Genomic DNA, 57,671 nt, shown 5'->3' with positions numbered 1-57,671 from the left:
GGAATCGCGGCAAAGGCTTCGGCGGATTTGAGTTCGGTATTGGCGTTGATGCTGGTGACAACGTACTCGCCTTTCACTTCGCCGGCGGCGGAGAGGAAGTTGTACTTGCGCACGGCATCGGTCACATCGCTGGCACTCAGGCCGAAACCGGCGAGCTTGACCGGGTCCAGCCACAGACGCATGGCAAATACCTGGTTGCCGAGAATCTCGGCTTCAGCCATGCCCGGCAGGGTCGCCAGTTTCGGCTGGATGACCCGCGACAGGTAGTCGGTAATCTGCGGGTTGCTCAGCTCCTTGCTGAAGAAGCTGATGTACATCAATGCCGAGGCGTCGGCGGCTTCCTTGCTCAGTACCGGGTCTTCGGCGTCCTGGGGTAGTTGGTTCTTCACCTCGTTGGCTTTGGCCAGCAGTTCGGTGAACAAGCGGTCGCTGTTGGCGCCGATGCGCGCATAGATCGAGATCACCGAGAAGTTCTGGCGACTGACCGAGGTCATGTAGTCGATACCCTCGGCACTGGCCAGACTCTGCTGCATCGGTTGGGTGATGTAGCCCTGAATGGTTTCGGCGTTGGCCCCGGGATAAGCGGTGGTCACCGTGATCAGGGCGTTTTCCATTTGTGGATATTGGCGCAGCGGCAACTTGCTCCAGGCCTGGAAGCCCAGCAGCACAATCAACAGGCTGACCACGGTGGCGAGCACCGGGCGGCGGATGAACGGGTCGGTAAAAGCCATGGGGATTCCTTGATCAGTCCGCGCGCGGCGGGCTGTTCTTCTCGGCTAAGGTCTTGTCGTCGCTGATCGCAATGTGTGCGCCGTTGTCCAGTTTGATCTGGCCGGCCGTGACCACTTTTTCGCCGTTCTGCACACCTTTGGTGATCATCACTTGCCCATCGCGGCGCTCGCCGGTTTCGATGAAACGCCGTTCGGCGATCAGGATCGGTTGGCCCTTGTCGTCTTTTTCCAGGCTGCCATCTTCGGCTTTTTTCTGCGCGACGACATAGAGCGAGTTGCCGTACAGCGTGTAAGTGATCGCGCTTTCCGGCACGACGATGCGCGGCTGCGGGTCGGGCAACAACACTTGCAGGCTGGCAAACATCCCCGGTAGCAGTTTGCCGTCGGGATTGGCCAGGGTCGCGCGGACCTGGACATTGCGCGTGCTGTTTTCGACTTTCGGGTTGATCGCGCTGATAGTGCCGGGAAAGGTTTGTGTCGGGTAAGCCGCGACAACGATCTGTACCGGTTGGCCGAGAGCAATCTTCGGTATCGACTGCTCGGGCACGAAGAAGTCTACATAGAGGCTGCTGAGGTCTTGCAGGGTGGCAATCATGGTGCCACTGGCGAGATAGTCACCGATGTCCACCTGACGAATACCGATGGTCCCGCTGAACGGTGCGAGCAAGCGTTTTTTAGCCAGTGCCGCGTTGAGCTGATTGACCGTGGCCCGGTTCTTTTTCAGCACGGCAGAGAGCCGGTCGAATTCGCCTTTGGAAATGGCCTGGCTGCCCACCAATTGGCTTCCGCGACCGTAATCGAGCTGCGCCAGACCCAGGTCGGCCTGAGCGGTTTCGAGCAGGGCGGTTTCTACCACGCTATCAAGCAGAAGCAGCGGTTGGCCGACCTTGACCTTCTGCCCTGACTCGAACTGCAAATCGATGACGGTGCCATCGGTCTCCAGGCTCAGGTCCACGCCTTGCAGCGCCTTGAGCGTGCCGACGGTGGGCAGACGCGCTTGCCACGGCCGTTCGGTGGCCGTGGCCACAGCGACACTGATCGCTGGTTTCGGCGCAGCAAAGCCCTGAATCATCGTATAGATGGAGAAGGCTTTGTAACCGGCCAGGACCAGTACGATCAGCAAAACAACACCCAGCATGATCAGCATGCGGCGACGCAGCATATTTCCACTTCCTTGGAGAAAATCAGGTGAGACAGTCGGGCACATTACTCCGAGTGTGCCGGGGATTCCAACTGGCACTTTTTACAGGCAAGCGCAAAACCTGTAGGAGCCGAGCTTGCTCGCGATAGCGGCTGCACATTCGACATCACCGTGACTGACACACCGCTATCGCGAGCAAGCTCGGCTCCTACAAAGGACCGTGTTTAGATGAGGTGAAGGTGGTTGTCCCAGAGCCCTGCGGGTAGATCGAGGGGTTTTGCAACAAGGCTTGTCTGGCGGCAGTCGTAGAACCGGCAGCGCCCTTGACCCGAGGTCACGACAAAGCCATCGGCTACCGCGCCGACCCCGGCGCAATCGGGAAGCGGCGCGTCCAGGCGCACTTCACCGCTGTCCAGGTCCCAGATGAAAAAGCGATTGCCCCGAGGCGCAGTCAACGCGACCAGGCGCAGTTCGCTGTGTACCGCGACGCTGGCGGTGTAATGCCCCATGGCCTGCAACTGATGCTCAGGCACTGGGAACGCCACGAACGGCTGGCCGGGCCGCTTGATCGCCAACAGCTCCGAAGACTCATGGGACGGTCCCATGAATTGCTGACCGGCGACGATGGTGCCGTCGCTGGCAATCCCCAAATGCCGCACGCTGTTCATCTGCTGGGCGAGGGTTTCCTTACTCAGGAGGGTGCCGTCCCGTTGCATCAGGACCAGGCTCGGTTCCATGGCGTTGAGGTTCATCTCGACGCGGCTTTCGGCCTCGGTGCGAATGCCGCCGTTGGCCACCACCAGGGTTTCGCCATCGGGCATCCACGACACCTGATGCGGGCCGACACCATGAGTCGAAATCTCACCGCTGTGCACCAGCCGCTCACCTTCGAACTTATACACACCGAGCAAACCTCGACCCGGATCGGAGGTGTCGTTCTCGGTGGCGTACAGCCAGTCGCCGCTCTTGTGAATCACCGCATGACCGTAGAAGTGCCGGTTCGGCAGCGAGGTCACGGTTTGCAGCAGCGTGCCGTCGCGCAGGTCGATCAGGTAACTCTCGGTGCCAGGACGACGGGCGACGAACAGCGCAATCGGCAGCGTCGGGTGGTTGATGATGTCGTGGCAACGCTGGCCGACCTGGGTGGCAAACACCCGGGTGCCGTCCAGCCGGTAACCGACGGCATAGTGCTTGCCGTCGGTATCGTCCCGCGCCGAGAGCAGCAGCGGGCTTTTGTCCTTCTGCTTGAACAGCGTCCAGCCGCCCAGTGTCACCGCACCCAGCAACAAACTACCTAACGTCAGAGCCTGGCGTCGCAGCATGGAACTTGCCCTCATCAGTCACCGTCGTTGGCGTTGAAGCCCAGTTGGATGCCCAGCGCCTTGGCCAGTTCGCCTTCGTGCAGGCGATGGACGACGTTGAGGCTGTCGTAGATATCGTTGAGTTGCTGGCGACCGGCATCGTCGTTGAGCATTTCGGTCAGCGAGCGTTGGTTGCTGGCGAACAGTTTCAGGGACGCGGCATAAGCGGCGTCGATCTTGTCGGCCAAAGGTTTTTGCTCGCTCGGCAACAGGCCGCGCAGGCCTTTGTTATCGACGCCTTCCCATACCGTTTTGGCGGCGGCGAGGCTGGCTTCGAGACCGGTCAGCGACGATTGGCTGCGCCATGCATCGGCCTGGAACGGTTGCGGCACACCCTTCGTCTGACGGCCCATCGGCGTGCCGAGTTTTTTCTTCAGGCTGTCGAGGGCGGTGACTTGCACGCGCAACAGATCGGCGATGGCTTCGTGAGAGTCGGCGTAGCGCTGGTTCGGGAATTTGCTCATCTGCGCGAGCATGCCGTCGGTGTTGTTCCAGCTTTTCAGAATCTCTTCGGCCAGTTGTTTCTGACGCTCACCAATCGCGATCAGCAGCGGGCAGTACTTGGCTTTCTGTTCAGCGTTGGCCACATCAGGCTTGCTGTCGAACAGGATGTATTCGTAGGCGGAAAGGCCTTGAACCACAACGCTGGACTTGGCCAGGGCCGCGGCATCGATCTGTGGCTGTGCGGTGACCAGTTGCTCGACCTGACGGCCGACGAGGTTTTTCTTGTCCGGCCAGAACTGCACCTGCCAGGCGCGATTGCCTTCGGCCAGCGGCCCGATCAGCAGCGGTTGCAGCTCGGCCCAGGCTTTCTGCGCGTGCAGGAAGTCGGCGCGGGCGGTGTCGAGGTTTTCCTTGCCTTCGCAGTAGGCCAACGCGCTGACCGCCAGTTGGCGATCGGCTTCAACCCAGCGCGTGTAGGTCGGCAGGATCACCGACTTGGCGATGGCTGCTGACGTGACGGCTTGCGGATCCTGAGGCGAACAGGCGCCCAAGGCGAGCGCGGCAAGGCTGGTGAACAACAATTTGGGACGGAACATGTCGGGCTCCCGCTATGGAATACGTATTAAAGGGAATTCAAGAACGCCAGCAACGCAGCGCGCTGCTCGGCATTGAAAGACAAAACCTGTTGCTGCGCCGCTGTGGCTTCGCCGCCATGCCAAAGCACGGCTTCGAGCAGATTGCGGGCGCGACCATCGTGCAAAAACTGGGTGTGCCCACTGACCGCCTGCGTCAGGCCGATGCCCCACAACGGCGGCGTGCGCCAGTCGCGGCCACTGGCCTGGAATTCGGAACGGTTGTCGGCCAGACCGTCGCCCATGTCATGCAGCAGCAGATCGCTGTAAGGGCGAATCACTTGATTGGCCAGTTCAGGTTCTGCGGCGTTGGCGGCGGTGGTGTATTTCGGGGTGTGGCAGGACTGGCATCCGGCCTGGAAAAACAGAGTCTTGCCGGCCAGCACCTCGGGGGCGCTGACATCGCGGCGGGCCGGTACGGCGAGGTTACGGCTGTAGAACAGCACCAAACGCAGGATGTTATCGCTGACTTCCGGCTCGCCATCCGCGCCATTGCCATTCGGTGCCTGTTTGCAGGCGGTTTGCGCGTCGGTGCAGTCGTCGACGGGCCTCAGGCTCGTGGTGAGGCCCATGTCACCGGAAAACGCATGAACATTTTGTTGATTGAGGTTCGGTTGCCCGGCCTTCCAGCCAAATCGCCCGAGGACGGTTTTTTGCTGCGCGTCATCCCAGACCCGATTCGGGCGTCCGACGATGCCGTTTTTGTCTTTTGCCTGAGCCTCGACATTGGCCAGGATCGCTTCGTCGGGGATTGCTTCGAGCAGGCCCAAGCCAATCATTGGCGGTGCAACCCTGGCCGAGAAACGCGTGTCGGGGTGCATCGGGCCGTAGCCCAACTGGGTGATGTTCAGGCTTGGCTTGCGCAACTCGACTTCGGTGCCGTCCTTGAAGCGAATCGCAACGGGCGTGTAATCGACGCGCACTTTGCCTTCCGGCACGACACCCGGCACGGACATGTCCTGGAATTGTCCGCCGTAGACCGGCTCCGGGACGACACCGAGCTGTTCGATGACCTTGGCATACGCCGGTGCATCGGGAATCGACAGGCGCACCAGCATCGACACGGCGTTCTGCGCATCAGGCGTGGGCGGATGACCGCGGCCGTCCTTGATGTGGCAGTTCTGGCAGGCGTTGGTGTTGAACAATGGGCCGAGGCCGTCCCTGGCGGTGGTGGTCGACGGAGCGATCACCCAGGGATTACGGAAAAAGCTGTTGCCGACACTGAAGTCCACGCGCCGTGACGGCGGCAGGTTGGCGGACGGCAAGGAAAATGAGTTCTGATCGGTCTTGCGCACGGTTGCGCTGCCACCGGACCGGGCTTCACCGGGTTCGGCCTGGGTAAAACGCGGGGCGTCATCGCAGGCACTCAGGCCCAGGGCCAGCAACAGTGCGGACAAGCGAAGAGGCAGCGAGGGCATCAGACATCCTGCAAGACGAGCAAAACAAGGGGCGCAAAGTCTAACAGGGCGGGGGAGATTGAATAAGAGGAATTATCGTTTGGTTGATGTAGCGCAAGGATTATTTGGCAAACACAATCCCCTGCAGGAGTGAGCCTGCTCGCGATGACGGTGTGTCAGTCGCCTGCGATTTCGACTGACACACCGTCATCGCGAGCAGGCTCACTCCCACAATGGATTTGTGTTTGGCAGGCATGAAAAAGGCGACCCGAAAATTAATGTCGATCAGTTAAGCCAAAACGCGATTCGTAGCAGCTGGCGAAGCCTGCTGCTACAAAGTTTGCGTTGCGGCTGAGATGCCTTAACTGATCGGCATTAACCCGAAGGTCGCCTTTTTATTCAGCCAGCGTTGATCAGAATTCGTGATCAGCGTTGTCCGGGTTCAGGTCACTGATGCCCAGTTTGCCAGCAGCGGCTTCGATCGAACCGGTCTGCTTGACCAGGGAAGCGATAGCGTCGCGGACGATCTGGTTGCCAGTGGTGTTGCCAGTGGTGTTGCCGGCGGCGATCAACTGGTCGTAGTGCTCACCCTTGTTGGCGTGATCGACGATGACCTGCATCTTGGCTTCGGTCGCAGCGAGGTCGGCTTTCAGCGCGGTGTCGGCAGCCGGGTCGGCCTTGGCCACCAGGGACGACAGGCTGGCGCCGGTCATTTTGGTGCCGTCGACGCGGGTGTATTCGCCCAGGTACACGTTACGAATGCCTTTGGCATCGTAGAACTGCGAATTGTGGGTGTTGTCGCTGAAGCAGTCGTGTTCGTCTTCCGGGGAGTTGGCTTCCAGGGAAACCTTCATGCGCTCGCCCGCCAGTTCGCCCAGAGACAGGCTGCCCATGCCGAACAGCATTTTGCGCAGGCCGGATTCAGCTGGCTCGGCTTCGAGGGTGGCGCGGTAGTTGTCGGCCACTTTCGGCTTCCAGTTACCGACCATTTCTTCCAGGTCGCTGACCAGCAGTTGGGTCACGGACTTCAGGTAAGCGCGACGACGATCGTTATGACCGCCGGTTGCGCCTTTGCCTTCCAGGTAGTCGGAAGCCGGACGGTTGCCGGCGCCAGGGCCGGTGCCGTTCAAGTCCTGGCCCCAGAGCAGGAATTCGATGGCGTGGTAGCCGGTGGCAACGTTCGCCTCGGAACCACCCAGCTCGTTCAGGCTGGCGAGTTTTGCCGGGGTGATGTCTTTCACGTCGATCTTGTCTTCGCCGACCTGAACCTGGGTGTTGGCGATGATGTTGGCCGTGGCGCCCGGGTTACCCAGTGCGTGCTCGTAGGATTTGTCGACGTAGTCGATCAGGCCTTCGTCCAGTGGCCAGGCGTTCACCTGACCTTCCCAGTCGTCGATGATAGTGTTGCCGAAGCGGAATACTTCGCTCTGCAGGTAAGGAACGCGGGCAGCGATCCAGGCAGCCTTGGCAGCTTTCAGGGTGTCGGCGTTGGGCTTGGCGAGGAAGGCGTCGACGGTGGATTGCAGGGTCTTCGCGGTAGATTCGGCATCGCTGTAAACGGCGAAGACGATGTCGGCGTAATGCGCGACAACGGCTTTGGCGGCGGCTTCGTCGACTTTACTGGCAGCGGCAGGCGCAGCGACAGCCGGGGCCGTGGTGCTGGCGGCCGGAGTCGGTGCTTGCGCAGCGACAGCTTTGTCTTTGCCTTCGCCACAACCGGCGAGGGAAATAGCGATGGCCAACAGACTGGCGGTAGCCAGAGGCATACGAATCATGGCGAACATCCTGCTTCGAGAGGGGGTGGAATGGCGCAGCAAGCGCGCAAAACTGCGACATAATGCAAATCTTTCGCATTATGTGTAAAGGGTTGTGCTTGTAAATATTTCTTATTCGCGGGGACACGTGAGGTAGATCAAAAGATCGCAGCCTCGTTTCACTCGACAGCTGCTACAGAGTGGAACGAGGCTGCGATCTTTTGATCTTTTACAAAATAGCCGCGTTACTGCGCTGGGCCTGTTTCAGATACGCGCTCAATTCGCGCGCCGGCAGCGGCTTGCTGTAGAGATAGCCCTGACCTTCGTGACAGCCCTCGGAGATGATGTAGGCCTCTTGCTCGGTGGTTTCCACGCCTTCGGCAATCACCTGCATGCCCAGGCTCTTGCCCAACTGGATGATGGCCCGAACGATGGTCGCATCGTCGTCGTCATCGAGCAGGTCTTGAACGAAGCTCTTGTCGATCTTGATCTTGTCCAGCGGCAGGCTTTTCAGATAACTCAATGACGAGTAACCGGTGCCGAAGTCGTCGATCGCGATCAGCGCACCGGAGCGGCGCAGGCTCAGCAGGTGCTGGGCTGCCGTGCTGATGTCTTCCATCAGGCCGGTTTCGGTGACTTCCAGCTCCAGGCTGCGCGGTGGCAGGCGGTACATCTGCAGCAAATTGTTGACCACCCGCGGCAACTCGGCGTGGTGCAGCTGCACCGTGGACAGATTCACCGCCATGCGCAGGTCGACGAAACCCTGGTCGTGCCAGTCGCGCAATTGCTTGCACGCCTGATCCAGCACCCATTCGCCGATGGCGATGATGGTGCCGTTCTGCTCGGCCAGGGGGATGAACAAGTCCGGCGGAACCAGCCCATGCTCGGGATGCTGCCAGCGAATCAGCGCCTCGACACCCACCACCCGGTGATCGCGATAGCTGATCTGCGGCTGGTAGACGAGATAGAACTGGCCGCGGGTCAAAGCGTCGCGCAGGTCTTTTTCCAGTTCGCGACGGCGGCGCATCTCGGTGTCGACACTGGCGATATAGAACTGATAACGGTTGCGCGAGCGAGTCTTGGCCAGGGTCATGGTCTGCTCGGCTTTTTGCAGCAGTTTCTCGGTGCTGTCACCGTCCTCGGGGAACAGGGTGATGCCGATAGTGGCGCGAAGGCGAATTTCTTGATGATCGAGGGCAAATGCCGCTTCCAGGTCATCGAGAATGCTTTGGGCCAGTTCGGCCGCTTCGTAGGGTTGTTCGATGTCGGCTTGAACCAGGGCGAACTGGTCGCCGCCGAGGCGGGCGAGGGCGCCAAGGCGTCCGCTGTGGGCTCGCAGGCGATCGGCCAGGGCCAGCAGCAGTTGGTCGCCGGTCTGGTAGCTGAATTGTTCGTTGATGCCCTTGAAGTCGTCCAGGCCGACCACCAATACCGCGACCCGACGTTGCAACCTGCCGGCGTCTACCAGGATTTTGTCCAGTTGCTGCTGCAATTGCTGGCGGTTCGGCAGGCCGGTGAGGAAGTCGTACTGGGCCATGCGAAGCAGGCTGTTTTCCGCTTCGTGGCGCAAATGGGTATTGCGCTCGATGGACTCGAGCAGCTGGTTGGCGGTGTTGATCCAGATTCCCAGTTCGTTCTTTTCATGCCCCTTGAGCAGCGGGATTTTGTGTTCGCTGGGGCGATCCGGATTGATTTCCGTGAGGTGTTCGATGATCCGCGACAGCGGCTTGGTCAGCAGCCAGTGATAGACCAGGTACAGCACCAGCCCCATGGCCATCGCACGCAACACGCCGGAGATGAAGATGATCACCGAACTGACGATGAAACCCTGGCCATAGGTGGCCGTGTCGAGGGTGATGCTCAAGTCGCCGTAATACTCGCTGTAAGGACCGCGACCCACCAGTTGGGTGGTGAAGGTGCGTTCCTTGCCAAGGATCAGGTCGGTCAGCCAGCGACTGTCGGAATGCTGCAACTCGCGAGCCTTTTGCGCGAGCATGGCTTCGTTGGGATGGCCAATGGAGGCCTTGCGCACAGCGTCGTCCTGAAACAGGCCTTCGATAACCTGCATGCCCATTTCCCGGTCCAGGCTGTAGACGGCCTGGGTCGAGGGATCGCGGAACATGTCGAGGATGCGTTGGGCATCGCTGGCCACGGCCTGGCGTGTTTTATAGGCATCGAAAACGATCTGGGCGCAGCTCAAGACTACGCCAACGATCAATGCCGACAGGAGCACGACCCGGAGCAACTTCACCGACAAGCTGTTCTTGAGTTCCAGCTTCAAAGAGTCATTCCTTGTTCCGTGCGGGTAGCGTCAAGTTGCCATGAGTATTGGCAATCCGGTGATGGCAGTCAAAGGGACAATCAATCACATGGGGTTTTGCTTGTAGCTTGTCCGAAATGCTGTGGTTTGGACTATTTGGACTATTTACACCATTTGTACTGTGTCGGTTGTTGGGGCCTTCAACTTGAGGGGGATTGGGACATATTTTCTGTTTGGTTGATGTTAGACGGCTGTGGCGTTGGGGCAAGGGGCTGAAGGCTGGTTTCATCGTGGGAAATCGGCCTGGTTTCTGTGGGTACACTCGGTGTACATATCCATTTCTGCGGTAACGGCCGCTAATGGTTTCGCCCTTACGGCGAGTCACTTGGAAAAGCCCCAAGTAACCAAGGGCTCTTGCCCCTTTCGTTCGGTGCCTCGCCTAGGCTCGGCATGCCCTCGCTCCGGTCCTGCTCCGTGGGCCCGCCGCCATCGGCCATCCATGGCCGGGGGCGGCTAACCCGGCATCCATGCCGGGTTGCCCACTGCGCAGAACCTCCACTCGGCCTCTCGATGGGGCGGGTGGATCAAGATCAAGAGCTGCAGGCGAGCTAACGCTCGGCCTGTTGAGTGGTGAGGAGCGAAAGGCGAACACTGATCCCCCTGTGGGAGCGGGCTTGCTCGCGAAGGCGGCCTGACAGCCGACCAATCTCTTTCTGCCAAACATCCAATCTCTGTGGGAGCGAGCCTGCTCGCGATGGCAGCCGCACAGGCAACGCAAGCGTCCGTTTAAACAGCGGTAAAAAAACCAGACCTTTCCCACGAGATTTTCAGGTTGCCCGTAGGAAGCGGGTTCAATAACCTTTTGGGTGTCGCTGAAAACTCAGCGACCGGGTGTGAGAACTCGGCAAGTCATAGTCATCCAGCGCCAGTATCCGCATAATTGCCGCCAGCTATCTGCTGCATATGCGTTATGGCGGCTGTGTGCGGGCAGACTTCGGTCTGGCCGGGTGTCTATGACCGGTTTCTCACCTCGCACATAGCTGCCACCTCTTCGTCGCGTGAGAAACGGCGAGGGAATGGCACCCAACGTCATAGGCATTCCCTTGGATAAATTAATCCCCGATCCCCCCTTCAACAGCTCCAAACCCTACAACCACAGTCCCATGTTCCTGATCTCCCCGGACATGAACACCGAATCCCTCCTGGCCCACGCCTGTGAGTCATTGGCTTCAGCCAACGTCTTGGCCAGCGATTTCGCCACCTACCTGACCGGCTCCCAGCGCAGTACGGCGTTGGCCATCGCGCAGATCGTGATGTTGGCGGACTTAGCCGTTAATCGGGCGCTGGATATCGTCGACCCGCAGGAATAGGCGTTCAGTCAGTTCTACCGCGTCATCGTTCTTCGCGAGCAGGCTCGCTCCCACAGGTACAGTGGTGTCCTTGTGGGGGCGAGCCTGCTCGCGAAGGTGGTCCAACTGCCGCCGCAAGACTTTTCCTGGCGCATAAAAAAACCCGGCAAAAGCCGGGTTTTTTTGACTGGTGTCGATCTTAAGCGGTGAAGGTTTTGCCTTCGAACTGCTCAGCCACGAATTTCCAGTTGACCAGGTTCCAGAACGCTTCGACGTATTTTGGACGAAGGTTGCGGTAGTCGATGTAGTAAGCGTGTTCCCAGACGTCGCAGGTCAGCAGCGGGGTGTCGCCGTTGGTCAGCGGGTTGCCGGCGCCGATGGTGCTGGCCAGGGCCAGGGAACCGTCAGCCTTTTTCACCAGCCAGCCCCAACCGGAACCGAAGGTGCCGATGGAAGTCTTGCTGAACTCTTCCTTGAACTTGTCGAACGAACCGAAGGCTGCGTTGATCGCGTCAGCCAGTGCGCCGGTTGGTTGACCGCCGGCGTTTGGCGCCAGGCAGTTCCAGTAGAAAGTGTGGTTCCAGACCTGAGCGGCGTTGTTGAAGATACCGCCCGAGGAAGATTTGACGATTTCTTCCAGAGTCTTGCCTTCGAACTCGGTGCCTGGCACCAGGTTGTTCAGGTTCACGACGTAGGTGTTGTGGTGCTTGTCGTGGTGGTATTCCAGAGTTTCCTTGGAAATGTGCGGCTGCAGGGCATCGTGTGCGTAAGGCAGCGGCGGCAATTCGAAAGCCATGATGATTCTCCTAATCAGGTCAGTTGCGGTGAGCGCAAGGCCGATCACGGGCGGCCAGACAAGCGCCGGGGAGTTTGTACTCTTTGCGGCGCATCGGATCGGATCATAGCACCGGGGGTGCGGCATAACCACGCAACAACTGTGTGGAATAGAGGTTCCAGAGCCTTTTGGAATAATCAGCTGGCGACGATTAATTGAAACGCCACGGTGAACATCATGACTGCTACCAACAGATCGAGGACTCGCCAGGTACTTGGCCGAGCCAGCCAGGGCGCCAACCACGCCGCGCCGAGCGCCAAGGTGAAAAACCACAGCAGCGACGCACTGGCCGCGCCCACGACATAAGCTCCGGGCTCGGTTTGTTGCGCGCCGAGGGAGCCAATCAGCAGCACGGTATCCAGATAAACGTGCGGGTTTAGCAGCGTTACGGCCAAAGCACTGAGCATCACCGCACGCAGCGAGCGCACGGTCTGGTTTTCGCCCTGTTGCAGGCTCTGTTTCGAGCAGGCCCGACGCAACGCCAGGCTACCATACCAAATCAGGAACGCCGCGCCACCCCAGCGGGCGACGGCCAGCAACGTCGGGTTCTGCGCCAGCACCGTCGCCAGGCCGAATACTCCGGCGGCCACCAGTAAGGCATCGCAGGTTACGCAGAGTGCCGCCACAGGCAGGTGATGTTCGCGCCTAAGGCTCTGAGCCAACACAAACGCATTTTGAGTACCGATCGCCATGATCAGCCCCGCGGCCACCAACAGGCCGTTCACATAGCTTTGCCACATAAGATGTTTACTCCGCGTTGGCCGCCAGATCCCGCAGCACGTGCAGGGCGCGTTCGGCATCGGCCTGGCCGACGAATAAATGGTCGTGGTAATAGCCGGCGATCACGTTGCAGCTGATGCCGGCCTGGCCTAATGCCGTGGCGAACGCGGCGGTCAGGCCGACGGCTTCGAGCGCCGAATGCACGTTCAAGGTGATCCAGGCCGCGACGTAATCGAAACTGAAACCCGCCTTCTCGGCGTGGGAACGTTCCAGAATCACCGTCAGACCTTCCTGCTCGCGAAAGCTGCCGACAATCTCTAGACCTGCCGGCAACTTACCGTCGCGCAGGGTGCAGAACACGTATTCGCCGACGTTGAGTTGTGGGCTCATGCTGCGCAGCAGGGTTGCCAATGAAGTTTCGCCAGCCATGTCGATAATCCTTGTTGAAGAGTTCTTGCTGGCCATTCTCCGGTGCCAGGCTGTATAAGAAAAACCAATCATGCTGATCGCTCATTAGGAAAACTGATGTTCGACTATAAATTGCTTTCTGCCTTGGCCGCGGTGGTCGAGCAGGCCGGGTTCGAACGTGCGGCTCAAGTGCTCGGTTTGTCGCAATCGGCGATCTCCCAGCGCATCAAATTGCTTGAAGCGCGGGTCGGCCAACCGGTGCTGGTGCGGGTGACACCGCCGGCCCCGACCGAAATTGGCCGACGACTGCTCAATCATGTGCAGCAGGTGCGTTTACTTGAACGGGACTTGCAAACCCTGGTGCCAGCACTCGACGAAGAAGGTCTGCCGGAACGTCTGCGCATCGCCTTGAATGCCGACAGCCTCGCCACATGGTGGGCGGTGGCGGTCGGGGATTTTTGTGCGCAGCAGCATTTGCTGCTCGATCTGGTGGTCGAAGACCAGACCGTCGGCCTCAAACGCATGCGCGCCGGTGAAGTCGCGGCGTGCGTCTGCGCCAGCGAGCGACCGGTGGCCGGCGCGCGCAGCGTATTGCTGGGGGCCATGCGCTACCGTGCGTTGGCCAGCCCGGCCTTTATCGCCCGGCATTTTCCTGAAGGTGTACGCGCCGATCTGTTGTCGAAAACGCCCGCACTGGTGTTTGGACCGGACGATTTCCTACAGCATCGCTACCTCGCGTCCCTCGGCGTCGATGGCGGATTCGAACACCATCTATGCCCCTCGTCCGAAGGCTTCATCCGCCTCACGGAAGCGGGACTCGGTTGGGGCCTGGTGCCTGAACTGCAGGTGCGCGAGCAAATGGAGCGCGGTGTATTGGTGGAGCTTTTGCCTGATAAACCGATCGATGTGCCGCTGTACTGGCATCATTGGCGCAATGGCGGTCAGTTGCTGGGGTTACTCACGGATCAGTTGGTGCGTTCGTCGAAGCAATGGCTGGTGCCGTTGGACTGACGGGCAGCGTCAAGACCTCACGCAATACGTAAAACGAAATATTCGGAGTAATTCATGAAGATTCTGGTTACCGGCGCAAGCGGCTTCATTGGCGGGCGCTTTGCGCGTTTTGCCCTGGAGCAGGGCCTGGACGTGCGGGTCAACGGTCGCCGGGCCGAAAGTGTGGAGCATCTGGTGCGCCGTGGCGCCGAGTTCATCCAGGGGGACTTGAGCGACCCGGAACTGGCACGCGATCTGTGCTCAGACGTGGAAGCCGTGGTGCATTGCGCCGGTGCGGTCGGTGTGTGGGGGCGTTATCAGGACTTCTATCAAGGCAACGTGCAGGTCACGGAAAACGTGGTCGAGGCCTGCCTGAAACAGCGGGTTCGGCGACTGGTTCACTTGTCGTCGCCGTCGATCTACTTCGATGGCCGCGATCACCTGGGATTGACCGAAGAACAGGTGCCCAAGCGCTTCAAGCATCCCTACGCCGCCACTAAATACCTGGCCGAGCAAAAGGTTTTCGGCGCTCAGGAGTTCGGCCTCGAAACCCTGGCCCTGCGCCCGCGTTTCGTGACGGGGGCTGGTGATATGAGCATCTTCCCGAGATTGCTGAAAATGCAGCGCAAAGGACGGCTCGCGATCATCGGTAACGGCCTGAACAAGGTTGATTTCACCAGCGTGCAAAACCTCAATGAAGCGTTGCTCAGCAGTTTGCTGGCCAGTGGTTCGGCCTTGGGCAAGGCCTACAACATCAGCAACGGCACGCCGGTTCCACTGTGGGACGTGGTCAATTACGTGATGCGCAAGATGGATGTCCCACAGGTCACGCGCTACCGTTCCTACGGCTTGGCCTACACCGTGGCGGCGCTCAACGAGGGGGTGTGCAAATTGTGGCCGGGTCGTCCCGAACCGACCCTGTCGCGCCTGGGCATGCAGGTGATGAACAAAAATTTCACCCTCGACATCAGCCGCGCCCGGCATTATCTGGACTACGATCCCAAAGTCAGTCTCTGGACCGCCCTCGATGAATTCTGCGGCTGGTGGAAGGCCCAGGACATTCGCTGACGCATGGGTTAGCGCCGCCACACTGAACCGAGTTCGGGGTTGAGGGTCAATCGATGCGGCAGTGGGGGTTATACTGCGCCGCATCAAGCCATCACCGCGTTCCACAAAGGTTGACTCAATGTCCATGCGTAACGATGCCAACGACGACTTCGATGTACCGAGCCTGCGTGCCGACAGCCTCGACGACGATGACTTTCCGCCTACGGCTCGCAACTCCGTGCATTCGCGGACCACGCCAGTCGTCAAAGTCAAAAGCCCGAGCACCGGCCCGCTGTGGGCGCTGGTTGGCGCCTTGTTCTTTGCTTTCGCCGGCCTTGCCTGGTGGAGCTTCCAGCAGCTTTCGCTGATGGAGCAGCAATTGGTGGCGACCCAGGAAAGTTTCGCGCGTATCAGTGAGGATGCGGCGGGGCGCTTGCAGGATATTTCCGGCAAGGTTGTCGCCAGTCAGACCAACGTCAGCAGCGACAGCGAAGCCTTGAAGCTGCAAATCAAACAGCTGGAAAGCAAGCTCCAGGATCAAAGCAAACAACAGCAAGGCGTTGTCGGCCAGACCACCGATCTGGACAAGCGCCTGGCACTGATGAGCGCACAGACCACCGATCTGGATAAGCGCTTGGCGCAGATAACCGAGCAAGGCACCGAACAACAGACCGCCACCATTCAATTGCAGGCTCAGGTCAAAGTCTTGAACAGCGATGTAGCCGTGCTGAAAAGCAACCCGGCGGACATAGACAAATTCGACGCGCAACTCAAGAGCCTTGGCTCCGATATCGTTGCCCTTAAGAAACAAGGCAACCCGAGCGCCGCCATCGAGCGTCTGGAGCAGGAAGTCATTATTCTCAAAAGCGAACAGGACAATCGTCCGGCCGTGGCTCAAGGCGGGACCAATACTGCCGAATTCGACGCCTTCCGTAGCCAGGTCACCCGCAACATCAACACCCTGCAGGCGCAGATCCAGAATCTGCAGCAGCAGCTGCGCGCCCGGCCTTGAGCCATGGATCATTCCCGGATTCCCCGGGAATGATCTTCTTACACACTGCCATTCGCTGAATATCCATACATGCCCCATTGCCGTCTACGCTCTTGAAACACCAACAAGAACGAGGGATGCGCAATGGGGTTTTTGCACAGGTTGGCCTTGCTGGGCGTGATGCTTTTGCTGTGCCTGGGCCAGGCTCAAGCCGCCGGCACGGAAAAGGACGACAGCCAGGCTGCCAAAGCCCTGCTGGAAAAAGCCCTGGCGTACTACCACGACAATGGCGACAAAGCCTTCGCTGCATTCAGTCGTCAGGGCGAGTTTGTCGACAAGGATCGTTACGTGTTCGTGGTCGACACCAAGGGCGTGATGCTCGCCAGTGGTGGGCCGTCCTCAGCGTTGATAGGCCGTGATGTGTCTGATGTGCTCGGGCCGGACTTGCAGAAAGCCTTCAAAGACGCCTTGAAAGTGCCGGAGGGCAATGGCATTCAGCAGGCCGAATATCGCTGGCAGAACTGGGCCGACGGCAAGGTCGAACGCAAGCATGTGTTCTACCAGCGCATCGGTCAGCGGATTCTGGCGGTGGGTTACTACGTGCCACGGGCCTCAGCGGAACAGGCGATGGCGTTGCTGAACAAAGCAGCGGCCGATCTGGCCATGGACGAGAAGGGGACGCTCACAGCCATCAACTCCCTCAAGGGCGGTTACTTGCAGGATGACCTGTATGTCTTCGTCGTCGACCTGGATAACCAGCGATATGTCGCCCACGGCACCAACCTGCGGTTGATCGATACCGATTTCAGCAAGATCAAGGACCCGGACGGCAAGCCGGTTGGGGAGCCGATCCTGGCGCTGATGGCCAAGCAGGATTACGGCGAATACGAATACCGCTGGAAAAACCCGGTGACCGGCAAGGTCGAGGACAAACATGCCTACCTGAAAAAGGTCGGGCATTTTCTGGTGGCTGTCGGGTATTACAGCCCTTGAATGGCGGTGCCTGACACACCGTAATCGCGAGCAGGCTCGCTCCCACAGTAGATCTCCAGTGATCACAGAATTTATGTACGACGGAAATCCAATGTGGGAGCGAGCCTGCTCGCGATTGCAGTCGACTCGGTCTTCCTATCGAACCTTATCCTCGCGCCCACGCAACACCAAATTCGGCATGGCAATCGCCGCCGCCAGCCCCAGCAGCGACACCGCCGCGCTGACCATCAGCAACTGTTGAAAGGTCAGCAGCAGTTCGGCACGCAAGGCATTTTGCGCATCCCCCGGCGCGGCGTTCAAACCATCGAGCAAGACATTTCCGGAACTGCCCTCGGCAATCATCAAAGGGCCGGCCAGGTGGGCAAAGCTTGAGTCCTGTAACAACGCCAGCAGCAGGGCTGACATCAACGCCACACCCACCGCGCCGCCCAATGAGCGGAACAGGTTGGTGGTGCTGGTGGCGACACCGATGTCCCGTTGTGCCACCGAGTTCTGCGTACCGACCAAGGAAGTCGGAAATTGCATGCCGCTAGCGATCCCGCTAAGCAACATGAACAGACTACTGAGCACAAATGCCTGGGGAGGACTGAACGCCATACCGAGAATCGAGATCGGCATGAGCGCGGCGCCGGTCAGGATCATGGGTTTGTAGCGCCCGGTCACCGAGGTTCGGCGGCCGGCGAAATACGCCCCGATCGGCAAGCCCATCGCCAGCGGCAACAGGTGCAATGCGGCGCTGTCGGCCCCGGCGCCGGTAACGCTCTGGAAGCGCAGCGGCATCAACACAATCAGCGAGATTGCCTGGAAACTGGTGAAGAAGATCGTGCACCAGCACAGGATCGCATTGCGATTGGCGAACAAATGCATCGGCAGCAGCGGCTCCCGCGCCCGGCGTTCATGCCAGACGAACAGCGCCAGTACCAACACCGCACAACCGAGCAGGCCCAGCACTTGCGCACTGCGCCACGAATGGCCCTGGCCGACCTGGGTGATGCCCAGCAACAAGGCGGTCAAGCCGATGATCATCAGCAACGTGCCGAGGTAATCGATGATCGGTTTGCGTTGCGGCACTGGCAAACCCACCAGCGTTCGATTGGCCACCAGCCAGGCACCGAGGCCCAGCGGAAGATTGATCAAGAACACCCAGCGCCATGACAGGTACTCGGTCATGTAACCGCCGAGTACCGGGCCGGCTACGCTGGCCACGGCGTACATGCTGCTGAAATAGCCTTGATAGCGGCCGCGTTCCCGGGGCGGCACGATGTCGCCGATGATCGCCTGGCTGACCGAAATCATCCCGCCAGCACCGATGCCTTGAAGAATCCGCGCCAGCACCAGTTGTTCCATGCTCTGGGCCATGCCGCAAAAAAGCGAAGCGACCGTGAACAACCCCATGCCAAACAGCATCAACTTGCGTCGACCGTACAGATCGCCCAGTTTGCCGTAGATCGGCACCGCCACCGTCATCGCCACCATGTAGCCGGAAATCACCCAGGCCAGCAGGCTGACGTCCTTGAATTGTGCGGAGATGGCCGGCATCGACACGGCGACGATGGTCTGGTCCAGCGCGCCCAGAAAAATCGCCAGCATCAGGGCGATCAACACGCTGCGAATGGCCGGTTTTGGCGCTTCAGGCTGGTTGAGATTGGTCACGGGTTAGAACCTGCGGACATTGATTGACCCGCAAGGAGCAAGGCGAGCGGGGATGCTCGCCAAGTGTAAGTCGGTAGCAGGCTATTCGATAGCCTCGTATGGAAGGCCGACGTAATTTTCTGCAATGGTTTTTCGACCGGCCTCGGAGTCGACGAAGTACCCCAGTTCCGACTCGGCAATCCGCTGGCTGAAGGCGTCGTGATCGTCGAAGCGGTGCAGCATCGAGGTCATCCACCAGGAAAACCGTTCGGCTTTCCACACCCGGCGCAAACAGACCTCGGAGTACTTCTCCAGCAAATCCACACGACCTTCTCGATAAACCCTCAGCAAAATGTTGAACAGCGTACTGACGTCGCTGGCCGCCAGGTTCAGGCCCTTGGCGCCGGTGGGCGGGACGATGTGTGCGGCGTCGCCGACCAAAAACATCCGTCCGTACTGCATCGGTTCGACGACAAAACTGCGTAACGGCGCGATGCTTTTTTCGATGGAAGGCCCAGTCACCAACGATGCTGCCAATGCGCCAGGCAGACGGGATTTGAGTTCATCCCAGAAGCGCTTATCCGACCAGTTCTCGACGTGCTCGTCGGCCGGTACCTGGAGGTAGTAGCGAGTGCGGGTGGCCGAACGCATGCTGCACAGGGCGAAACCGCGCTCATGCCGGGCGTAAACCAACTCTTCGTGCACTGGCGGGGTATCGGCAAGAATCCCCAGCCAGCCAAACGGATAGATCCGCTCGAACACGTTCAGGCACTCGGCAGGAATCGACTGCCGGGCCACGCCATGGAAACCGTCGCACCCGGCGATGTAGTCGCAATCGAGTCGATACAGCTCGCCGTCCTTCTCAAAAGTCACGAACGGCTCTTCGGTTTTCATCCCGTGAGGAACGGCGTTGTTTGCCTCGTAAATCGTCTGCGCACCGGCCTCCCGACGAGCGGCCATCAGGTCGCGGGTGACCTCGGTCTGACCGTAGATCATCACCGTTTTGCCACCGGTCAGGGCTTGCAGATCGATGTGTACCCGGCGTGCGTCGAGGGCCAGTTCGAAACCAGTGTGGACCAGCCCTTCGGCGTCCATCCGCTGACCCACCCCGGCCTGACGCAACAGCTCTACCATGCCTTGTTCGAGGACGCCGGCACGGATTCGTCCGAGCACATAGTCCGGGGTCTGGCGTTCGATAATGAGGGTGTCGATGCCAGCGTTATGCAGCAATTGGCCGAGCAATAAACCGGACGGACCGGCGCCGATAATAGCGATTTGGGTTTTCAGCGTTTTCATTGTTTTTATGACTCGCAAGCTTCACGCGACGAGGGCCGGTGAATAATTTTTATGGATCAAGTGCTTGCATTTTTCTCTCGCGAGTCTGTCAATTGAAGGGGAAAACTGAGCCGATACCTGTACATTCTGCCAATCGGTGCGATTATCGCCCGCCTACCCCGAGGCCTGGATTGAAGTGATGAACAAGCCTGACCTACCTTCGATTCCAGTGTTCAAGCTCTACGGTGAAAGCCTGGATTGGCCGACCCCGGACTTGCTGCACTGTGAAACCATTTCCAAACGCAGCCGCGAACACCAATGGGAAATCAAACCCCACCGCCATGCCGATTTGTGCCAGTTGCTCTTCGTATTCAAAGGTCAGGCAGAGCTTGAAATCGAAGGCAAACGTACGCAGCTGACCGAGCCGGCGATTCAGATCCTGCCACCGCTGTCGGTGCACGGCTTCCGGTTTTCCGAGGACGTCGAAGGGTTTGTCGTGACCCTGGCTGCGCCGCTGGTTGCCCATCTTCAGGCGCAACTGGGCAACTCGGTGAACGCCCTGGCCCAGGCCGAAAGTTATCCGGCGGGCAAGGAAGGCGACTACCTCAACAGCCTGTTTTCAGCGCTGCAAGACGAATACACCGGCCACCAGCCGGCTCGCGAAATGCTCATGCATTCGCTGGTCAGCGTGATCATGGTGTGGGTGAGCCGCCAGGTGATTTCCCGTCGTCACGCCAGCCAGCGTCCGCAGCGTGCCCGGGAGTATCTGAACGGTTTTATCCAACTGGTGGAAGAGACCTATCGCCAACACGTCAAGGTTGAAGACCTGGCGCATCGGCTGGGGATTTCCGTGTCCCACCTCAACGGCACGTGCCGTGAGCTGGCGGGACAACCGGCGTTGCAGATCATGCACGAACGTCAGTTGCTGGAGGCCAAGCGTTTGCTGACCTACACCAGCATGACCATTTATGAAATGTCCGACGTGTTGGGATTCTCCGATCCGACCAACTTCACGCGCCTGTTCCGGCGTCGAGTGGGGATCTCGCCCAAGGCATTTCGCGACCGCTTGAAGGCCGATCAGGACAAAGAGGCCTGATCCCCTTCGTTACTTGAGGGCGTTGAGGGTCGCGTTGTGGGGAATGCAGCGTTCGAAGTTGCAGCTCGCGTATTCACGGGGCAGTTGTCGCAACTGCTCGACGCGCCAGGCCGCGGTGCCATATAGCGCGAGCGTGGCCGCGCAGGTGATGAAAATCGCGAGGTATCTTCTTGTTTTGATGTTCATGGCGTTGACCTCTGAACGAATACCCTTCGGTACTACTTTCAGCATAGGTCAGCGCCAGTGAGTTGCCAGCAAAGCGGCGTTTGCATGTAACCCGGTATTCAGAACACTGATATCCCCATGTGGGAGCGAGCCTGCTCGCGAATGCGGTTAATCATTCAACAATGACCTTGGCTGACCCGCCGCATTCGCGAGCAGGCTCGCTCCCACAAGGGGATACGGTTACAGGCCGATATCCCATTCCGGCTCCTCGGGGAATCTGAGCACCAGAAAATCCAGCATGCTGCGCAACGCCGCCGGCATGTGTTTGCGTGAGGCATACACCGCGTAAACGTTCATTTGCCGGGGTTCGGCGTGGGGCAGCAGGCGGATCAGTTCGCCGCTGTGGATATGCACGCCGGCCTGATAACTGGGGAGCATCGCCACCCCGGCGCCGGCCATCGCCGCGCGCAACAACGTGCTGGCTTCGTTGGCGCTGATGTTGCCCTGCACCGGCACTGACACCTGCTCGCCGTCCTCCTCGAAATGCCAGAGGCTTTTGCCGAAGTAGGAGTGGGTCAGGCAATTGTGCTGGCTCAGATCCTCAACCCGCAGCGGCGTCGGGTGTTCGAGCAGATAAGCAGGGGAAGCGCAGATCACCGAGCGGCAGACTGTCAGTCGCCGCGCGATCAGGTTCGGGTCCAGGTCATTGCTGGTGCGGATCGCCAGATCGATGCGCTCATCCACCAGGTTCACCGTGCGGTCGAGCATCTGCAGGTCGATGCTGACGCCGGGGTAACGTTTGACGTAAGCAGCCATGGCATCCGCCAGTTGTGCCTGACCGAACGAAGTGCTGACGCTGATCCGCAACAAGCCGCGTGGTGCCTCGTCCGGTTCGCTGACGGCGGCTTGCATGTCCGTCGACAGGTCGAGCATTTGCCGACAACGGGGCAGGATTTCACTGCCGGCGGCGGTCAGGCTCAACTTGCGCGTGGTGCGGTGCATCAGGCGTGCGCCCACCCAATCCTCCAGCTCCGCCAGATAGCGCGAAACCACTGGCCGTGACAGGTCCAGGTGATCGGCGGCGGCCGACTGGCTGCCGAGGTCAACCACCGTGACGAACACCCGCATTGCTTGTAGACGATCCATGATTTGCCCGCTTTCAGAAACAAACTATGTCCCAGCATCGCATTTTTTGTACTGAGTCATGCAACTAAGCTCTGTCCCATCGCCAAACACGGCATTCGGACAACGGAGCAACAGATGATCGGCTTCACCTCGCTTAAACGTATTTTGCTGGCCACCGCCACCCTCGGTTTCGCTGCCCACGCAGCGGCTGCCTCGACTCTGACCCTGGATGTCTACAACCCGGGCGACAAGGCGATCTTCCCGGTGACCTCGGTGTTGGTCAGTGGCGAGAAAGACGCGATCTTGGTGGATGCGCAATTTGGCAAATCCCAGGCTGAGCAAGTGGTCGAGAAGATCCGCGCCAGCGGCAAGCAACTGACCACTATCTACATCAGCCACGGTGACCCGGATTACTACTTCGGCCTCGACACCCTGACCGCCGCTTTCCCCAACGCCAAAGTGCTCGCCTCGCAGCCGACCGTGGATCACATCCAGAAAACCGTCGACGGCAAACTGGCGTTCTGGGGGCCGAAAATGGGCGCCGATGTACCGGCCAAAACCATCGTGCCGCAGGTACTCAAAGGCGACAGCCTGATGCTCGAAGGGCAGAAGTTGCAGGTGCTGGGGTTGGACGGCAAGCAGCCGGATCGCACCTTTGTCTGGATTCCGTCGATCAAGGCTGTGGTCGGTGGCGTTGTCGTGGCGGAAAACATCCACGTGTGGATGGCTGACACCCAGACGCCGCAGTCCCACGCCGATTGGCTGACTACGCTGCATGCCATCGAAACCTTGAAACCGAAAACCATTGTGCCGGGTCATTACCTCAGTGAAAGCGCCCGTTCGCTGGCCGCCGTGCAGTTCACCGCCGATTACATCAAGGCGTTCGACGAAGAAACCGCCAAAGCAAAAGATGCTGCCGCGCTGATCGCCGCGATGAAAAAACGCTACCCGAAGCTGGGTGAAGAAAGCTCGCTTGAGCTGAGCGCCAAAGTCGCCAAGGGCGAGATGAAGTGGGGTGAATGAGGGGATTAACTATTGCTGTTGGACTTGTCTGTGGCTGTAGGGCTTTCCTGTGGCGAGGGGATTTATCCCCGTTCGGCTGCGAAGCAGTCGTAAACGCTTGGGACTGCTGCGCAGTCCAACGGGGATAAATCCCCTCGCCACAGATAAATCCCTACAGCCGCAGGTAATCCCTTCACCACAAAGACCTTTCATCATCCAGATTTGTACTGACTCACCAATATCCAACTGGAGAACGTCATGAGCAAGATCGCAATCATTGGTGCCACCGGTCGAGCCGGTAGCCAACTGCTGGAAGAAGCCCAGCGTCGTGGTCACAGCGTTACGGCGATTGCCCGTGACACCTCGAAGATCGGCCAGCGTGCCGGTGTGGTCGCCAAGAATGTCGATGCCCTCGATGCCGAAGCCTTGCAAGCGGCAGTCGTTGGACATGACATGGTGATCAGCGCTGCGCACTTCGCGACCCTTCCTGCCAGCGCCGTGATCGGGCCGGTGAAGAAGGCCGGTGTGAAACGTCTGTTGGTGGTGGGTGGTGCCGGATCGCTGTTGCTGCCGGACGGAACTCGCGTCATCGACAGCGAGGGTTTTCCGCCGGCGTACAAGGCTGAGGCCAGTGCCGGTGCGCTGTTTCTGGAAAACCTGCGGCAGGAAAAAGAGCTGGACTGGACCTTTGTGTCGCCGTCGGCAGAGTTTGTCGAAGGTGAGCGCACGGGGACGTTTCGGGTTGGCAAGGATGATTTGCTGGTGAGTAGCGAAGGGCGGAGCTGGATCACTTTTGCTGATTATGCGATTGCGATGTTGGATGAAGTGGAAGCGCCAAAGCATTCCCGCCAGCGGTTTGCAGTCGGGTATTGAGCTGAAAACCACCCCTCACCCTAACCCTCTCCCCAGGGGGTAGAGGGGACTGACCGAGTTGTTCTTGGAGGTACATCGACCTGAGTAATCGAGTCGAACTCAGGTTTGAAAAGCATGAAGATCGGCTCCCTTTCCCCCTCTCCCCTCTGGGGTGAGGGGCGGATCTAACTGACACGCCACGCCACGCACATCAGCGCGCCTGCGCCTGCTCCACCAACCACCCCATCAATTCCCTCAACTTCGGCGAAGGCCCGGGTTTTTCCGGGAAAACCAGGTAATACGCCAACCCCGTCTTCACCTTCAATTCAAATGGCATGACCAGCCGCCCAGCACTCAAATCATCGCCAATCAACGACCAATCCCCAATCGCCACACCTGTCCCTTGGGACGCCATCGACATCGCCAAATCCAGCGTTTCGAAATGCTGGCCTTTGCCGACATTGCTCAAGCGAATATCCGCAGTGGCCAGCCAGGCTTTCCAGTCCCGTTCATCCCGTGTCGGGTGCAGCAACAGGTGCTGCTCCAGATCCTCCGGCGTCATCAGCGGCACTGGACCTTCCAGCAGAGGTTTGGAGCAGACCGGTGTCAGTTGCTCATCGAACAAATGAAAAGAGGCCAGCGCGCTGTCCGGCGGTGCGCCGTACATCACCGCCGCATCGAACTGCTCGCGATGAAAATCCACCCCGTGCTTGACCGTGGTGGTCAATTCCACCGGCACATCCGGGCGCTCCCGTTGCCACTGCAACAACCGCGGCAACAGCCAGCGCATGACACACGTCGGGGCCTTGAGTTGCAGGGTTTCGCGCTTCTCGCCGATCTGCTCCACCGCCTCGTCGATCAAGCCGAAAATCTGCTGGACCCGTGGCAGCCATTCCCGTCCTTCGGCCGTCAAACCAAGGCCTCGGGCCTGGCGAATAAACAGTTCATAACCCAGATGTTCTTCCAGCCCGGCGATCTGCCGACTCACCGCACCTTGGGTGATGTACAGCTGTTCGGCAGCACGGGTGAAGTTGCAGCACTGCGCGGTAATCAGAAAAGTGTGCAGCGCCGGCAGGGGAGGCAATCGTTTCATTGGGATCCAAGGTATGACGTGAGGACATGGCTAGTATGACTTTTTATCCATTGTTGCGGCTACGTGTCGCCCGTTCCAATGAGGCCATCCCTGGACCTGCCCACTCATCATAAACACTGCGCAGGTCCGGCGTCTCAAACGAACAAGAAGGGCAAAGACATGGCGACGTGCGGCGAAGTATTGGTCAAGTTACTCGAAGATTACGGGGTTGAGCAGGTGTTCGGCATTCCCGGGGTTCACACCGTGGAGCTGTATCGCGGGCTGGCCCGTTCGAGCATCAACCACGTCACTCCGCGTCACGAACAGGGCGCCGGTTTCATGGCCGACGGTTACGCTCGCACCAGCGGCAAACCGGGTGTGTGCTTCATCATCACCGGCCCTGGCATGAGCAACATCACCACCGCCATGGGCCAGGCCTACGCCGACTCGATCCCGATGCTGGTGATCTCCAGCGTGCAATCGCGCAGCCAGTTGGGCGGCGGTCGCGGCAAGCTGCACGAGCTGCCAAACCAGAGCGCATTGGTCGGTGGCGTGGCGGCGTTCTCCCACACCTTGATGTCGGCGGCTGAATTGCCGGGCGTCCTGGCGCGTGCCTTTGCGCTGTTCCAGGCCGGCCGTCCGCGTCCGGTGCATATCGAAATTCCGTTGGACGTATTGGTCGAAGAGGCCGATGACCTGCTCGCCAGCGTCCCGGTGAACATCGACCGCGCCGGTGCCTCGCCGAGTGCAATCAGCCGCATGACCGCGCTGCTGGCCGGTGCCAAGCGCCCGTTGATTCTCGCCGGTGGCGGCGCCATCGATGCCGCCGCCGAGTTGACTGAACTGGCCGAACTGCTGGACGCCCCGGTGGCCCTGACCATCAATGCCAAAGGCATGCTCGAATCCAACCATCCGTTGTTGATCGGCTCGACCCAGAGCCTGGTCGCAACTCGCGCTCTGGTAGCTGAAGCGGACGTGGTGTTGGCGATCGGCACCGAACTGGCCGAGACCGATTACGACATCACCTTCGCTGGCGGTTTCGAGATTCCTGGCGTGCTGCTGCGTGTGGACATCGACCCCGACCAGACCGTGCGCAACTACCCGCCGAAATTCGCGTTGGTAGCCGACTCGCGCAACGCGGCTCAGGCCTTGCTGAGTGCGCTGTCCCACAAGTCGCTGGCCGAGCGCCGCAACGATTGGGGTCAAGTGCGTGCCGCGCGTTTGCGCGAAGAATTGGCCGCCACTTGGGATGCGCCGACGCTGGCACAGACGCGCTTTCTGGAAACCGTGCTGCACGAATTGCCAGAGGCCGTTTTTGTCGGCGATTCGACCCAACCGGTGTACACCGGCAACCTGACCTTCAACACGGAACGCCCGCGTCGCTGGTTCAACTCGTCCACCGGTTACGGCACCCTCGGTTACGCCTTGCCGGCGGCGATTGGCGCCTGGCTCGGCGGCAGCGTCGAAAACGGCGCGCGGCCTCCAGTGGTGTGCCTGATCGGCGACGGCGGCCTGCAATTTACCTTGCCGGAACTGGCCAGCGCCGTTGAAGCGCGCACCCCGGTGATCGTCCTGCTGTGGAATAACCAGGGCTACGAAGAGATCAAGAAATACATGGTCAATCGCGCCATTGAGCCGGTCGGCGTGGACATCTACACCCCGGACTTCATCGGTGTGGCCAAGGCGCTGGGCTGTGCAGCCGAAGCCGTCTGCGGTGTCGAGCAACTGCGCAGCGCACTGCGTGCCGCTACTGATCGCCAGGGTCCGACCCTGATTGAAATCGATCAGAGTGTGTGGATGAAGGCGGTGTCGAAATGACTTTCCGCATGACTTTCCCAACGGCGCTGGATGGCCTGTTCATCGACGGCCAATGGTCCGCTGGCAACGAACACCTGCGCGTGATCAACCCGGCCACCGAAGCCCTGTTGACCACCGTGAACGGCGGCGATGAACAGGCAGTCGATCAAGCCGTCACTGCCGCGTCCAATGCCTTCAAGGATTGGTCGAAATCCACCGGCGCCGAGCGCGGCGCGATCCTGCGCAGAATCGCTGCGGGCGTGCAGGCCGGCCGCGAACAGTTGATGCATTTGCAGTCGAGCAACAACGGCAAGCCGCTGTTTGAAGCCGCCATCGATGTCGACGACGTGATCGCCACCTTCGAGTACTACGCAGGTCTGGCCGAAGGGCTCGATGCCAAGCAAGACAGCAATGTAGAGCTGCCAACCGACGACTTCAGCGCTCGTGTGCGCCGTGAGCCGTGTGGTGTGGTTGGCCTGATCGTGCCGTGGAATTTCCCGATGGTCACCACTGCCTGGAAACTCGCCCCGGCCCTGGCCGCCGGTTGCTGCGTGGTGCTCAAGCCGTCTGAAGTCACGCCGCTGCCGGAGCTGGAACTGGCGACGATCATCGCCGAGGCCGGACTGCCCAAGGGTGTGTTCAACCTGGTCTGCGGCACTGGCCTGGCCGTCGGCGCGCCGTTGTCGGCCGACCCGCGCATTGCCAAGATTTCCTTCACCGGCAGCAACGCCGTCGGTGTTCAAGTCATGCAGCGTGCTGCAGAAACCGTGAAGGGCGTGAGCCTGGAACTGGGCGGAAAATCCTCGCTGCTGGTGCTCAAAGACGCAGACATCGAACTGGCCGTGGAAGTGGCTTGTGGCGGCGGTTTCTTCAACGCCGGGCAGATGTGTTCGGCCACCAGCCGCGTGCTGGTCGCCGATGAACTGGCGGACGAATTCCTCATCCGTTTGAAGGCCCGCGCCGAAGCCATTCGCGTGGCCGACCCGTTCGACCCGAACGTGGAAATGGGCGCACTGGTCAATCAGGCGCAATACCAGCGCGTACTCGGCCACATCGATCGTGGTTTGAGTGCCGGCGCCAAGCTGGTTTGCGGCGGCAATCGTCCGGCAAACCTGTCGCGCGGCTATTTTTTACAGCCGACGATTTTCACCGAAGTGCCCCTCGACAGTGCGCTGTGGTGTGAAGAGATTTTCGGCCCGGTGATCTGCGTGCGCAGTTTTGCCACCGAAGCCGAGGCGATTGCCCTGGCTAACGACAGCCAGTTCGGTCTGGTGGCCAGCGTGGTCACCCGCGACGCCGAAGCGGCAGATCGGGTCGCCAACGCCTTGCAGGCGGGGCTTGTGTGGATCAACGCGCCACAAGTGATCTTCCCGCAGACCGCTTGGGGTGGCTACAAACAGAGCAGCATCGGCCGCGAATTGGGGCCGTGGGGCTTGCAGGCTTTCCAGGAAATCAAACACGTGATTCGAGCGGTCTGACGGCTCGAAAAGGGTCAGCACATGCCTCATCACGAGGCATGCGCTGGCGTCATGGCTTCAATGAGTTTTTATCGATAGTCAGGTGTTTTGCACGACCTCAGGATGAAGCGGTCGGCTCAACTCAAGCCCTTTGAAACCGGGGGTTTGGTGCTGATCTGGGCGCGCGGATGCAACGGTTGCGACCAACCTCATACTTACAAAAACAAAGGGAGTCCTTCATGGGCGAGCATGATTTAAACAGACGTCAATTCATTAAAACCGTGGGCGTGGCGTCCGTAGCCGCGGCGGCCATGAGTTTGCCCTTCGTCAAGGCCAATGCCAGCGACACACGCTTCCAGGGCAAAACCCTGCGCCTGCTGACCTGGTCCGATGACACGGGCCTGGCCGCACTGCGCAACATCGCGGCCACCTTCGAAGACAAGTACGGCTGCAAGGTCATCGCCGACCGTACCGGCAGCACCTCGGAAATGGTCGCCAAACTCAAGGCCGCCGGTGATCGTCCGCAGTACGACATCATCACCCTGGCAGGCGTCGGCGCCGAAGGTCTGGCCGCCGCCAACCTGCTGGAAAAACCCGACCTCAATCGCATCCCCAACCTGGTCGACGTACCGGAGAAGTACCGCACCGGCGCCAACGGTCACGGCATCGGTTACCTGCTGTGGTGCAACAGCCTCGTCTACAGCACCCGCACCATCAAGGAAGCGCCGGACAGTTACGCCGCGCTGTGGGATGCGGACCTGTCGCCGAACATATTCCTGCCACCGCCGAACTGGACCGAAGCGATGGACCTGATCATCATCGCCGCCAAACTGGCCGGTGGTGACGAGCACAACATCGAGCCTGGCTTCAAGAAACTCGCCGAGCTGAAAGATCGTGTGGTGACCCTGGGTGAAAACCCGAACCAGATCGCCGAACTGTTCCGCACCGGCTCTCTGGACATGGGTGGCCTGTACGCTCCTGCGTTTTTCCCGAAACAGATCCGTGACCCGGCTTACGGTCTGGGCGCCACGTTCGGCATGAAGGAAGGTTTCTACACCGACCTGATGCTCTCGGTCATGCCGAAGAATCGTCCGGGCGATACCGACCTGGTCTACGCCTTCATCAACCACTCTCTGGACCCACTGGTGCAGGGCAAGATGGCTGAGGACATCTACAACGGTCCGGTCAACGCCAAGGCGATCATCTCCGCCGAAGCGCGCAAGAGCCCGTACATCCTCACGCCGGAGCAGATTGCCGAGAAAGCGATCATGCACGACAACGCCTTCCTGGCCTCCGTGCATGACCAATGGATTCGTCGTTACACGGAAATCTTTTCTTCCTGATCTGAATCGCAGGGAGGTTCTTCGAACCTCATCGCGGGCAAGCCTTGCTCCTACAAGAGCAGCGCCTTACCTGTAGGAGCATGGCTTGCCCGCGATCGAGTGCGCAGCACTCGCCAAGATCTTCCATTGACGAGACCCTTGCTATGGAACACCAACCTCTGACTCATCCGGTCGCCGCCGCTTCAGTGCGCACCAATCGGGGTGTTTCGCCGACGACGCGTGCCTGGATTTTCCTCTCGCCGTCGATGCTGTTTCTGGGCGTATTGATCGCCGCCAGCCTGCTGGTACTGCGCATGAGCGTGGGCACCAAAGGCGCGGAATGGACCGGGTTCAGCCTGGCCAGTTACGCCCAATTGCTGGAACCGTATTACCTCAAATCCTTGCTGCTGACCCTGCGTCTGGCGCTGATCAGCGCGGTGATCGCGGTCGTGCTGGCGATTCCGGTGGCTTACACCATGTCGCGGCTGACCTCACCCTTCGTGCGACGGATCTTCCTCGCTGCGGTGCTGCTGCCATTGCTGGTCAACCTGCTGCTGCAAAGCTACGGCTGGCTGGTGATTCTGGGACCTGGCGGGATGCTCAATCAGGCACTGATGGGCCTGGGCCTGATCAAGCGCCCGATCATGCTGCTCTACAACCAGAACGGCGTACTGATGGGCCTGGTGCAAACCGCGTTCCCGTTGGCCGTGCTGCCGATTGCCAGCGCCATGCGCGGCGTCGCCCGTACTTATGAAGAAGCCGCTGCAACGCTGGGTGCCAGCCGTTTGCAGGTGTTCCGTCAGGTGGTGCTGCCGATGAGCATGCCGGGGATCATCACCGGCGCGACGTTGGTATTCGCCTACAACGCCAGCAGCTTCGTGGTGCCTTTGCTGCTCGGTGGTCGACGCGTGCCGATGCTGGCCGTGATGGTCCATGACCAGATCGCCCCGCTGATGAACTGGCCCGCCGCCTCTGCTGCCGGTGTGGTGCTGATTGTCACCACGCTCGCGATCATGACCTTGTCCGAATACATCACTGGCCGTCGTCGGCGCATGCTGGAGGCTTCGCAATGAGCTCTGTGATCAAGAAACGTTATGGGCTGCTGCCCGGCGAGACCGGCAAGTTTGCCGGTATCCTGTCGGGCTTCATCCTGCTGCTGGCGGTGTTGCCGATCCTGACCATGATCGTGATGTCGTTCAGCGGTGCGTCGAACCTCGACTTCCCGCCGAACAGCTACAGCCTGCAATGGTACAAGGCTGCCTGGAACACCTTCGTGTCGCCGGATTCCAGCGATGTGCTGAGCCTCGGCAAAGCCATGACCACCAGCCTGATGGTCGCGTGCCTGACCATGGTCTTCGCCACGATCGTCGCAGTGCCGGCGGCTTACGCGCTGACCCGTTGCGAGTTCCGCGGTAAAGCCGTGGCGCTGCAACTGATGTCGCTGCCGCTGGTGTTTCCGATGGTGGTGTTGGGGCTGGCGTTGCTGCTGGTGTTCGACAGCCTGCCCTTTCAAATGACTACGTCGCGACTGGTGATTGCCCACGTAATCCTGGCGCTACCGTTCGTAGTGAAAAACTGCACCGCCGCAATGCTCTCCATCGGCAGCGAAGTCGAAGAGGCCGCGCAGATGCTTGGCGCTTCACCGACCCGGGCGATTATCGATGTGGTCGTGCCGCTGATGAAGTCGGGGATTCTGGCGGGGATGCTATTGGCGTTCATTGTCTCGTTCAACGAATTCACCGTGACGTACTTCCTCTACACCATCGACGTCATGACCGTGCCGATCTGGATGTACAGCCGCACCGTGTCATCGCTCGACCCAACCGTTTTCTCGTTTGCCGTGCTGATCGTGCTGATCGACTTCGTCCTGATCTGGGCGCTGGAGAAGCTGGTGGGCGAGGGCGGCGTTTCCTTTTGATTTGAGGTGCAACATGACTGGTCTGATTCTGGAAAACGTCGAGAAACATTACGGCTCGGCCTGCGCGGTAAAGGATGTAAACCTGCATTTGCCTGAGGGCAAACTGGTGTGTTTCCTCGGTCCTTCGGGCTGCGGCAAAACCACGTTGCTGCGCATGATCGCAGGGCTCGAAACCCTGAGCGGCGGCGAGATTCGCCTGGACGGTGAAGACATCGGCCACACGCCGGCGCATCAACGTAATTTCGGCATGGTGTTTCAATCGCTGGCGCTGTTTCCGCACATGACGGTGGGGGAGAACATCGCCTATCCGCTGAAACTGCGTGGCGTCAGCAAGGCTGATCAGCAGGCGCGGGTGGTGGAGTTGCTGCAACTGATTCAGTTGCAGGAAATGATCGACCGTCCGGTGTCGAAACTCTCTGGTGGCCAACGTCAGCGCGTGGCGATTGCCCGGGCGATTGCCAATCACCCGAAAATCCTCCTGCTCGACGAACCGCTGTCGGCGCTGGACGCCAAGCTGCGTGAATCGATGCAGGTGGAAATCCGTCAGCTGCAACAACGCTTGAACATCACCACCATCATGGTGACCCACGACCAGCGTGAAGCCATGACCATGGCGGATATCGTCGTGGTATTGGGTGAGCATCGCGTGCAGCAAGTGGGCACGCCGATTGAGATTTATCGTCACCCGGCCAATGAATTTGTCGCGGACTTTATCGGCTCGGGCAATATCTTCCCGGCCACCGCGCTGGGCAACGGCAAGATTGGGCTGCCGGGTGGCGATGCGCTGGAAGTGCCGATCTGCAGCAGCATCGTGGTGGGTGAGAAAGTGAAGATGCTGATTCGCCCTGAGGACCTGCAACTGTCGCATCCACAGGCGACGGCGGGGAATCGGTTGCTCGGCAAGGTGACGTTCGTGCGCGATATTGGCGCGACGATTGAAACCACCGTTGAGTGTTCCGGGGTGTCGTTTACGGCGTTGAGTACGCCGTGTCAGGGGTTTGGGTTGAGCATTGGCAATCCGGTTTCGGTGACGTTGCCGGCTGAGGCGTGCCGAGTACTTGGCGCCTGACTGACTGGCCCCATCGCCGGCAAGCCGGTCTCGCTCCCACATTTGATCTGAGGTGTTCACAAATTCTGTGTTCACAGGCGATCAAATGTGGGAGCGAGACCGGCTTGCCGGCGATGAGGCCGGCAAAACCAGCACAAAAACCAGATCAGACCGTCAACCGCAACCGCGCCAAATCCCGCAACGGTGGGGCCCCAAACAATCGACTGTACTCACGGCTGAATTGCGAAGGACTTTCATACCCGACCCGATACCCCGCCGCCGAAGCCTCCAACCCTTCCGCCAGCATCAACCGCCGCGCTTCTTGCAGACGCAGTTGCTTCTGATACTGCAACGGACTCATCGCCGTCATCGCCTTGAACCGGTGATGCAACGTCGACACGCTCAGGTTCACTTCCTTCGCCAGATCATCGATGCGCAGCGGCTGTTCATAGTTGCCGTTGAGCCATTTGATCGCCTGGCTGATGCGATGGCTCTGGCTGTTGGCGATAGCGATTTCGTACAGCCGATGACCCTGCTGGCTGCGCAACAACCGATAAAGAATCTCCCGGCGAATCAGCGGTGCGAGCATGGCGATGTCTTTCGGCGCATCCAGCAAACGTGCCAGACGCAACACCGCGTCGAGCATCGCGGTATCGATCCGTTCGACATACAAGCCACGCCCTGTCGGCCGGGTGGGCACACCGAGCGGGCCGGCGTCGGCAATCAGCGCGGAGATTTCCGCCGGATCAATATCCAGCCGCACCGCGAGGATCGGTTCTTCAGACGTGACATTCACCACGCGCCCGCTCAGTGGCATCGAAACTGAGACCACCAGGTAATTCAGCGGATCGTAATTGAAGTACTCATCGGCCAGCCTGACCTCTTTACGGCCCTGCGCCATGATGCACAGCGCGGGTTGCGCCAGTACCGGGGCAAACTCATGGGATTTGCTATGGCGAGACATGAAGAGCGAGCCGACGGAAGTCGCATAAGTGCCATCCTCCGCCGTGTTCTGGCGAATGATAGCGGCCAATTCCGCGCGCTGTTTCTCCATTTCGGCGTCCAGCGGGGCTTGAAAGTGATCGAGCGACGACATGCAAGGCATCCTCGGCAAGGCGTTGGTAATGAGCTGAGCTTAAGTTTGTGCAAGGCGAAGCGGTAGACACATCCTGCCTCAAGCTTGCCTGATTCTGCATGGCGTGGATTAACGGTGCCTCTATGACAGGGCAACCCAAGGGAAACTTGCTTGAAAGCCCTGTTTCATTGGCACGAAAGCGTTTACAGGTTGTTACAGGTTCCTCGAGAAGCCGCGCAGGATTGTGCAACAAGCCGGCAGGAATCGACTAACCGCGCTTCTGCCTGCGCGCTTAACCTTTGATCCTGTCGCAGCCCGTCCCACGGCTGCCACTCGAGTACCTGGGAGGGTTGAACATGTCTACGCAAATCCCCGTCAGTCATATGGCCTTTGTCCGCGCCCGCGCCGGGCGTTCGGCGGAACTCGGTGCGCGCCTGAGCGCCTTGATCGAGCCGTCCCGCAGCGCACCGGGTTGCCTGAATTTTGCCCTGCAACATTCGCAGTGCGATCCGGAGTTGTGGCTGGTGTCCGGTTTCTGGATGAACCAGCAGGCCATGACTGCTTACTTCAGCACCCCGGCCATGCAGATTTTTGCCGAGTTGGTGCAGGACCTGGTGGTCAACAGCCTGGATTTCCATACCTTCAAGGACGTGTCGGCCGCCCAGGCGCTGGGGCAGTCTCAGTCGTGGGTACACAAAATGGCGGGTTGAGGGTTTAATGGCGCAATTCTCCATTCAGCCAGGATCCACGACATGGCACGCAAAGCCTTTGAAACCTTCGAAGCCGTATCTGCCGTAGTACCCCGTGAAGGCGGTTATCACGCCGCAATCGCCACCAAGGCCATCGGTGGTTCGGGTGCGCCACGCTTTCACAAGCTGCTCGAAGAACAGACCTTCAAAACTGCCCATGAGGCCGATGAGGCCGCAGCCAAAGAGCTGACCCGTCTCAGGGACGTCAGCGAAGACGGCGACCTGATCTGGTAATTACTTGACCGCCCCCGGGCGATACATCTTGAACAACGCCTCAGGCCCCAGCTGGAAATAATCCGCTGGGCCGCCGCCGCGCAGAATCGGTTCTGCCGCGGCGGTGTCGTACACCCCATCCTTCAACAGCCACTTGGCGATATGCACGGCGACCACTTCGCCGAGAATCAGCCAGCTCGGCACCACTTCGCCATCGGCCCGCTGCAACTGAATGATTTGCGTGACTTTGCATTCAAAGGACACCGGACTTTCGGCGACGCGCGGCACCTGAATGATTTTCGACGCTGCCGGAGTTAGCCCGGACAGTTCGAACTCGTTGACCTCAGGTGGGACCATGGCTGAGCACTGGTTCATTCGCTCGGCCAGTGGCCGGGTCGCCAGGTTCCAGACGAATTCGCCGGTCTGTTCGATGTTATTCAGGCTGTCTTTGCGTCCGACACTGGAAAACCCAATGATCGGCGGAATGTAGTTGAACGCGTTGAAGAAACTGTAAGGCGCCAGGTTCAGGCGGCCATTGGCATCCTGAGAGGAAATCCAGCCAATGGGACGCGGGCCGACGATGGCATTGAACGGGTCATGCGGTAGGCCGTGGCCGTTGGCGGGTTCGTAGAAATGGATGTCGTCAGCCATGGCATGGGGGTTCCTGAATTCGGTTCGTCGCGAAGACGGCCATAGTGCAAGGGCTGACGAGTAATTTCCAGCGTTCGATCAGTTGGTACGGGCTGCCTCGGTGTGATCGGCGCCGTCGGAAGCGACCTCGGCTGAGTCAGTGCGATCGTTTCCAGCGGAGGCGACTGCAGCGCCACTTCCTAAGGTGAAAGCGGCAGAGCCGGTGCGATCGTAACCGTCAGCGGCGAAGGTATTGGCGGCCAGTACAGAGAGGGTCAGGGCGAGGATCAGTTGGGTTTTCATGGTGTGTACTCCAGGTTCGCTTGCACAATGCAATGAATCGGCGAGGAGAGTCCGTGGAGGGCGTTAACCGCTGATTAATTCGCTCTTTTGCTTATGTGACAAATTGTTCGTGGCGCACCTTACTTGTCTTGATCGCACGCTTTCAGCGTCAATGAAAAAGGGACAGACCTTTGCCAGGTCTGCCCCTTTTTTGTGTCGCTGGCGGACTCAGTCCGTCTCGATCCGCGAATGCTTGCGGGTGTCTTTCATGGTCACGTAGACCAGCAACGACACGGCAATACACGCGGTGACATACCAGTAGTAACCGGTTTCCATGCCGATGCTCTTGAACCACAGTGCGATGTATTCAGCGGTGCCGCCGAAGATCGACACGGTCAGCGCGTACGGCAGGCCGACGCCCAGCGCACGGATTTCGGTCGGGAACAGTTCGGCTTTGACCACCGCGTTGATCGAGGTGTAGCCGCTGACGATGATCAGCGCTGCCATGATCAGGAAGAACGCGCCCCACCAGGTTTGCACGGTGTGCAGCGTGGTCAGGATCGGCACGGTGAACAGCGTCCCGAGAATACCGAAGGCAATCAGGATTGGCCGGCGACCGACTTTATCCGAGAGCCCGCCAATGATCGGTTGCAGGCACATGAACAGGAACAGTGTGGCGGCCGAAATAGTGGTGGAGTCGGAGATGCTCATGCCGACAGTGTTCACCAGGTATTTCTGCATGTACGTGGTGTAGGTGTAGAACGCCAGGGTACCGCCCATGGTCAGGCCGACCACGGTCATCAGTTCCTTCGGATGGCGCATCAAGGTGCGCATGGCGCTTTCCTTGGCCTTCTCTTTCTTGGTGAACGACTCGGTTTCTTCCATGCCACGACGCAGGTAGAGCGCGACCACGGCACACAGCGCGCCGATGGCGAACGGGATGCGCCAGCCCCAGGCGTACAGCTCTTCGGTGGTCAGGACTTGTTGCAGCACGATCAACACCGCCAACGCGATGAGCTGACCCGAGATCAGGGTCACGTACTGGAAGCTGGAGTAGAAGCCGCGACGATCCTTGGTCGCCATTTCGCTAAGGTACGTTGCCGAGGTGCCGTACTCGCCACCAACCGACAGGCCTTGCAGCAAACGGGCGAAAATCAGCAGGATCGGTGCGCCGATGCCGATGGTTTCATAACCGGGGCTCAGGGCAATCAGCAGCGAGCCGAAACACATCAGATACACCGAAGCCATCAGCGCTTTCTTGCGACCGGCCTTGTCGGCGTACAGGCCCATCAGCCAGCCACCGATCGGGCGCATCAGGAAGCCCACGGCGAAGATCGCGGCGGTGTTCAGCAGTTGTGCGGTGGTGTCGCCTTTGGGGAAAAAGGCCTTGGCGAAGTACAGGGAGAAGGCGGCGTAGACGTACCAGTCGTACCACTCGACCATATTGCCGACAGAGCCGCTGAAGATCGATTTGATGCGACTGGCAGTGGTTCTTTCTTTGGCAGTCGAAGCTGCCGACCCAAGAGGCAGGGTTTGTGAGTTATCCATGACGGATCCTTCATTTAATTGTTTTTGTGGAGCGCGTTGAAACGCAGCCTGCTTGGGCTATAGCAGGAGCTGTGCCAACGGGAGGAGGGGCGGTTTAGAGGGGGTGGGGAGATTTTCTGAGCGGAAATCCGCTTGTTTTTGATTGGGTATGAGCGGAAAACCGCTCAATTAACTCGTGGAATTGCTTTGCTTGAACCGGCCTCATCGCGAGCAGGCTCGCTCCCACAGTAGATTGGTGTACGCAGGACCATTGTGGGAGCGAGCCTGCTCGCGATGAGGCCAGAACAGGCACCGCAAAATCAGCTGTCTTGGAGAAACATCTCGCGCGTCAACCCATGTCGCTGCATCTTTTCATTGAACGTTCGACGCGGCAGCTGCAGCTCTTCAAGCACCGCTTTCACATCGCCCTTGTGCCGGGTCAACGCCGCGCGCAGACAATGCGCTTCAAACGCTTCCTGCTGCGCCGCCAGCGATTGCCCGGGATCGATCCCCACCGGTTCCGGTTCACCCAGCCCCAACACTTGTCGCTCAGCAACGTTCGCCAATTCACGCACATTGCCCGGCCAGTCGTGGCTCAGAAGGTGGCTCAACTGCGGGCCGCTCAGTGGTGGAAACGTGCGCCCCAAACGCTCGGCGGCATTTTGTGCAAACGACTCGAACAACAACGGAATGTCTTCACGCCGCTCGCGCAACGGCGGCAGCCGCAACTCGGCCACGTTCAACCGATAGGCCAGGTCCTCGCGAAAGCGTCCGGCCCGGGCTTCGTCCAGCAAGTCGGGTTTGGTCGCGGCGATGATCCGCAAATCCACGCGGATGCTCTGATTGGAGCCCAACCGCTCCAGCTTCTGCTCCTGCAACACCCGCAGCAATTTCACCTGCTGGGCCAGCGGCATGCTTTCGATTTCATCGAGAAACAGCGTGCCGCCGTCGGCGTATTCGAGCTTACCGATGCGTTTGCCCGAAGCGCCGGTGAACGCGCCGCTCTCGTGACCGAACAGTTCTGCCTCGAACAACTGCTCGGGGATCGCGGCACAGTTCAGCGCCACAAACGGTTTGTCGGCACGCGGACCAAAGTCGTGCAGGCAACGGGCAACCAATTCCTTGCCGCTGCCGGTTTCACCGCGAATCAACACATTGACCGGCAGCGTCGCCAGGTCCAGCACTTGCCGACGCAACGTCTGCAAACCACGGGACACGCCCAGCAACGTCGCATCGAGTTTGGCGCGGTTGTCCGCCTGCTCGTGCAGGGCGCGGTTTTCAAGCACCAGCCGCCGCTTGTCCAGCGCACGGCGCAGACTACCGAGCAGGGTTTCGGGGCTGAAGGGTTTTTCAAGGAAGTCGTAGGCGCCATCGCGCATCGCTTCGACCGCCATTGGCACATCGCCGTGGCCGGTCAGCAGAATCACCGGCAAGTCGGCGTCGCGCCGCTGAACCTCGGCCAGCAGTTCCAGGCCGGTCATGCCCGGCATGCGCACGTCGCTGAGGATCACCCCGGGGAAATGCTTCGGCAACTGCGCCAGGCATTCATCGGCGCGGCTAAACAATTGCACCTCGAACCCCGACAGGCTCAGCCATTGTTCAACGGCACTGCGAATACTGCTTTCGTCGTCGACCACCATTACTGAATTCAGCATGAGCCGGGGGCCTCCAGGTCGATGGGCAAGGTCACGGTGAACACCGCGCCGTTTGCATGATTGTCGGCGCTCAGGCGTCCACCCGATTCGTGAACAATGGCAAAGGATACGGCCAGCCCGAGGCCCAGACCATCACCCACCGGTTTAGTGGTGAAGAACGGATCAAACACGTTGGCCAAGTGCTCTTCGGCAATGCCGCCACCGTTATCGGCGACGGTCAGGCGCCAGAGTTGTTCGTCGGCTTCGAGACGGATTTCCAGGCGTTTGCAGGGTTTGTCCTGCATGGCGTCCAGCGCATTGCGCAGCAAATTGATCAGCACCTGTTCCAGGCGAATCGCATCGCCACGCACCCACGCCGGGCGCGTCAGGTGCAGCACCGTGCTGACCTGTTCATCGCGCAACCGTGTGTCGAGCAGCTGCAACGATTGGTCGACCACCGCCGCCAAATCCAGCCGTTCGCGCAGGCCGCTGGGGCTTTTGCGGGCGAAGGTTTTCAGGTGGCCGGTGAGGGCGGCCATGCGCGTCAGCATGTCATCCACCGGTTTGAGCGCCTTGTAAGCGTCGTCAACCCGACCGTGGTCGAGCAGCAGCCTCAGAGTAGCCAGCTGCATGCGCTGGGCGGTCAGCGGCTGGTTGATTTCATGGGCCAGCGCGGCAGACATCTGGCCGAGGGCGGCGAGTTTGGCCGATTGCACCAGACCGTCCTGAGCGGTGCGCAGGTCGCGAGTGCGTTCTTCCACCAGTTGCTCGAGCTCTTCACGACTGCGTTGGCGCAGCTTGGCCAGACGCCAGCGCTGATTGAGGAACAGCAACAGAAACACCACGGCCAGCCACAACCCGGCGGCGGCGAGCCCGGCGTTACGGCTGTCTTCGAACGCGACTTGCGGGCGGCGCAGCAGGTGCAGCGTCCAGCCTTCAGTGCTCAGCGGCAGCGATTCCCACAGGTAATTCGCCGTCCTGTCAGGACCCACGACCCGCGTCAAATCACTGTTGTCGTCGAAGCGCCGCACCGATTGATATTCGAGCGGTATCAGCGGTTGTTTATCGTATTGGCGGGTGGCCTTGAGTTCGGCGTGATCGCTGTCACTCAGCGGTTTCAACAGGCGATAGCGCCAGCCCGGCTGGTTGGCGATGAAGATAATCCCGCGTGCATCGCTGACCAGCAGCGTGTCGCTGCCCTGACGCCACTCGCGCTCAAGTTCCGGGAATTCGAGTTTCACCACCATGGCGCCGAGGAACTGGCCGTCGTCACCGGTGACCGCGCTGGACAGGAAGTAACCGGGAATGCCGCTGGTCACGCCCACCGCATAAAAGCGCCCGGTGCCTTGGGTGCGTGTCTGGCTGAAATAGGGGCGAAAACCGTAGTTGTGACCGACGTAACTGCTGGGCAGGCGCCAATTGCTGGCGGCCACGGCGAGGCCGGTGTGATCCAGCAATTCGAGGGTCGAGGATTGCGCCGCACCGTTGATTTTTTCCAGTTTGCGGTTTAGTGCGTCCTGCTGTTCAGCGGATACCGGGCCGTCGAGGGCGCCGCGCAACTCCGGGTCTAGCGCGAGGACGGCGGGTAGGGCACGGTAGCGATCGATCAGGGTGTGCAGGGAGTTGGCATAGAGCGCCAATTGCTGATTGGCGCGGGCGGCGTCTTCGACCAGCGCCTGACGTTCGGCATGACGTATGGCCAAGGTGGCGGCAAGGACCGCCCCGGCGATGATCAACAGGGTATACAACGACAAACGCACGGCACGAGCAGTTGGAATCATGCTGTAGAAAACACTGGGAATACGGGCGCGCACGATAGCATGCCGTCCAGACTTGTTGCCGATGCCCGCCGCTCCACCGCACCTTGATTGGACGATGGTCGATACGAGTGGCGCGTCTAAGCTGCTTTTCGTCGTTGCCGTTCCAGAAACCTGTTATCCGTGGTGCCAGCCTCTCTGTAGAGGCGCATACGTTCCTGACTCCGTTCTATTTTGGCCAGAGTGACCTTGGTCTGATTCTCCAGACCAGCGAGAGAAATGGGCTGAAGGGTGCTTTTAGGGGTCATGTAAGTGACGTTGGGTAATATGTCGGCGGGATAAATGACGTCAGTGCCTAACTTTTTAAAGTTGATTTTAGCTCTAGCCCAGCGTTGTTCGGTGGTGGTTTTCCAGTCGACAAGCATTTTGTCGATTTTGTCGATTTTTACAGGCGTGAGCCCGTTCTTGATGTCCTCCGCTTCCTGAACCCGAGAGCCCAAGGCTATTAGCGCGCTGACTCCCGGGACCACTGATCCAACGAATCTGCCAAAGAACGCGAGAATTCCCTGGTCGAGGACACTGCCGTTGTCGCTGCTCACATCAAGCCCCGCCTGGCGATCGATCTCGGCGATGGTCATTGTTGATGTTTGCGGTATGAGTGGACGCACCAGCTTGAAGGGCGCACGGATCGTTACTTCTGATTCGTCGGCCAGGTCACCACCGGCGTTTCCTCCGATAAAACCGACGGCATAGGGATCAAGATTGATGTCGACTCCAGGTAACAAACCGCCAATTGCCTCGCTACCGTAGAAGCCACCAAAGAACGCTGTTGTACCGCTTAGGCCTTCGCCAAGTGTATTTTTCAGCAGACTCTTTGCAATACCGCTTTTACCGGCGATGTTTTCGATTCGCTTAAGGGTTGGCATGACGTTTGAAACGAGGCTCGAAATGAAAAGCGCGTAATTGTGAATTTCCCATTTTTCTTTTGATGCTCCGAAACCGTCCACGTAAAGCAGCGGGTTATTCCCCACAAATGCATACAGATTGAGCCCATCCACATCCCCCAGCGGATCCGGATTGACCCACCGCCACAACCAAGGCGCGTAGTACCGCAGCCCGTAGTAGTAAAGCCCGCTGACATCCATTTCCTTGCCTGAGTAACGGATGGTTTTATAGCTGACCTCCAGTGCGGAATCCGCCGTCAGCCACGCGGTGCCGCCGAAGGGGTAGTAACCTTCGTGGCTGATCAGGCTAGCGTGTTGATCGAGCTCCATGAGGCTGGAGCCCAAAGGGTCGTCAAGGCTGTAGCGCAATTGATCGGCATCGATCCCGTCGGGCTTTGCGCTGACCCAATGCAGGCATCGCACGCTACCGAACCCGCTCGGCAAGGTAATGACGTGCAGCTCTTCGCCGTTGTCGCGTTTACGGATCTCCAGCCCCGGCCAATACATCACTTCGTGAAAATGGCTGGTCGATGGCGTATGCCATTGGTGGCATTTGTAGACGCGTACGCCCTGGCTATAGCGATAGGTTTCTTCATCGTCGGGTCCGTCTTCGCGTTTGACCAGCGTCACTGATGCCAGTTGATCACGGCTGCTCCACTGCAAGTCGATTCCCGAATGCAAGGCCCGGAGATTGCCGTGGCGGTCAAACAGCGCAGGAAAATCGGGTACGGGGTCTCCCTCTTTCCCGCGCACGCCACGGTTGCTCGATGGGTCAATGAGCATCTCTTGGGTGTAACCCCCCACGGCACGGCCATGGATCAGCTTGTTCAGGTTGCCACCGAGGTCGTACTCATACGTCTGGTGATAGTTGAGATGATTGTTGGGATCGCTCGGTAGCGGGCGGCCCGGCAGGTCAGATGTCGGGGGCGCGTCATGGCCGGTGGCACTGATCAACCGATAGAGCGAGTCATAGGTGAACTCGCGGTGGCCATCCATGTGCTGATTGGCAAAGAACCTGGTCTGGAACGTGTGATCGTCGATGCGCAATACGTTACCGACCCGATCATGGACATACTCGAGGTTCTGCCGCAGGGCCGTTTCAGGCACACCGGCTTTCAAGTGCTTGAGCCGACCATCCACTGCGTCGTAGATCCAGCGGCTGACCACCTTGTTTCCCGCACGCTGTTCGATGATCTGACCGGCGGCGTTGTACTGGGCATCTTCCAGAATGGGCAACCAGGCGTCCTCGGGCTTGATCCGCAGTTGAGTCTTTTTCAGCTGCCCGGCAATGTCGTAGCGCAACTGTTGCTGATGATTGCCGGCATCGGTCTGGGTCAGCATCGCACCGAGAGGGCTCCAGGTACGGCTACCGACAAAAACCTTGTCGGCAATCTTTCGGGTTTCGCGCAACGATTGGCCCTGCAGGCTGAAGCTGCTGAGCTCAAGCCCACCAGAAGAATCGGTTTGCTTGATCATCTGGCCACGGAGGTTGCAGCCGGGGTCGCCTGAGGCGTCGGCATACATAAAGGTTTCGACGTTCGGTTGACCGTTTTCCTCGATGGCGAGCGGGCGCAACTGAGGGTCGTAGGTGGTGCGCCAATGACTGCCACGTTGATCCCAACGCTGAAGCTCTTCCCCGGCGAGTCCGGCCAGGCTCAAGCGCCAGCCGGCATCTACAGAGCAGACCTTCAGCGGCTCGCCGGAAAGTCGGTAGGTCGTGCTCAGGTTGGGCACGATACCAAACAGGCGCGGGTCCGATTGTTCGAGCAGTCGTCCGGCGGCGTCATGCCGTTGTCGGGTAATCAGGGTTTCCAGTGGCCCGTCGATGACCTTGCGCAAGTACTCGATCTGGCGAATCGGTAAACCCCGACTATCAATGACCGTCAGGTTCGGGGTCCGCCAATGAACGGTGGTCGTCATGGCTTGCCTGCCTTCAACTCACTTTCAGGCGGCGCAACGTAGGTGTCATTGAAATCCAGGCTGGTGGTGTACCAGGGGTGGATGATCTCGAGCGCGACATCTCCTTTGGCGTTGATGACTTTATTCTGGCGACCCAGCACGTCGTAAAAGTTCTGATCGTGATGGCCGAACTCACGGAAGGAATGGTCATTGATATAGCGATGTCCATTGGCGAAGTAAGGGCGAAATACCCGAACAGTCAGTCCTTTGTTGTTGTATTCCACACGTTCGCTGACGCGCCAGCGCGGATCGGCGTGCGCGACTTTTGGCTTGCCGTCTTCAATCACCAGTTCACCGTTTTCCACCACAAAAGCCTGTCCCGGCTCGACCAACTGTTTGGTCTGCAGTGGCCGGCCGAAACCATCCACAAAGGCTTTGACGATCTGGATTTGCTGCAGCTCATCATCCCAATAGCGGTCAGCGGTGAGGACGACGCTGTGCACCGGTTCGCGGGGAACCGTGTGGATCAGGTCGAGCAGCGCTTGCTCAGGCGCGGTCAGGGATTTGAGCCGGGACAGGCGAAGGCGGGCGCTGGCGCGAATGTGCAGACTTGGCAACACGTAGCCTTGTGCAATCCAGGCGGTCAGCCAGTCAGGTGTCTGCCTGACGGAATGGGGGAGTTCGCCCATCCAGCTGAACAGGTCCTTGCGCAATACGCTGGCCGCATTTTTTAGGGTGTCTTTCGGATCTTCGATGGCAGGGTCCGGACGGTGGCCCACAGGGGGTACGTATTCGCAGATGGGCCGAAAACCCGTTTCTTCGCCGTTTTCAGTTCCATAAAAGCTGATGACAAGGGGTTGTCCGGACGGCTCGTAAAGGGCTTCCTCGACATTGTCATTGGCATCGATGCTGCGCATGAGTTGCAGGGCGTGATAGTCATATTCGAAACGGGCTTCGCACCCGTCCGGCTGCGTGATGCTTTTCGGCAGCAGACAGTAGGCGTCGTAGCGGGCTGTCGTGATGCCGTAACTGAGCGTTTCGTTGTACTCCATCACTTTGTAAAAACTATCGAGCTCGCCGTACTTGGCAAAACCATACCGGGACGACCATAGGTTTCTCTCCTTGTCCTCTTCCTTGTCTGCCTCCTCGTCTACCCCCAGCACCAGAGGCATGGCCGAATAGCCGATTTTTTCCAGTTCGTCCCGAATAACGAGCGACGGCACCGTGTCGTAGGCTTGCAGTGCTGTCTTGTCCAGTTGGGCAATTTCCAGCGGTGCCCGCAGTGCCTCGAAATCGGCTTTGCCATCGGCAAGTACTGTTCGATCGTCAGTCTTGAGGTAGCGATGTACCGACTGCGTGGTCAGTAGCCGCTGAGCGGCCCATTCGGGCGAGGCGTACAGCTCGATAAACCGTTCATGGGAGATATCTGCCGGGGTAAGTCCTGCGGGTGCCGTTCCCTTGGGCAAGACCATTGCGTTGCCACGTTGCAGATAGGGCAGACCCAGTCGCCAGCCTTGCAGGTCCTCCTTCAAGTGAATGAACTCGGCGCGGGTTTCGCTCAGGTAATAAGACTGCTGTGCCGGATCGTGGGCATCAAGCCACCATTTCTGTTCATCGACATCGCCAAAGGGCGGTTCATCGCTGGCGGTTCTGCGCCGTGCATAGCTGACCGTGATGGCATGCACAGGCAGACCGAACTCGTCATGACCCAAGGTGATTTCATGTCGGCACAGCGGGTCATTCTCGAAGCGTTCGTACTGGTAGCTGATCTTTTCCAGTGGCAAGGGCAGCATGATCGGGTACGCGTCATGGTCTCCTTTTTTGCGTAGCTCGCGGACCTTGTAGCGGCTTTCCTCCACGGCGAAAGGCACTGCCGTGGCCAAGTCGTCGTCGGCGGCGTAGGTTTCGACCCGCAACACCGACCCGGCAAGGGCGCGGGCGATTTCGTGGGCGGTGGCTTCGTCGGCGGGTGGGACGGGATCATCAAAGTGGTCGTTGCGGTGATACCGGCAAAACAACGAGGGCTTCAAGGCAAGGGCTTCGGGATCACGATTGAAGTAGCCATCGCGTGGCAGGTCGATCTGCCGTCCGGTGTGAAACCAGGTGCAGACCAGCGCCGGGGCGGTAAAACCGATGTCATCTTCAATTGCACCGGTTTCACTGTCGGTCTGGCGCAGCAGCCCGAAACCGCGAAACTCGCGGTTCCGGCCATCGTAGTAACCCTGCAAATACTGGAAAAACTGGTTCAGGCGGTTGCCGGTGATTTCATCGAGCTGGCTTTGTTGCTTGACCACGGGCACCGGGAACGGCAAGTAGGAAATCGGCAAACGTTTGAGCTTGAGTATCCGATTCTTTTCATCCAGCCATTCCTGCGCCGAACTGCGATACACCACCTGGGTGCTGCAGCCCATGTTGTTGTTACTGGCGACCAGCATGTAAGGCTTGGCACTGACGAAATCGTAGCGCCAGTGCCGTGGCTTCATGTGCGGCACGGTCAAAATCAGGCTCGCGCAACCCAGGCCTTGCAGGTCGGCGAGGGTGACCTGGCACAGGTTGTCGTAGCGGATGCCGTCGGGCCAGGGGACTGTGACCGGGGTTTGCTCCAGACCATTGCCGCCGTGATTGAAATAGATCTCGAAACAGTCGGAGTTCAGATAAATCAGTGCCGGTGCACCGGAGCCGTCGAGGTCGGCAATCCGCACCCGCGCCGCGTCGAATGTCGCGTAGTCGAAGGGCAGGGCACTCATGACAAAACCCTTGCCGAACCGACCGTGACCGAGGTTCGGCCAGCATTTGATTTCGTCGTGCCGGATGCGGCACAGCTCGGTCATGTCACTGCCCAGCAAATTACCCAGCATCACCAGTTCGCTGCGCGAACTGCTGAACAGCGGCAGGCGGTCGGTGTCCGGTTTGTGCTCGACGTCCTGACCCGGGGCGAAACCGTCCTCACGCCGACTGGCGTACAGACGCACGCTTCGCGGGCCGATCAGCGCCATCGAGCTGAGCCCGTCGCCCATCAAGTCGCCAGACTGTGAAAGCGTGTGGAAGAACTCGACCGGGAACGCCGTAAAGGGAATGAACCCTGACCAGCTGCGATCGGGGTTGAGGGTGTGGAAACCGCTCATGCCGGGTGAGGCGAGGATCCAGTCGAGCCGGCCGTCGCCGGTCAGATCGGTCAACGCTTGGTAGGTCGGTTGATTGCGATTGGCCACGGGAATTTTGGACAGTTCCGTCCAAGGGCCATAGTGGATGTCATCGCCCCCCGTCAGCGCGCGCAAGGGTTCGCGGTAATACCAGCTCTGGTCATAACGACAGATAAACCCCGGCACGCCTTCACCGAACAGATCGACGCATTGGTGGTGCGCGCCGTCCTCGATGCCGGGCATGTTTTCGAAGGGGAAGAACGGGCTCGACTGCTGATTGAGTTCGAAGCCCGAAAAGTCGAACTCCACCGGTGGCATGTTTTCTACGGCGCCGCTGGCGTCGTACGCCTGATAGTGCGCCGCTACCAGTTGGGTGTATGCCAGGGAAGTCGTTTGGTATTGCAGCAGCAATCGCCGAGTCAGCGCCGGTTGTTGTTCCGGTTTTGCGGGGAAATGGTGAAACATCAAGACCTGATGGCAGAGGCGTCGGGTGCCCAGTTCGAAACCATAGGTGTAGCTGTGGAAGGGGTCGCTGCGCAATTGCCATTCACCATAACCCTCGCCGGGATTGTCGAACGGTGGGCCGTAGAGCGGTTTCTTTTGCAGATCTCGGGTGCGTTCGCCGTAGTCGAACACCAGGTGGAAATGCCAGTTCAGAGTCGCCGGATTTTCCACCGTCCAGGTGTACAGGTCTTTGCTGGCCAGGGCATTGCCGTAATACACCCGGTGCAAGTAGCGCTGGGCACGATAGTCGTGCGAGTCATCCGGGGAGTGAGTCTGATCTTCGGGTTTGTAGTCGAAACAGATGTGTTCGCCATGAGGGTTCATGCTTTCGAGCAGCAACCACACACCGATACGTTGCGGTGCGTCAGGGGCGGTCGGGTCGACAGGTTCGGCACGGCGCGAAGCGTCGGTCTTGCCGTAGACATGAAGACTGCCATCGGCCCCGTGCACCAGCCAGAAGGGCGGTTTTTCCTCCGGTTGCCAGAGCTCGATCAGGTCGAACGAACTCTCGATCCGCGGCCAGTAGCGCACCACGCTGTGCTCGCCGATGGAAAGGCCGCGATACTCACTTTCTATTCTGGACTTGGGCTTGCCGTCGTTATCCAGTTCGGGCATCCACTCCTCGCCGCCGGGGCCGACCATGATGTCGGTGGCAAGATAATCGGGCACTCCCTTGCTGGTCCGGCGAGTGATGGCACTGGTGCCCAAACGCCAGCCAATGCCGAACGGACCGTTACCGCCCTGGCTGTCATAGCTCAGCGCCATGGCGGGGTCGAAACCGCGCCCGCCTGAAAGGGGCAACGGTAACTCGAATGAAGCACTGCCCGTTACGCCGACCGATCCCCAGCTTTTGCCAATCGTGGCAAAGGAAATTCTCTTGTCGATGGAGGGGGCAGTAATGCTCAGGGATGCTTGCTCTTCCATGGGGCTGATCCTGTGTCGGCTTTGCGCTCTCCCGTAGCAACGGTGTCGCGAGATAGAGCGACGCTAACAAAATCAGGGAAAGGTGTGACCTGTCAGATCTGACAGGTGAGGCGGGTTTTTTTAGACCGAATACGGTGAAAAACACTGCTCTTTATCGCGAATGGTAAAAACGTTGCCAAAAAAAACGGCCGGGTCATCTATAAGACGACCCGGCCGTAGTGGCAGGCTGAAGCGCTTACTGCACTTCCACCGCCAGGCTTTCACTGATCTTTTTCTGCCAGATGGCAGGACCGGTGATGTGTACCGACTCACCCTTGCTATCAACCGCAACGGTAACCGGCATGTCTTTCACGTCGAACTCATAGATCGCTTCCATGCCCAGTTCGGCGAAAGCCACCACGCGGGATCTCTTGATGGCTTGTGCCACCAGGTAAGCTGCGCCGCCGACCGCCATCAGGTAAACGGCTTTGTGGTCCTTGATCGCTTCGATCGCGGTAGGGCCGCGCTCGGATTTGCCGATCATGCCCAGCAGGCCGGTTTGCTCGAGGATCTGACGGGTGAACTTGTCCATCCGCGTCGCCGTGGTCGGACCGGCAGGGCCCACCACTTCTTCGCGCACCGGATCAACCGGGCCGACGTAGTAGATGAAACGACCTTTGAGGTCCACCGGCAGGGTTTCACCTTTGTTCAGCATCTCGACCATGCGCTTGTGCGCGGCGTCGCGACCGGTGAGCATTTTGCCGTTGAGCAGGACTGTTTCGCCCGGCTTCCAGCTCTGCACATCTTCCGGGGTCAGGGTGTCGAGGTTGACGCGACGGGCCGATGGGCCCGCTTCCCAGACGATTTCCGGGTAGGCGTCCAGCGGTGGCGCTTCCAGCGAGGCCGGGCCGGAACCGTCGAGCACGAAGTGCGCGTGACGGGTGGCGGCGCAGTTCGGGATCATGCACACCGGCAACGAAGCGGCATGGGTCGGGTAATCCATGATCTTCACGTCGAGCACGGTGGTCAGGCCACCGAGGCCCTGGGCGCCGATGCCCAGTTGGTTGACCTTCTCGAACAGCTCCAGACGCATCTCTTCGATACGGTTCTGCGGGCCACGTGCTTTCAGCTCGTGAATGTCGATGGACTCCATCAACACTTCCTTGGCCATCACCGCGGCTTTCTCGGCGGTGCCGCCGATGCCGATGCCGAGCATGCCCGGTGGGCACCAGCCAGCGCCCATTTCCGGAACGGTTTTCAGCACCCAGTCGACGATCGAGTCGGATGGGTTGAGCATGGCCATTTTCGACTTGTTCTCGGAACCGCCGCCCTTGGCCGCCACGTCCACTTCCACGGTGTTACCCGGAACGATGGAGTAGTGAATAACGGCCGGGGTGTTGTCCTTGGTGTTTTTACGAGCGCCCGCCGGGTCGGCGAGGATCGAGGCACGCAGGACGTTTTCCGGCAGGTTGTAAGCCCGGCGCACGCCTTCGTTGATCATGTCGTCCAGGCCCATGGTGGCGCCATCCCAACGTACGTCCATGCCCACGCGAACGAAGACGGTAACGATGCCGGTGTCCTGGCAGATCGGGCGGTGGCCGGTGGCGCACATCCGCGAGTTGATCAGGATTTGCGCCATGGAGTCACGGGCCGCTGGCGATTCTTCGCGCAGGTAGGCTTCGTGCATCGCCTGGATGAAGTCAACGGGGTGGTAATAGGAAATGAACTGCAGGGCGTCGGCAACGCTCTGTATCAGGTCGTCTTGCTTGATCACGGTCATGAGTCGCGCTCCTCTAAAAGACGGGAACATTCAATAAGGTGCTTGCAGCTTGGGTGCATCGGTCGGTTGCAAGCACCTTTACAAGGCACGCCGGGGCTGCTGGCGCGACGCTAAAAAGGCGCGGCAGTATAACGCGCCTCGGTTCCAGGCACACCCGCCGGTAGTCAATCTCGTGGCGAGGGGATTTATCTGTGGCGAGGGGATTTATCCCCGTTCGACTGCGAAGCAGTCGCCAATCCGACACACGCGATACACCTGATGCACCGAGGTGCAGCTTTCGGGGCGGCTCCGCCACCCAACGGGGATAAATCCCCTCGCCACGGGTCATGACATTGACGCCAGTTTTCCGCCCTTAAAATTGAATGGTCATTTATCAGGCACGCAACTAAAGTGGCATTCGGTCTGTAGAGTAGGACACTCAAGCAGCCTCCCTTCGCACGGTGAGTCAACGATTGACCCATAACGCCATCCAGCGCTTGTTGCTCAAACGCTTCGCCCTCGCAGCCGGCACCTACGCCCTGGCTTTGGTGCTGTTGTGGCTGGCGTTTTTCACCGGTCATTACGATGAATCCCTGTCCAACGTGGCCATCGGCAGTGCGCTGGTGGTCATCAGTCAGGCGGCGTTGTTTGCGGTGTTTTACAGCGGCTGCAACCTGCGTTTTTCCGACCCCAGCCTGACTGAAGCGCAAGTGTTGCTGGGGCTGGGTTGGCAAACCTGGCTGATCGCCAATCTGGACGAGGCACGCGGCGCGTTCCTGGTGTTCTACGTGCTGATTCTGCTGTTCGGGTTGTTCCATCTTTCGCGCATTGCCTTTCTGCGGTGCGCGCTATTGGTGTTCGTCAGTTTCAGCGCGATCACGCTGTGGGAGGGCTACCACTTCCAGTTACCCGACCCGGCACTGGCCGCGTTGCAGGTGTGCGTGCTGCTCATCGTGTTGGTCTGGCTGGAACTTTATGCCCGTCACGTCCAGGCCTCCCGTTTACGCATGCGTCAGCGCCGATTTGCCTTGCAGGCGCATCAGGACACCCTGCGCGGGATGATGCGCCAGCTCGAAGACCTGGTGGCCACCGACGAACTGACCGGGCTGTTCAATCGCCGGCATTTCCTGCGCCTGGCCTCCCGTGAGCTGAAGGCCATGGACGCCGGTGTCGTGCATGGCCTGGCGCTGATCGACCTCGACCATTTCAAACGGATCAACGACGTACACGGCCATGCCGCCGGTGATCAGGTGCTGCAAGCCTTTGCCGCCGTGGCCACCGCCTGCTTGCGCGATGGCGATGTTCTGGCCCGTTACGGTGGCGAAGAATTCGTCGTGCTGCTGCCCGATTGCAACGCCGAGCGCTTGACCTCCTGTTGCGAGCGGCTGCGTATTGCGTTCACCGATGTAGAACTGATCGGACTCAACGTCGCCCATCTCAGCTTGTCGGCGGGCATGACGTTGCTCGAACTGGGCGACGATCTCGATGAAGCCTTGCAGCGCGCCGACCAGGCGCTTTATCGCGCCAAGCGTGACGGCCGCAATCGTTGCGCGGCGGCGTGGGAGAACGTCGATGCCTGAGTTACGGGTCGGCGAACGCCAATGGTCGGTGGCGGCGGGCAGTAACCTGCTCGATGCGTTGAATCAGAACGGCGTATCGGTGCCCTACAGCTGTCGCGCCGGCAGTTGCCATGCGTGTCTGGTGCAATGTGTCCAAGGGCTGCCGAATGACAACCGCCCCGACGCTCTGAGCGCAGACCAGCGTCAGCAAGGCTGGCGCCTGGCGTGTCAGTGTCAGGTGGTCGAGGACTTGCAGGTGCACACCTTCGACCCTCAGCAGGATGGCCGCCCGGCCGAGGTGGCGGCTGTCGATTGGCTGAGCGCCAGCGTGTTGCGTTTGCGCCTGACCCCCGAGCGTCCGCTGCGCTACAGCGCGGGGCAGCATCTGGTGTTGTGGGCGGGCAACGTGGCGCGGCCATATTCCCTCGCCAGCCTGCCGGAAGAAGATCGCTTTCTGGAGTTCCACCTCGATTGTCGCCAGCCGGGTGAATTCAGCGACGCGGCGCGGCAATTCAAGATCGGTGATTCGATTCGTCTCGGCGAGTTGCGCGGCGGGGCATTGCATTACGACCCTGACTGGAGCACCCGAGCGCTTTGGCTGTTGGCTGCCGGCACGGGTTTGGGACCTTTATTCGGTGTCTTGCGCGAAGCGTTGCGGCAGGATCACCAAGGCGCTATTCGCGTCATTCACCTGGCCCATGATGCCGAGGAACATTACCTGGCCAAACCCCTGCAAGCCATGGCCGCCAGCCGCCCGAACCTGAGCATCGAACTGTGGACGGCGGCCGAGTTGCCAGAGGCTTTGGCACAACTGCGGCTTGTTTCACGGCAAACCCTGGCCTTACTCTGCGGGGCCCCTGACAGCGTCGACGCCTTTGCCCGGCGCTTGTACCTGGCGGGATTGCCGCGCAATCAACTGCTGGCGGACGTCTTTGTTCTCCGCGGTTGAGCGCTGATTTTCAGACGCGAGACCGACCATGAGCGATGCCATCCAATTTGAACGTGAGCGCGGCCTGCTGACTCTGCGCCTCAACCGCCCCGACAAGAAAAACGCCCTGACCCGTGCCATGTACAGCCACTTGGCCGAAGCGCTGAAACAGGCGGATTCCGACCCGGAAATCAACGCCGTGCTGATCACCGGTTCTACCGAGTGCTTCACCGCTGGCAACGACATCGCCGACTTCATCCAGCAACCGCCGAGCAACCTCGACAGCCCGGTGTTCCAGTTCATGCTCACCCTGCTCGAATGCCGCAAACCGGTGATCGCCGCCGTGGCCGGCGCTGCGGTGGGCATTGGCACGACGATGCTGCTGCATTGCGATCTGGTGTATGTCAGCCGCGATGCGCGCCTTCGCATGCCGTTCGTTAATCTCGGGTTATGCCCGGAGTTTGGTTCCAGCCTGCTTCTGCCGCGATTGCTCGGGCATGCTAAAGCCGCCGAGTTGTTGCTGCTTGGCGAAGGTTTCAGTGGTGAGCAGGCCGCGCAGTGGGGCATTGCGACCGAAGCCTTGGACAGTGGCGAAGAGGCATTGGCCAAGGCGCGGGAGATGGCGTTGCGTTTCGAGTCGCTGCCACCGGAAGCGGTGCGTATCAGCAAGCAATTGATGAAAGCCCCGGACCGCGAACAACTGCGCAAGGTAATAGAAGAAGAGAGTGCACAGTTCACCCAACGGTTGCGCTCGCCGGAAGCGATTGCGGCGTTGACCGGGTTCATCAAACGCCATTGATTCTGCGGTGCCTGCTCGCGATGAGGCCCGCCCAGGCAACACATCTTCCAGCCCCGGAAAGCAAAAAGCCTCGCCATTCACACGGCGAAGCTTTTCGTTGTGCACCCCGACAGACAAGATCTTTATGCCAGGAAACGATGCATCCACTGGCCACGGATGACCAGCAAACGCCCATCGTTTTGTGTGGTAATCCGGGCGTCGGTGTCGCCTCTGGCCTGGATCCACCAGCCATTTTCGGCAAAGTCGGTGTCCAGTTCGCCACGTAAAGAGAATCTTGCGATAGCCAGCGAGGAGGGTTGGTTGTGGGGTCTGGCGTAGGCGACCAACGTCATATGATCACTCGATGTCGTGGCATCGACCCAGCTCATGTTTGTACCGGGCACTGGGGTGTACAGGTCGTTGCCGCCGTTGAAGTCAGGGTTATTCTGGCCTCCCTGTGTGCACGACGACAGAATCCCCCGGGCAGTGTTACTCGCGTCCCCCGCCCAGCCGCCCCCAAGCACAATGGTGCTGTCTGCAACTGTGATCGCGAAATGAGCGTGCGCCTGCTTACCGTCGACCGTGGTGATCCGGTAACCCTGCGTGCCATATCCGCTGTCAATGGCGCCACTGGCGGTCAGTCGGGTGGTGAAGCCGCTGTAGCGATCGAACTGGGCAGTCCCTCCTGCGAAAATGACGTTGCCCAGGCTGAACAGATTGACCACACGGGTCATGCGTGCATTGGGAGGCGTGACCAGCACATAGCCGGTGTCATTGAACGTTTTGTCCAGTTCACCATTAGCGGTGAGGCGGGCGATGCGGCTTTCGCGGTCCGACAGTGCGACGAAAATGTATTTGTCCTGCACGGTTGATCTCACGGTAGTTGTCAAGCCATGGCCATTTTCATGGTCATCAAAGACAACTACCTTGCGGCCCAGATTTCCGAACCCTTCGTCCAGTGAACCATCGGCATTGAACTGCGTCAGGCCGATAAACTTGCTCAATGCGGTCTTGCCGTGTAAGCCGACCACCAGAAGCTTGCCACTTGGCAGAACATGAATCGCCGAGGCGACGGTGCTTTCAGCATCGACTGCATACATAACCCTGGCGAAGCCATCGGTGCCGAAGCCCGTGTCTGCATCGCCGTTCTCCAGGCGTCGCCCCAGGAAAGTCCCGGTCGAGGTCTGCACGGTGACAAGGCTGGTGTTGTGGTCATTGCTGGCATCGAACACGATAGCGCTGGCGGTCGCGATTTCATTACCTACCCGCAGTTCCAGCACGCCGTCGTTGCCAAAATCAGGGTCCGGGGTACCTGACCGCCGTGAAGTCCGAGATTGAACAGTGCTCATGATCTTTAGTCCTTAAGAAGATGATAAATGGCTTGGTCACTGCCCGGCATGTCTTGCAATCAAGTGCCGTTACCCAGCATCGGGGCTTATTCAGCGCCCGGGGATGAGGCCTGTCTACTGTCAAACCTGACAGTAGACAGACTCTGATTTTGAGGTTTTCCGTGTTCCAGACGAAAAAAAGCCCCGCCATTCACATGGCGGGGCTTTTGTTTTTCAGCAACCGGTCAATCAGACCATCTTGTCGCCAACGTGCAGGATCTTCATGCCGTTGGAAGTGGAAACGTTAGCCGTGATACCGCACTACAACGCCACTGGCCACGTCGTCTGATACTCCACCAATGACAATTTTGCCTTCTTGCAAGAGCACCGCAGCAGCCCAGGCGGTTTGGCTACCTAAGCGCGTTCGCGTCCAGCCGAGACCATTATTGAACTCTGTATCCAGTTTTCCCGTTTTATCAAAACGGGCGACGACGACATCGAAATTTCCCGAGTCCATTTGCTTGTCTATGGCCCCGGCAACGACGAGTTTTTCGTTGGTATGACGCGTGGACGCTTTCCAGAGCGTACTGCTCTGACCCAATTGCGTGTTGAGCGGTTCACCGCCATTGAAGTCAGGACTCATCTGGCCGTTTTCTTCCAGCATCAGTAATTGGCCCAAGTAGGGGGCTCGATTGGAACCGCCGACGCTTAAAATACGTCCCCGCTCTAACGGGATAATTGCCACGGCTCGTGCTCCACCAGGAAGTTCAATATGGCTCTCGATAATCTCGAATCCCTCCTTTGCGAACGACGTATCGGATTGGCCCTCAGGACTGTAGCGAGCAAAGAAGGTGTCGACTCTATTTAATCCGACGCGGTGGACGCTGCCGCAGGCAACGTATCGACCTTCTGAATCGACGGTGACACTTTGAATTTGTGTCTGGTCCTTTTCATACCCTGGAACGATGACAGCGAGATAGCCAGCATTGGCGAAGCCCGTGTCTAGCGAGCCATTGGCATGCGTGCGGATGATCAGGCCATAGGTTGGCCGGTCTGTGACAAAGTAGTGAGTCAGCAGAATTTTCCCGTCATCAAGGATGTTCGCCGCCCCTTCGAGCGTGCCACCGCTGCTCGTTGAGTCTGCTTGAAAGGCGTCCGGCCGATTCTGGTCGGATAATGCACCTGGGGGAGCGGGGAGGCTGATGACAATTTTGCCGCTTCCATTTTCTCCAAACGCGGTGTCAAAGTTTCCCTGTAAATCAAGCTGGGCCAACGCCGGTTGGTCACCGCCAGATACTGCTCCGATCAGCAGCAGTTTGTTACCTGACAGAACTAGCTGATGCGCATACGAAGCTCTGTTTGTCTTGAACACGTTGATGACATAACCGTTGTCGCCAAAGCCGCTGATGACGTCGCCTGCCGAGTTCAACGCGGTGATGAAAAACTGTGAAGTGCCAGACGCGAAGTCCGCGGACCCACACACATACAGTGTGTCGTCAGGTCCGTTGATCACCGAGACAACGCGTGATCTCAATGCTCCAGGTACGTTGATTCGTACAACGCCGTCTTTCCCAAAGGCAAAGTCGATTTGGCCGGGCATATTTACTAGGCGGACTGGGGTTGAAATAGACATTTTACTCTCCGTGGCATGTGATCAAACCTCTGCATGGATTGCAGATGCCAATGACTAAAACGGGTTGGAGAGGAAATGGATACTGTCATAGTTGACAGTTGGCCTATGGCTATCACTGAGGCCTTGAATCCAGGTAAAGCAAAAAGCCCCGCCATTCACATGGCGGGGCTTTTGTTTTTCAGCGATTTGAAACTCAGACCATCTTGTCGCCAACGTGCAGGATTTTCATCCCGTTGGTGCCGCCGATGGTGTGGTAGCTGTCGCCCTTGGTCAGGATGACCCAGTCGCCTTTTTCGACTACGCCGCGCTTGAGCAACTCGTCGATCGCGGCCTGGCTGACTTGCTCAGGCGGCAGCGATGCCGGGTCGAACGGTACGGTGTAGACGCCACGGAACATGGCCGCGCGGGCCTGGGTTTCGCGGTGCGGGGAGAACGCGTAGATCGGAATCGAGGAACGGATGCGCGACATGATCAACGGCGTGTAGCCACTTTCGGTCAGGGCGATGATCGCCTTTACGCCTGGGAAGTGGTTGGCGGTGTACATGGCCGCCAACGCGATGCTCTGGTCGCAGCTTTCGAAGACCTTGCCGATGCGGTGGCTGGAGGTCTTGCTGGTCGGGTGCTTTTCAGCGCCGATGCAGATGCGCGCCATGGCTTGCACCGCTTCCAGCGGGTACAAACCGGCAGCACTTTCAGCCGAGAGCATCACGGCGTCGGTGTAGTCGAGCACGGCGTTGGCCACGTCGGACACTTCGGCGCGGGTCGGCATCGGGTTCTGGATCATCGACTCCATCATCTGGGTCGCCACGATCACAGCCTTGTTGTGGCGGCGTGCGTGCAGAATGATTTTCTTCTGAATGCCCACCAGCTCGGCGTCGCCGATTTCCACACCCAGGTCACCACGGGCCACCATGACGGCGTCGGATGCATTGATCAGCGCGTCGAGGGTTTCGTCGTCGGCCACGGCCTCGGCGCGTTCGATCTTCGCCACCAGCCAGGCAGTACCGCCGGCTTCGTCGCGCAGTTGACGGGCGTATTCCATGTCGGCGGCGTCACGCGGGAAGGACACGGCGAGGTAGTCGACCTGCATCTCGGCAGCGAGCTTGATGTCGGCCTTGTCTTTTTCAGTCAGGGCCGGTGCGGTCAGACCGCCACCGCGACGGTTGATGCCTTTATGGTCGGACAGCGGGCCGCCGATCAGTACGGTGCAATTCAGCTCGGTGGCATTGGCCGTATCAACGCGCATCACCACGCGGCCGTCGTCGAGCAGCAGCTCGTCGCCCACGCCGCAGTCCTTGACCAGATCCGGGTAGTCGATGCCGACGATGGTCTGGGTGCCTTCGGTCAGAGGATGGCTGGTGGAGAAGGTGAATTGATCACCGATTTTCAGCTCGATCTTCTTGTTGGCGAATTTGGCGATACGGATTTTCGGGCCTTGCAGGTCACCCAGCAGGGCGACGAAGCGGCCGTGCTTGGCAGCGAGGTCACGCACCAGCTTCGCGCGAGCCTTGTGCTCGTCGGGGGTGCCGTGGGAGAAGTTCAGGCGGGCGACGTCCAGGCCAGCCAGAATCAGCTGTTCGAGAACTTCCGGCGAGTTACTGGCCGGGCCAAG

General features: G+C 59.5%; 45 protein-coding genes and 1 pseudogene (2 of these 46 cut by a window edge). 19 read left to right on the top strand and 27 right to left on the bottom strand.

From position 1 onward, the window contains the following. The 7 genes from ACYZUA_RS25720 to ACYZUA_RS25690 form a co-directional block, all read right to left on the bottom strand. Positions 1 to 731: the 5' end (the start) of a multidrug efflux RND transporter permease subunit gene (locus tag ACYZUA_RS25720; RefSeq protein WP_461961117.1), read on the bottom strand. 2,296 nt of this gene lie to the left of the window's left edge; 731 of the gene's 3,027 nt are visible here — the first part of the coding sequence; its start codon is at positions 729 to 731; its stop codon lies off the left edge, out of view. 13 nt (positions 732 to 744) lie between these two features. Further along, complete coding sequence (locus ACYZUA_RS25715) at positions 745 to 1,893, bottom strand: efflux RND transporter periplasmic adaptor subunit (RefSeq protein WP_461961116.1); 1,149 nt, start codon at positions 1,891 to 1,893, stop codon at positions 745 to 747. 203 nt (positions 1,894 to 2,096) lie between these two features. Next, positions 2,097 to 3,194: a DUF1513 domain-containing protein gene (locus ACYZUA_RS25710; RefSeq protein ID WP_056741997.1), complete on the bottom strand. Its 1,098-nt coding sequence runs from the start codon at positions 3,192 to 3,194 to the stop codon at positions 2,097 to 2,099. A gap of 14 nt (positions 3,195 to 3,208) precedes the next feature. Continuing rightward, positions 3,209 to 4,273, bottom strand: a complete 1,065-nt coding sequence (locus tag ACYZUA_RS25705; protein ID WP_095132496.1) for an imelysin family protein — start codon at positions 4,271 to 4,273, stop codon at positions 3,209 to 3,211. Positions 4,274 to 4,299: 26 nt separating this feature from the next. Further along, positions 4,300 to 5,727, bottom strand: coding sequence for a di-heme oxidoreductase family protein (locus ACYZUA_RS25700; RefSeq protein WP_461961115.1), 1,428 nt, complete (start codon positions 5,725 to 5,727; stop codon positions 4,300 to 4,302). A gap of 392 nt (positions 5,728 to 6,119) precedes the next feature. Further along, on the bottom strand, positions 6,120 to 7,481 hold the full coding sequence (locus tag ACYZUA_RS25695) for an imelysin family protein (protein WP_461961114.1): 1,362 nt from the start codon (positions 7,479 to 7,481) through the stop codon (positions 6,120 to 6,122). Positions 7,482 to 7,689: 208 nt separating this feature from the next. Continuing rightward, complete coding sequence (locus ACYZUA_RS25690; protein ID WP_461961113.1) at positions 7,690 to 9,741, bottom strand: putative bifunctional diguanylate cyclase/phosphodiesterase; 2,052 nt, start codon at positions 9,739 to 9,741, stop codon at positions 7,690 to 7,692. 1,082 nt (positions 9,742 to 10,823) lie between these two features. On the opposite strand from ACYZUA_RS25690, the gene ACYZUA_RS25685 reads away from it, so the two are divergent. Further along, complete coding sequence (locus ACYZUA_RS25685; protein WP_461961112.1) at positions 10,824 to 11,090, top strand: DUF6124 family protein; 267 nt, start codon at positions 10,824 to 10,826, stop codon at positions 11,088 to 11,090. Between the two features lie 178 nt (positions 11,091 to 11,268). On the opposite strand, the gene ACYZUA_RS25680 is transcribed toward ACYZUA_RS25685, so the two are convergent. The 3 genes from ACYZUA_RS25680 to ACYZUA_RS25670 all read right to left on the bottom strand — a co-directional run bounded on the left by ACYZUA_RS25680 (position 11,269) and on the right by ACYZUA_RS25670 (position 13,053). Beyond that, positions 11,269 to 11,865, bottom strand: a complete 597-nt coding sequence (locus ACYZUA_RS25680; protein WP_095133215.1) for a superoxide dismutase — start codon at positions 11,863 to 11,865, stop codon at positions 11,269 to 11,271. Positions 11,866 to 12,041: 176 nt separating this feature from the next. Further along, on the bottom strand, positions 12,042 to 12,644 hold the full coding sequence (locus ACYZUA_RS25675) for a LysE/ArgO family amino acid transporter (protein WP_461961111.1): 603 nt from the start codon (positions 12,642 to 12,644) through the stop codon (positions 12,042 to 12,044). A gap of 7 nt (positions 12,645 to 12,651) precedes the next feature. Next, on the bottom strand, positions 12,652 to 13,053 hold the full coding sequence (locus tag ACYZUA_RS25670; protein WP_033057513.1) for an ACT domain-containing protein: 402 nt from the start codon (positions 13,051 to 13,053) through the stop codon (positions 12,652 to 12,654). Positions 13,054 to 13,149: 96 nt separating this feature from the next. On the opposite strand from ACYZUA_RS25670, the gene ACYZUA_RS25665 reads away from it, so the two are divergent. The 4 genes from ACYZUA_RS25665 to ACYZUA_RS25650 all read left to right on the top strand — a co-directional run bounded on the left by ACYZUA_RS25665 (position 13,150) and on the right by ACYZUA_RS25650 (position 17,053). Then, on the top strand, positions 13,150 to 14,043 hold the full coding sequence (locus ACYZUA_RS25665) for a LysR family transcriptional regulator ArgP (protein WP_461961110.1): 894 nt from the start codon (positions 13,150 to 13,152) through the stop codon (positions 14,041 to 14,043). 54 nt (positions 14,044 to 14,097) lie between these two features. Next, positions 14,098 to 15,090 (top strand): NAD-dependent epimerase/dehydratase family protein, encoded by a 993-nt coding sequence (locus ACYZUA_RS25660; protein WP_461961109.1) that lies wholly within the window; start codon positions 14,098 to 14,100, stop codon positions 15,088 to 15,090. Between the two features lie 118 nt (positions 15,091 to 15,208). Beyond that, positions 15,209 to 16,081 carry an ATPase gene (locus ACYZUA_RS25655; RefSeq protein ID WP_461961108.1) on the top strand — a complete coding sequence of 291 codons (873 nt, stop codon included), beginning with the start codon at positions 15,209 to 15,211 and terminating at the stop codon, positions 16,079 to 16,081. A 123-nt stretch (positions 16,082 to 16,204) separates the two neighbouring features. Beyond that, a complete protein-coding gene (locus ACYZUA_RS25650; protein WP_461961107.1) occupies positions 16,205 to 17,053 on the top strand; it encodes a cache domain-containing protein in 849 nt (282 codons plus the stop codon). 135 nt (positions 17,054 to 17,188) lie between these two features. On the opposite strand, the gene ACYZUA_RS25645 is transcribed toward ACYZUA_RS25650, so the two are convergent. Further along, on the bottom strand, positions 17,189 to 18,706 hold the full coding sequence (locus ACYZUA_RS25645) for an MDR family MFS transporter (RefSeq protein ID WP_461961106.1): 1,518 nt from the start codon (positions 18,704 to 18,706) through the stop codon (positions 17,189 to 17,191). 81 nt (positions 18,707 to 18,787) lie between these two features. Beyond that, positions 18,788 to 19,981, bottom strand: a complete 1,194-nt coding sequence (gene pobA / locus ACYZUA_RS25640; RefSeq protein WP_461961105.1) for a 4-hydroxybenzoate 3-monooxygenase — start codon at positions 19,979 to 19,981, stop codon at positions 18,788 to 18,790. 178 nt (positions 19,982 to 20,159) lie between these two features. Here pobA and ACYZUA_RS25635 point away from each other — a divergent pair, with 178 nt between their 5' ends. Continuing rightward, entirely contained in the window at positions 20,160 to 21,056 is an 897-nt protein-coding gene (locus ACYZUA_RS25635) for a helix-turn-helix domain-containing protein (RefSeq protein ID WP_461961104.1), read from the top strand. Between the two features lie 9 nt (positions 21,057 to 21,065). On the opposite strand, the gene ACYZUA_RS25630 is transcribed toward ACYZUA_RS25635, so the two are convergent. Continuing rightward, positions 21,066 to 21,242, bottom strand: coding sequence for a hypothetical protein (locus ACYZUA_RS25630; protein ID WP_170206612.1), 177 nt, complete (start codon positions 21,240 to 21,242; stop codon positions 21,066 to 21,068). A 219-nt stretch (positions 21,243 to 21,461) separates the two neighbouring features. Further along, the gene (locus tag ACYZUA_RS25625; protein WP_461961103.1) at positions 21,462 to 22,367 is read right to left on the bottom strand and encodes a LysR family transcriptional regulator; all 906 of its coding nucleotides are present in this window, start codon (positions 22,365 to 22,367) and stop codon (positions 21,462 to 21,464) included. 114 nt (positions 22,368 to 22,481) lie between these two features. Between ACYZUA_RS25625 and ACYZUA_RS25620 the strand changes: the two genes are divergently transcribed. After that, positions 22,482 to 23,369 carry an MBL fold metallo-hydrolase gene (locus tag ACYZUA_RS25620; protein ID WP_461961102.1) on the top strand — a complete coding sequence of 296 codons (888 nt, stop codon included), beginning with the start codon at positions 22,482 to 22,484 and terminating at the stop codon, positions 23,367 to 23,369. A 237-nt stretch (positions 23,370 to 23,606) separates the two neighbouring features. Continuing rightward, positions 23,607 to 24,221 (top strand): NAD(P)-dependent oxidoreductase, encoded by a 615-nt coding sequence (locus ACYZUA_RS25615; protein ID WP_461961101.1) that lies wholly within the window; start codon positions 23,607 to 23,609, stop codon positions 24,219 to 24,221. Positions 24,222 to 24,411: 190 nt separating this feature from the next. On the opposite strand, the gene ACYZUA_RS25610 is transcribed toward ACYZUA_RS25615, so the two are convergent. Continuing rightward, positions 24,412 to 25,293, bottom strand: a complete 882-nt coding sequence (locus ACYZUA_RS25610; protein WP_461961100.1) for a LysR substrate-binding domain-containing protein — start codon at positions 25,291 to 25,293, stop codon at positions 24,412 to 24,414. 159 nt (positions 25,294 to 25,452) lie between these two features. Here ACYZUA_RS25610 and ACYZUA_RS25605 point away from each other — a divergent pair, with 159 nt between their 5' ends. From ACYZUA_RS25605 to ACYZUA_RS25580, 6 genes are all read left to right on the top strand, one after another. Next, positions 25,453 to 27,090, top strand: coding sequence for a 5-guanidino-2-oxopentanoate decarboxylase (locus ACYZUA_RS25605; RefSeq protein ID WP_461961099.1), 1,638 nt, complete (start codon positions 25,453 to 25,455; stop codon positions 27,088 to 27,090). 8 nt (positions 27,091 to 27,098) lie between these two features. Continuing rightward, entirely contained in the window at positions 27,099 to 28,547 is a 1,449-nt protein-coding gene (locus ACYZUA_RS25600; RefSeq protein ID WP_461961098.1) for an aldehyde dehydrogenase family protein, read from the top strand. A 218-nt stretch (positions 28,548 to 28,765) separates the two neighbouring features. After that, the gene (locus ACYZUA_RS25595; RefSeq protein WP_461961097.1) at positions 28,766 to 29,869 is read left to right on the top strand and encodes an extracellular solute-binding protein; all 1,104 of its coding nucleotides are present in this window, start codon (positions 28,766 to 28,768) and stop codon (positions 29,867 to 29,869) included. A 143-nt stretch (positions 29,870 to 30,012) separates the two neighbouring features. Further along, the gene (locus ACYZUA_RS25590; protein ID WP_283181492.1) at positions 30,013 to 30,921 is read left to right on the top strand and encodes an ABC transporter permease; all 909 of its coding nucleotides are present in this window, start codon (positions 30,013 to 30,015) and stop codon (positions 30,919 to 30,921) included. Continuing rightward, on the top strand, positions 30,918 to 31,766 hold the full coding sequence (locus ACYZUA_RS25585) for an ABC transporter permease (protein WP_461961096.1): 849 nt from the start codon (positions 30,918 to 30,920) through the stop codon (positions 31,764 to 31,766). The genes ACYZUA_RS25590 and ACYZUA_RS25585 overlap by 4 nt, the downstream gene beginning before the upstream one ends. Before the next feature lie 13 nt (positions 31,767 to 31,779). Further along, entirely contained in the window at positions 31,780 to 32,835 is a 1,056-nt protein-coding gene (locus ACYZUA_RS25580) for an ABC transporter ATP-binding protein (RefSeq protein WP_046049700.1), read from the top strand. A 145-nt stretch (positions 32,836 to 32,980) separates the two neighbouring features. On the opposite strand, the gene ACYZUA_RS25575 is transcribed toward ACYZUA_RS25580, so the two are convergent. After that, the gene (locus tag ACYZUA_RS25575; RefSeq protein ID WP_461961095.1) at positions 32,981 to 33,910 is read right to left on the bottom strand and encodes an AraC family transcriptional regulator; all 930 of its coding nucleotides are present in this window, start codon (positions 33,908 to 33,910) and stop codon (positions 32,981 to 32,983) included. A 335-nt stretch (positions 33,911 to 34,245) separates the two neighbouring features. Here ACYZUA_RS25575 and ACYZUA_RS25570 point away from each other — a divergent pair, with 335 nt between their 5' ends. Both ACYZUA_RS25570 and ACYZUA_RS25565 read left to right on the top strand, forming a co-directional pair. Then, positions 34,246 to 34,599, top strand: coding sequence for a putative quinol monooxygenase (locus ACYZUA_RS25570; protein WP_123368238.1), 354 nt, complete (start codon positions 34,246 to 34,248; stop codon positions 34,597 to 34,599). Positions 34,600 to 34,641: 42 nt separating this feature from the next. Continuing rightward, positions 34,642 to 34,872, top strand: a complete 231-nt coding sequence (locus ACYZUA_RS25565; protein ID WP_008156042.1) for a hypothetical protein — start codon at positions 34,642 to 34,644, stop codon at positions 34,870 to 34,872. Here ACYZUA_RS25565 and ACYZUA_RS25560 read toward each other — a convergent pair whose 3' ends face one another. From ACYZUA_RS25560 to ACYZUA_RS25525, 8 genes and pseudogenes are all read right to left on the bottom strand, one after another. Then, complete coding sequence (locus tag ACYZUA_RS25560; RefSeq protein ID WP_461961094.1) at positions 34,873 to 35,502, bottom strand: flavin reductase family protein; 630 nt, start codon at positions 35,500 to 35,502, stop codon at positions 34,873 to 34,875. 87 nt (positions 35,503 to 35,589) lie between these two features. Next, a pseudogene (locus tag ACYZUA_RS25555) lies at positions 35,590 to 35,784 on the bottom strand (hypothetical protein); the annotation flags it as partial. 207 nt (positions 35,785 to 35,991) lie between these two features. Continuing rightward, the gene (locus ACYZUA_RS25550; protein ID WP_461961093.1) at positions 35,992 to 37,311 is read right to left on the bottom strand and encodes an MFS transporter; all 1,320 of its coding nucleotides are present in this window, start codon (positions 37,309 to 37,311) and stop codon (positions 35,992 to 35,994) included. 299 nt (positions 37,312 to 37,610) lie between these two features. After that, positions 37,611 to 38,945 (bottom strand): sigma-54-dependent transcriptional regulator, encoded by a 1,335-nt coding sequence (locus ACYZUA_RS25545; RefSeq protein ID WP_111451942.1) that lies wholly within the window; start codon positions 38,943 to 38,945, stop codon positions 37,611 to 37,613. Then, positions 38,939 to 40,705, bottom strand: coding sequence for a sensor histidine kinase (locus ACYZUA_RS25540; RefSeq protein ID WP_461964119.1), 1,767 nt, complete (start codon positions 40,703 to 40,705; stop codon positions 38,939 to 38,941). The genes ACYZUA_RS25545 and ACYZUA_RS25540 overlap by 7 nt, the downstream gene beginning before the upstream one ends. Positions 40,706 to 40,821: 116 nt before the next feature. Beyond that, on the bottom strand, positions 40,822 to 43,545 hold the full coding sequence (locus ACYZUA_RS25535) for an RHS repeat domain-containing protein (protein WP_461961092.1): 2,724 nt from the start codon (positions 43,543 to 43,545) through the stop codon (positions 40,822 to 40,824). Continuing rightward, positions 43,542 to 48,095: a SpvB/TcaC N-terminal domain-containing protein gene (locus ACYZUA_RS25530; RefSeq protein ID WP_461961091.1), complete on the bottom strand. Its 4,554-nt coding sequence runs from the start codon at positions 48,093 to 48,095 to the stop codon at positions 43,542 to 43,544. Before ACYZUA_RS25530 ends, ACYZUA_RS25535 begins: the two co-directional genes overlap by 4 nt. Before the next feature lie 235 nt (positions 48,096 to 48,330). After that, positions 48,331 to 49,854, bottom strand: a complete 1,524-nt coding sequence (locus tag ACYZUA_RS25525) for a fumarate hydratase (RefSeq protein WP_461961090.1) — start codon at positions 49,852 to 49,854, stop codon at positions 48,331 to 48,333. Positions 49,855 to 50,306: 452 nt separating this feature from the next. On the opposite strand from ACYZUA_RS25525, the gene ACYZUA_RS25520 reads away from it, so the two are divergent. From ACYZUA_RS25520 to ACYZUA_RS25510, 3 genes are read left to right on the top strand one after another with little or no spacing between them, the layout of a single operon-like run. Next, positions 50,307 to 51,413, top strand: a complete 1,107-nt coding sequence (locus tag ACYZUA_RS25520; RefSeq protein ID WP_461961089.1) for a GGDEF domain-containing protein — start codon at positions 50,307 to 50,309, stop codon at positions 51,411 to 51,413. After that, the gene (locus tag ACYZUA_RS25515; RefSeq protein ID WP_461961088.1) at positions 51,406 to 52,341 is read left to right on the top strand and encodes an iron-sulfur-binding ferredoxin reductase; all 936 of its coding nucleotides are present in this window, start codon (positions 51,406 to 51,408) and stop codon (positions 52,339 to 52,341) included. The genes ACYZUA_RS25520 and ACYZUA_RS25515 overlap by 8 nt, the downstream gene beginning before the upstream one ends. A gap of 28 nt (positions 52,342 to 52,369) precedes the next feature. Then, entirely contained in the window at positions 52,370 to 53,119 is a 750-nt protein-coding gene (locus ACYZUA_RS25510; protein ID WP_461961087.1) for an enoyl-CoA hydratase-related protein, read from the top strand. A gap of 122 nt (positions 53,120 to 53,241) precedes the next feature. Here the strand turns inward: ACYZUA_RS25510 and ACYZUA_RS25505 are convergent, their stop codons facing one another. From ACYZUA_RS25505 to pyk, 3 genes are all read right to left on the bottom strand, one after another. Next, entirely contained in the window at positions 53,242 to 54,447 is a 1,206-nt protein-coding gene (locus ACYZUA_RS25505) for an NHL repeat-containing protein (RefSeq protein WP_461961086.1), read from the bottom strand. Between the two features lie 283 nt (positions 54,448 to 54,730). Further along, a complete protein-coding gene (locus ACYZUA_RS25500) occupies positions 54,731 to 56,059 on the bottom strand; it encodes an NHL repeat-containing protein (RefSeq protein ID WP_461961085.1) in 1,329 nt (442 codons plus the stop codon). Between the two features lie 193 nt (positions 56,060 to 56,252). Next, positions 56,253 to 57,671, bottom strand: the 3' portion of a protein-coding gene (gene pyk, locus ACYZUA_RS25495) for a pyruvate kinase (protein ID WP_046049690.1). It continues 33 nt past the right edge of the window; 1,419 of the gene's 1,452 nt are visible here — the last part of the coding sequence; its start codon lies beyond the right edge, outside the window — the gene reads right to left on this strand; the stop codon is at positions 56,253 to 56,255.

It is taken from the genome of Pseudomonas sp. LS2P72 (assembly GCF_054897865.1).
The sequence above is the reverse complement of the archived record's forward strand: the minus strand, read 5'-3'. Positions and strand labels throughout refer to the sequence as shown.

Excerpts from the sequence above, each read along its gene's own strand:
- ACYZUA_RS25665 (WP_461961110.1), top strand. The coding sequence starts at position 13,150 with ATGTTCGACTATAAATTGCTTTCTGCCTTGGCCGCGGTGGTCGAGCAG.
- ACYZUA_RS25635 (WP_461961104.1), top strand. The coding sequence starts at position 20,160 with ATGAACAAGCCTGACCTACCTTCGATTCCAGTGTTCAAGCTCTACGGT.
- ACYZUA_RS25510 (WP_461961087.1), top strand. The coding sequence starts at position 52,370 with ATGAGCGATGCCATCCAATTTGAACGTGAGCGCGGCCTGCTGACTCTG.
- ACYZUA_RS25610 (WP_461961100.1), bottom strand. The coding sequence starts at position 25,293 with ATGAAACGATTGCCTCCCCTGCCGGCGCTGCACACTTTTCTGATTACC.
- ACYZUA_RS25585 (WP_461961096.1), top strand. The coding sequence starts at position 30,918 with ATGAGCTCTGTGATCAAGAAACGTTATGGGCTGCTGCCCGGCGAGACC.
- ACYZUA_RS25500 (WP_461961085.1), bottom strand. The coding sequence starts at position 56,059 with ATGTCTATTTCAACCCCAGTCCGCCTAGTAAATATGCCCGGCCAAATC.
- ACYZUA_RS25540 (WP_461964119.1), bottom strand. The coding sequence starts at position 40,705 with ATGATTCCAACTGCTCGTGCCGTGCGTTTGTCGTTGTATACCCTGTTG.
- ACYZUA_RS25545 (WP_111451942.1), bottom strand. The coding sequence starts at position 38,945 with ATGCTGAATTCAGTAATGGTGGTCGACGACGAAAGCAGTATTCGCAGT.
- ACYZUA_RS25535 (WP_461961092.1), bottom strand. The coding sequence starts at position 43,545 with ATGACGACCACCGTTCATTGGCGGACCCCGAACCTGACGGTCATTGAT.
- ACYZUA_RS25715 (WP_461961116.1), bottom strand. The coding sequence starts at position 1,893 with ATGCTGCGTCGCCGCATGCTGATCATGCTGGGTGTTGTTTTGCTGATC.
- ACYZUA_RS25625 (WP_461961103.1), bottom strand. The coding sequence starts at position 22,367 with ATGGATCGTCTACAAGCAATGCGGGTGTTCGTCACGGTGGTTGACCTC.
- ACYZUA_RS25595 (WP_461961097.1), top strand. The coding sequence starts at position 28,766 with ATGGGCGAGCATGATTTAAACAGACGTCAATTCATTAAAACCGTGGGC.
- ACYZUA_RS25505 (WP_461961086.1), bottom strand. The coding sequence starts at position 54,447 with ATGAGCACTGTTCAATCTCGGACTTCACGGCGGTCAGGTACCCCGGAC.
- ACYZUA_RS25695 (WP_461961114.1), bottom strand. The coding sequence starts at position 7,481 with ATGATTCGTATGCCTCTGGCTACCGCCAGTCTGTTGGCCATCGCTATT.
- ACYZUA_RS25705 (WP_095132496.1), bottom strand. The coding sequence starts at position 4,273 with ATGTTCCGTCCCAAATTGTTGTTCACCAGCCTTGCCGCGCTCGCCTTG.
- ACYZUA_RS25550 (WP_461961093.1), bottom strand. The coding sequence starts at position 37,311 with ATGGATAACTCACAAACCCTGCCTCTTGGGTCGGCAGCTTCGACTGCC.
- ACYZUA_RS25620 (WP_461961102.1), top strand. The coding sequence starts at position 22,482 with ATGATCGGCTTCACCTCGCTTAAACGTATTTTGCTGGCCACCGCCACC.
- ACYZUA_RS25515 (WP_461961088.1), top strand. The coding sequence starts at position 51,406 with ATGCCTGAGTTACGGGTCGGCGAACGCCAATGGTCGGTGGCGGCGGGC.
- ACYZUA_RS25565 (WP_008156042.1), top strand. The coding sequence starts at position 34,642 with ATGGCACGCAAAGCCTTTGAAACCTTCGAAGCCGTATCTGCCGTAGTA.
- ACYZUA_RS25570 (WP_123368238.1), top strand. The coding sequence starts at position 34,246 with ATGTCTACGCAAATCCCCGTCAGTCATATGGCCTTTGTCCGCGCCCGC.
- ACYZUA_RS25710 (WP_056741997.1), bottom strand. The coding sequence starts at position 3,194 with ATGCTGCGACGCCAGGCTCTGACGTTAGGTAGTTTGTTGCTGGGTGCG.
- ACYZUA_RS25560 (WP_461961094.1), bottom strand. The coding sequence starts at position 35,502 with ATGGCTGACGACATCCATTTCTACGAACCCGCCAACGGCCACGGCCTA.
- ACYZUA_RS25615 (WP_461961101.1), top strand. The coding sequence starts at position 23,607 with ATGAGCAAGATCGCAATCATTGGTGCCACCGGTCGAGCCGGTAGCCAA.
- ACYZUA_RS25580 (WP_046049700.1), top strand. The coding sequence starts at position 31,780 with ATGACTGGTCTGATTCTGGAAAACGTCGAGAAACATTACGGCTCGGCC.
- ACYZUA_RS25670 (WP_033057513.1), bottom strand. The coding sequence starts at position 13,053 with ATGGCTGGCGAAACTTCATTGGCAACCCTGCTGCGCAGCATGAGCCCA.
- ACYZUA_RS25660 (WP_461961109.1), top strand. The coding sequence starts at position 14,098 with ATGAAGATTCTGGTTACCGGCGCAAGCGGCTTCATTGGCGGGCGCTTT.
- ACYZUA_RS25655 (WP_461961108.1), top strand. The coding sequence starts at position 15,209 with ATGTCCATGCGTAACGATGCCAACGACGACTTCGATGTACCGAGCCTG.
- ACYZUA_RS25605 (WP_461961099.1), top strand. The coding sequence starts at position 25,453 with ATGGCGACGTGCGGCGAAGTATTGGTCAAGTTACTCGAAGATTACGGG.
- ACYZUA_RS25600 (WP_461961098.1), top strand. The coding sequence starts at position 27,099 with ATGACTTTCCCAACGGCGCTGGATGGCCTGTTCATCGACGGCCAATGG.
- ACYZUA_RS25675 (WP_461961111.1), bottom strand. The coding sequence starts at position 12,644 with ATGTGGCAAAGCTATGTGAACGGCCTGTTGGTGGCCGCGGGGCTGATC.
- ACYZUA_RS25630 (WP_170206612.1), bottom strand. The coding sequence starts at position 21,242 with ATGAACATCAAAACAAGAAGATACCTCGCGATTTTCATCACCTGCGCG.
- ACYZUA_RS25590 (WP_283181492.1), top strand. The coding sequence starts at position 30,013 with ATGGAACACCAACCTCTGACTCATCCGGTCGCCGCCGCTTCAGTGCGC.
- ACYZUA_RS25525 (WP_461961090.1), bottom strand. The coding sequence starts at position 49,854 with ATGACCGTGATCAAGCAAGACGACCTGATACAGAGCGTTGCCGACGCC.
- ACYZUA_RS25575 (WP_461961095.1), bottom strand. The coding sequence starts at position 33,910 with ATGTCGTCGCTCGATCACTTTCAAGCCCCGCTGGACGCCGAAATGGAG.
- ACYZUA_RS25650 (WP_461961107.1), top strand. The coding sequence starts at position 16,205 with ATGGGGTTTTTGCACAGGTTGGCCTTGCTGGGCGTGATGCTTTTGCTG.
- pobA (WP_461961105.1), bottom strand. The coding sequence starts at position 19,981 with ATGAAAACGCTGAAAACCCAAATCGCTATTATCGGCGCCGGTCCGTCC.
- ACYZUA_RS25700 (WP_461961115.1), bottom strand. The coding sequence starts at position 5,727 with ATGCCCTCGCTGCCTCTTCGCTTGTCCGCACTGTTGCTGGCCCTGGGC.
- ACYZUA_RS25680 (WP_095133215.1), bottom strand. The coding sequence starts at position 11,865 with ATGGCTTTCGAATTGCCGCCGCTGCCTTACGCACACGATGCCCTGCAG.
- ACYZUA_RS25530 (WP_461961091.1), bottom strand. The coding sequence starts at position 48,095 with ATGGAAGAGCAAGCATCCCTGAGCATTACTGCCCCCTCCATCGACAAG.